Source organism: Blautia marasmi (assembly GCF_900258535.1).
Taxonomy (GTDB): domain Bacteria; phylum Bacillota; class Clostridia; order Lachnospirales; family Lachnospiraceae; genus Blautia; species Blautia hominis.
On record NZ_OIWX01000001.1, the window covers coordinates 3115858 to 3173528 of the forward strand.

Annotated in this window: 47 protein-coding genes (2 of these 47 only partly in view); 41 read left to right on the forward strand and 6 right to left on the reverse strand. The window is 48.3% G+C overall.

Translation table 11 applies throughout. From position 1 onward, the window contains the following. The 14 genes from C6P39_RS13405 to C6P39_RS13470 all read left to right on the forward strand — a co-directional run. Positions 1 to 1297, forward strand: partial view of a tetratricopeptide repeat protein gene (locus C6P39_RS13405; RefSeq protein WP_104804111.1) — the 3' portion only. The gene continues 335 nt to the left of window position 1, outside the view; the window shows 1297 of its 1632 coding nt (coding positions 336-1632); its start codon lies off the left edge, out of view; its stop codon occupies positions 1295 to 1297. Positions 1298 to 1430: 133 nt separating this feature from the next. After that, positions 1431 to 1766, forward strand: coding sequence for an STAS domain-containing protein (locus tag C6P39_RS13410; protein WP_104804112.1), 336 nt, complete (start codon positions 1431 to 1433; stop codon positions 1764 to 1766). A 14-nt stretch (positions 1767 to 1780) separates the two neighbouring features. Next, positions 1781 to 2224 carry an anti-sigma F factor gene (spoIIAB, locus tag C6P39_RS13415; RefSeq protein ID WP_104804113.1) on the forward strand — a complete coding sequence of 148 codons (444 nt, stop codon included), beginning with the start codon at positions 1781 to 1783 and terminating at the stop codon, positions 2222 to 2224. Positions 2225 to 2235: 11 nt separating this feature from the next. After that, positions 2236 to 2949, forward strand: a complete 714-nt coding sequence (sigF, locus tag C6P39_RS13420) for an RNA polymerase sporulation sigma factor SigF (RefSeq protein WP_065543238.1) — start codon at positions 2236 to 2238, stop codon at positions 2947 to 2949. A 126-nt stretch (positions 2950 to 3075) separates the two neighbouring features. Continuing rightward, positions 3076 to 3690 carry a stage V sporulation protein AA gene (locus tag C6P39_RS13425; protein ID WP_104805925.1) on the forward strand — a complete coding sequence of 205 codons (615 nt, stop codon included), beginning with the start codon at positions 3076 to 3078 and terminating at the stop codon, positions 3688 to 3690. Between the two features lies 1 nt (position 3691). Further along, the gene (locus tag C6P39_RS13430; RefSeq protein WP_104804114.1) at positions 3692 to 4108 is read left to right on the forward strand and encodes a stage V sporulation protein AB; all 417 of its coding nucleotides are present in this window, start codon (positions 3692 to 3694) and stop codon (positions 4106 to 4108) included. A 170-nt stretch (positions 4109 to 4278) separates the two neighbouring features. Next, on the forward strand, positions 4279 to 5184 hold the full coding sequence (locus tag C6P39_RS13435; protein ID WP_104804115.1) for a helix-turn-helix transcriptional regulator: 906 nt from the start codon (positions 4279 to 4281) through the stop codon (positions 5182 to 5184). A gap of 56 nt (positions 5185 to 5240) precedes the next feature. Further along, positions 5241 to 5510: a zinc ribbon domain-containing protein gene (locus C6P39_RS13440; RefSeq protein ID WP_104804116.1), complete on the forward strand. Its 270-nt coding sequence runs from the start codon at positions 5241 to 5243 to the stop codon at positions 5508 to 5510. A gap of 15 nt (positions 5511 to 5525) precedes the next feature. Continuing rightward, on the forward strand, positions 5526 to 6350 hold the full coding sequence (locus C6P39_RS13445) for a DNA-formamidopyrimidine glycosylase family protein (protein WP_104804117.1): 825 nt from the start codon (positions 5526 to 5528) through the stop codon (positions 6348 to 6350). A gap of 181 nt (positions 6351 to 6531) precedes the next feature. Then, on the forward strand, positions 6532 to 8157 hold the full coding sequence (locus C6P39_RS13450; protein WP_104804118.1) for an AAA family ATPase: 1626 nt from the start codon (positions 6532 to 6534) through the stop codon (positions 8155 to 8157). Positions 8158 to 8447: 290 nt separating this feature from the next. Next, a complete protein-coding gene (locus C6P39_RS13455; RefSeq protein WP_104804119.1) occupies positions 8448 to 9731 on the forward strand; it encodes a glycoside hydrolase family 125 protein in 1284 nt (427 codons plus the stop codon). 148 nt (positions 9732 to 9879) lie between these two features. Further along, on the forward strand, positions 9880 to 13002 hold the full coding sequence (locus C6P39_RS13460; RefSeq protein ID WP_104804120.1) for an alpha-mannosidase: 3123 nt from the start codon (positions 9880 to 9882) through the stop codon (positions 13000 to 13002). A gap of 104 nt (positions 13003 to 13106) precedes the next feature. After that, the gene (locus tag C6P39_RS13465; RefSeq protein WP_104804121.1) at positions 13107 to 13781 is read left to right on the forward strand and encodes a DUF624 domain-containing protein; all 675 of its coding nucleotides are present in this window, start codon (positions 13107 to 13109) and stop codon (positions 13779 to 13781) included. A gap of 245 nt (positions 13782 to 14026) precedes the next feature. Next, on the forward strand, positions 14027 to 15298 hold the full coding sequence (locus tag C6P39_RS13470) for an SLC13 family permease (RefSeq protein ID WP_104804122.1): 1272 nt from the start codon (positions 14027 to 14029) through the stop codon (positions 15296 to 15298). Here C6P39_RS13470 and C6P39_RS13475 read toward each other — a convergent pair. Continuing rightward, on the reverse strand, positions 15270 to 16865 hold the full coding sequence (locus tag C6P39_RS13475) for a PucR family transcriptional regulator (RefSeq protein ID WP_104804123.1): 1596 nt from the start codon (positions 16863 to 16865) through the stop codon (positions 15270 to 15272). The two genes, C6P39_RS13470 and C6P39_RS13475, sit on opposite strands and share 29 nt — an antisense overlap. A gap of 228 nt (positions 16866 to 17093) precedes the next feature. Here C6P39_RS13475 and dcuC point away from each other — a divergent pair, with 228 nt between their 5' ends. The 5 genes from dcuC (at position 17094) to C6P39_RS13500 (ending at position 23257) form a co-directional block, all read left to right on the forward strand. Continuing rightward, on the forward strand, positions 17094 to 18461 hold the full coding sequence (dcuC, locus tag C6P39_RS13480) for a C4-dicarboxylate transporter DcuC (protein ID WP_104804124.1): 1368 nt from the start codon (positions 17094 to 17096) through the stop codon (positions 18459 to 18461). 139 nt (positions 18462 to 18600) lie between these two features. After that, a complete protein-coding gene (locus C6P39_RS13485) occupies positions 18601 to 19656 on the forward strand; it encodes a uroporphyrinogen decarboxylase family protein (RefSeq protein WP_242987042.1) in 1056 nt (351 codons plus the stop codon). Then, positions 19610 to 19882: a hypothetical protein gene (locus C6P39_RS13490; RefSeq protein WP_158661563.1), complete on the forward strand. Its 273-nt coding sequence runs from the start codon at positions 19610 to 19612 to the stop codon at positions 19880 to 19882. Before C6P39_RS13485 ends, C6P39_RS13490 begins: the two co-directional genes overlap by 47 nt. Positions 19883 to 20001: 119 nt before the next feature. Continuing rightward, positions 20002 to 21735: a sensor histidine kinase gene (locus tag C6P39_RS13495; protein ID WP_158661564.1), complete on the forward strand. Its 1734-nt coding sequence runs from the start codon at positions 20002 to 20004 to the stop codon at positions 21733 to 21735. Next, positions 21707 to 23257, forward strand: a complete 1551-nt coding sequence (locus C6P39_RS13500) for a response regulator (RefSeq protein WP_104804127.1) — start codon at positions 21707 to 21709, stop codon at positions 23255 to 23257. Before C6P39_RS13495 ends, C6P39_RS13500 begins: the two co-directional genes overlap by 29 nt. Positions 23258 to 23323: 66 nt before the next feature. On the opposite strand, the gene C6P39_RS13505 is transcribed toward C6P39_RS13500, so the two are convergent. The 5 genes from C6P39_RS13505 to C6P39_RS13525 all read right to left on the reverse strand — a co-directional run bounded on the left by C6P39_RS13505 (position 23324) and on the right by C6P39_RS13525 (position 29476). Beyond that, positions 23324 to 24589 (reverse strand): MFS transporter, encoded by a 1266-nt coding sequence (locus tag C6P39_RS13505; protein ID WP_104805927.1) that lies wholly within the window; start codon positions 24587 to 24589, stop codon positions 23324 to 23326. A gap of 96 nt (positions 24590 to 24685) precedes the next feature. Beyond that, the gene (locus C6P39_RS13510) at positions 24686 to 26308 is read right to left on the reverse strand and encodes a helix-turn-helix domain-containing protein (RefSeq protein WP_158661565.1); all 1623 of its coding nucleotides are present in this window, start codon (positions 26306 to 26308) and stop codon (positions 24686 to 24688) included. Continuing rightward, entirely contained in the window at positions 26301 to 28058 is a 1758-nt protein-coding gene (locus C6P39_RS13515) for a sensor histidine kinase (RefSeq protein ID WP_104804129.1), read from the reverse strand. Before C6P39_RS13515 ends, C6P39_RS13510 begins: the two co-directional genes overlap by 8 nt. A gap of 4 nt (positions 28059 to 28062) precedes the next feature. Further along, positions 28063 to 29004 carry a CehA/McbA family metallohydrolase gene (locus C6P39_RS13520; protein ID WP_158661566.1) on the reverse strand — a complete coding sequence of 314 codons (942 nt, stop codon included), beginning with the start codon at positions 29002 to 29004 and terminating at the stop codon, positions 28063 to 28065. A gap of 10 nt (positions 29005 to 29014) precedes the next feature. Then, complete coding sequence (locus C6P39_RS13525) at positions 29015 to 29476, reverse strand: DUF6669 family protein (protein WP_095172242.1); 462 nt, start codon at positions 29474 to 29476, stop codon at positions 29015 to 29017. Positions 29477 to 29680: 204 nt separating this feature from the next. Between C6P39_RS13525 and C6P39_RS13530 the strand changes: the two genes are divergently transcribed. The 22 genes from C6P39_RS13530 to C6P39_RS13635 all read left to right on the forward strand — a co-directional run. After that, positions 29681 to 30595: a CehA/McbA family metallohydrolase gene (locus C6P39_RS13530; protein WP_104804131.1), complete on the forward strand. Its 915-nt coding sequence runs from the start codon at positions 29681 to 29683 to the stop codon at positions 30593 to 30595. A gap of 31 nt (positions 30596 to 30626) precedes the next feature. Then, a complete protein-coding gene (locus C6P39_RS13535) occupies positions 30627 to 31445 on the forward strand; it encodes an endonuclease/exonuclease/phosphatase family protein (RefSeq protein ID WP_158661567.1) in 819 nt (272 codons plus the stop codon). A gap of 200 nt (positions 31446 to 31645) precedes the next feature. Next, positions 31646 to 32584 (forward strand): ABC transporter permease, encoded by a 939-nt coding sequence (locus tag C6P39_RS13540; RefSeq protein ID WP_104804133.1) that lies wholly within the window; start codon positions 31646 to 31648, stop codon positions 32582 to 32584. A gap of 31 nt (positions 32585 to 32615) precedes the next feature. Continuing rightward, positions 32616 to 34352 (forward strand): extracellular solute-binding protein, encoded by a 1737-nt coding sequence (locus tag C6P39_RS13545; RefSeq protein WP_104804134.1) that lies wholly within the window; start codon positions 32616 to 32618, stop codon positions 34350 to 34352. A 22-nt stretch (positions 34353 to 34374) separates the two neighbouring features. Then, positions 34375 to 35286 (forward strand): carbohydrate ABC transporter permease, encoded by a 912-nt coding sequence (locus C6P39_RS13550; protein ID WP_104804135.1) that lies wholly within the window; start codon positions 34375 to 34377, stop codon positions 35284 to 35286. Positions 35287 to 35382: 96 nt separating this feature from the next. Then, positions 35383 to 36318: a carbohydrate kinase family protein gene (locus tag C6P39_RS13555; protein WP_104804136.1), complete on the forward strand. Its 936-nt coding sequence runs from the start codon at positions 35383 to 35385 to the stop codon at positions 36316 to 36318. Positions 36319 to 36479: 161 nt separating this feature from the next. Further along, positions 36480 to 37844: a 6-phospho-beta-glucosidase gene (locus C6P39_RS13560; protein ID WP_104804137.1), complete on the forward strand. Its 1365-nt coding sequence runs from the start codon at positions 36480 to 36482 to the stop codon at positions 37842 to 37844. 2 nt (positions 37845 to 37846) lie between these two features. Further along, positions 37847 to 41029, forward strand: coding sequence for an alpha-mannosidase (locus tag C6P39_RS13565; protein ID WP_104804138.1), 3183 nt, complete (start codon positions 37847 to 37849; stop codon positions 41027 to 41029). Continuing rightward, positions 41026 to 42390, forward strand: coding sequence for a M17 family metallopeptidase (locus C6P39_RS13570; protein ID WP_104804139.1), 1365 nt, complete (start codon positions 41026 to 41028; stop codon positions 42388 to 42390). The genes C6P39_RS13565 and C6P39_RS13570 overlap by 4 nt, the downstream gene beginning before the upstream one ends. Next, complete coding sequence (locus C6P39_RS13575; RefSeq protein ID WP_104804140.1) at positions 42377 to 43954, forward strand: pullulanase X25 domain-containing protein; 1578 nt, start codon at positions 42377 to 42379, stop codon at positions 43952 to 43954. Before C6P39_RS13570 ends, C6P39_RS13575 begins: the two co-directional genes overlap by 14 nt. A gap of 22 nt (positions 43955 to 43976) precedes the next feature. After that, the gene (locus C6P39_RS13580; protein WP_104804141.1) at positions 43977 to 45653 is read left to right on the forward strand and encodes a DUF4091 domain-containing protein; all 1677 of its coding nucleotides are present in this window, start codon (positions 43977 to 43979) and stop codon (positions 45651 to 45653) included. 153 nt (positions 45654 to 45806) lie between these two features. Beyond that, positions 45807 to 47693, forward strand: coding sequence for a hypothetical protein (locus tag C6P39_RS13585; RefSeq protein WP_104804142.1), 1887 nt, complete (start codon positions 45807 to 45809; stop codon positions 47691 to 47693). A gap of 12 nt (positions 47694 to 47705) precedes the next feature. After that, positions 47706 to 48206, forward strand: a complete 501-nt coding sequence (locus tag C6P39_RS13590; protein ID WP_104804143.1) for a tRNA (uracil-5-)-methyltransferase — start codon at positions 47706 to 47708, stop codon at positions 48204 to 48206. A gap of 13 nt (positions 48207 to 48219) precedes the next feature. Next, a complete protein-coding gene (locus C6P39_RS13595) occupies positions 48220 to 48726 on the forward strand; it encodes a hypothetical protein (protein ID WP_104804144.1) in 507 nt (168 codons plus the stop codon). A gap of 14 nt (positions 48727 to 48740) precedes the next feature. Then, positions 48741 to 49226 carry a hypothetical protein gene (locus C6P39_RS13600; protein ID WP_104804145.1) on the forward strand — a complete coding sequence of 162 codons (486 nt, stop codon included), beginning with the start codon at positions 48741 to 48743 and terminating at the stop codon, positions 49224 to 49226. 42 nt (positions 49227 to 49268) lie between these two features. Continuing rightward, the gene (locus C6P39_RS13605) at positions 49269 to 49805 is read left to right on the forward strand and encodes a hypothetical protein (protein WP_104804146.1); all 537 of its coding nucleotides are present in this window, start codon (positions 49269 to 49271) and stop codon (positions 49803 to 49805) included. Positions 49806 to 50235: 430 nt separating this feature from the next. Then, on the forward strand, positions 50236 to 51189 hold the full coding sequence (locus tag C6P39_RS13610) for an ABC transporter permease (RefSeq protein ID WP_207657129.1): 954 nt from the start codon (positions 50236 to 50238) through the stop codon (positions 51187 to 51189). A gap of 16 nt (positions 51190 to 51205) precedes the next feature. Beyond that, positions 51206 to 52165 carry a carbohydrate ABC transporter permease gene (locus C6P39_RS13615; protein WP_095172225.1) on the forward strand — a complete coding sequence of 320 codons (960 nt, stop codon included), beginning with the start codon at positions 51206 to 51208 and terminating at the stop codon, positions 52163 to 52165. Positions 52166 to 52201: 36 nt separating this feature from the next. Continuing rightward, on the forward strand, positions 52202 to 53698 hold the full coding sequence (locus C6P39_RS13620; protein ID WP_095172224.1) for an ABC transporter substrate-binding protein: 1497 nt from the start codon (positions 52202 to 52204) through the stop codon (positions 53696 to 53698). An 84-nt stretch (positions 53699 to 53782) separates the two neighbouring features. Further along, positions 53783 to 54466, forward strand: a complete 684-nt coding sequence (locus C6P39_RS13625; RefSeq protein WP_095172406.1) for a D-lyxose/D-mannose family sugar isomerase — start codon at positions 53783 to 53785, stop codon at positions 54464 to 54466. A 196-nt stretch (positions 54467 to 54662) separates the two neighbouring features. After that, positions 54663 to 57089 carry a beta-mannosidase gene (locus C6P39_RS13630; RefSeq protein ID WP_167398062.1) on the forward strand — a complete coding sequence of 809 codons (2427 nt, stop codon included), beginning with the start codon at positions 54663 to 54665 and terminating at the stop codon, positions 57087 to 57089. A 212-nt stretch (positions 57090 to 57301) separates the two neighbouring features. After that, positions 57302 to 57671, forward strand: the 5' portion of a protein-coding gene (locus tag C6P39_RS13635; RefSeq protein WP_095172223.1) for a GTP pyrophosphokinase. It continues 221 nt past the right edge of the window; the window shows 370 of its 591 coding nt (coding positions 1-370); it begins with the start codon at positions 57302 to 57304; the stop codon falls past the right edge of the window.

The window sequence follows — 57671 nt, forward strand, 5'->3', positions numbered from 1 at the left end:
CAATGCCAACCGGCTGGATACCATCAACACCAGCATCAAAAAATATAACCAGTGTCTTGCATACTGCCGGACCGGCAATCTGGATATGGCTAAGATGCAGCTCAAGAAGGTGCTTACCAGCAATCCCAAGCTGATCAAAGGCTATCATCTGCTTTCTTTAATATATATAAAAGAAGGTGCCTATGAGAAGGCAAGGAAACAGCTGAAGATCGCTGCCAAGATAGACAAGACCAATACCACCACCCTGCGTTTTCTGCGGGAGGTGGATGACCAGACAGGAAGAATGACCAGCCTGGAGCCAAGATTTAAGGCAAAGGAAAAGAACCGCCAGGAAAAGGACGGGCGTGTCATATACAACTCAGGCAATGACACCATCATACAGCCTCCGGAATACAGGGAGAGGACCGTGACAAACACGCTGATCAACCTGATCATCGGGCTGCTTGTGGGGGCGTCAGCCCTCTGGTTCCTCATTGTTCCGGCCAAGACCCAGAAGATCAATAATGAGGCTAACAAGAAGATCGTGGAGTACAGTGACAAGGTGGCTACCCAGGCTGCGGAGATAGACAGGATGCAGCAGGAGATAGATGCCTCGTCCCAGTCTGTGAACACAGCCAACGAGCAGATCGCCCAGGCTAATACCAAGTCGGAGAGTTACGATAATCTGATCAAGGCCTGGCAGGCTTACAACGGCGGGAATTATCAGAATGCGGCCAACGCTCTGGAGAGTGTGGACGCCTCCCTGCTGTCCGTGGATGCCAAGTCCATGTATGACAAGATTATGAGTGAGATTGGCGAAACGGTGAAGGCAGCATATAAGAGCACGGGCATCACGGCTTACGAAAACCAGGATTATGCGACAGCCATTGAAAATCTGCTGAAGGCCCAGGAGATCGGAGACCCGGATTATGACTCCATGTTCTATCTGGCCCAGTCTTATCAGAAGAGTGGAGACAACGAAAATGCCATAGTATGGTATCAGAAGATCATAGACGCATTCCCGGGCACCAGCTATGCCAGCGACGCTAAGGACTACATGACAGCCATCGGAGGAACGCCTGCCGGAGCCTCGGCAGGGCAGGACGGGAGCGGAGATGGTTCCCAGGCACCTGCTGATGAGGGGCAGCCTCAGGAAGATACAGGGGATCAGCCCGATGAAGGCCAGGAAGACGGCGGCGGGGAAGACGGTATGGACCCCGGAACCGGCGACGAAAACCAGGATGACAATAATGGTGATGACAACAGCGGTGATGAAGGCGACGGACAGGGCAGCTGGGAAGACACCGGGGAAGAATAACCTAAGAGAAACCTTGAAGGAAAGGGTGTGCATAAATGGATGCGCATCCTTTTGTTGTCTGTAGAAAAATATGGGATTTCTGCGGGCGGCAGTATCCGGATGGGATGCATTGGAAGAGTAAGGGGAAATGAGTATGGAAGATGTGTTAAAAAAGAGGGGCAACTGCCTGATGGTTTATGTACCACAGGAGCTGGACCATCATTTTGCCAGCCAGATCACCGATGAGGTGGACAAAGAGCTGAAAAAAGGTAATGTCCGCCAGCTTGTCTTTGACTTTTCCGGCACCACCTTTATGGACAGTTCCGGAATCGGTATGCTTATGGGAAGATACCGCCTGCTGCATTACAGCGGGGGCAGGGTGTCGGCAATTCATGTAAACGACAGGGTAAACCGCATTATGCGCCTGTCAGGGATCTACAAATATATTGAAATCAGCCAGGAAGCTGTCTGGCACCAGAAAAGAAGGTAAGGGGGAAGGTAGATATGGAGAATACCAATGAAATGACATTGGAGATGGACAGCCGTTCCTGCAACGAAGGGCTGGCACGGATCACGGTGGCAGCGTTTGCCACCCAGTTAAATCCCACACTTGAGGAGGTGGCAGATATTAAGACGGCTGTCTCTGAGGCGATCACAAACTGTATTGTACATGCTTATGAGAAGGAGACGGATAAGATCAGGATCGACTGCACTATCTGCGGCAGAGAGCTTACCGTGGCGGTGACTGACCACGGCCGTGGGATTGAGAATGTGGAGAAGGCCATGGAACCCATGTTCACTACAAAACCGGAGCAGGACCGCTCGGGCATGGGTTTTGCCTTTATGGAGGCATTTATGGATATGCTGGAAGTGGAATCTGAGCCGGGAAAGGGTACTGTCGTCCGGATGAAGAAAAAAATCGGAACCGGAAGTCAGGTATTTGAATAGAAGGAGGCTGTATGGAGGATATCCTTGCCCTTATCGGGCGTGCGCACCAGGGAGATAAGGAAGCAAGAGATACGTTGGTAGAGAAAAATATTGGTCTGGTACACAGCATTGTAAGGCGTTTTTTAAACCGTGGGGTGGAGGCAGAGGATCTGTTTCAGATAGGGAGCATTGGTCTTTTGAAGGCCATCGACAAATTTGACACTTCTTATGATGTGAAATTTTCCACCTATGCAGTTCCCATGATCACAGGGGAGATCAAACGTTTTTTGAGGGATGACGGTATGATGAAAGTCAGCCGTTCCTTAAAGGAGATATGCTGCCGGGCCTACACAGCCAGAGAGGAACTGATGATAGAGAACGGGAGAGAGCCGGAGATGGATGAGATCGCAGAGCGTATTGCGGTGACAAGAGAGGAGCTGGTAATGGCAATGGAGTCGGGGGCACAGATCGAGTCCCTGCAGAAGACCATATATCAGGGTGACGGCACGGATATCTCCCTTGAAGACAAAATAGAGGAACAGAGAAATGACCAGGAGCATCTTTTAAACCGCATGATGCTGGAGCAGATGCTGGGTACCTTGAATCCGGAGGAGAGAAAGCTGATCTATATGCGTTTCTTCCAGGAGAAGACCCAGACCCAGATCGCCGGGGAGCTGGGCATATCCCAGGTCCAGGTGTCAAGGCTTGAGAAAAAAATACTGAACTGCCTGCGGGAAAAGCTTTGAGGAAAGGCACAGCAAGTGTGCTGTTTTAAGAATAGTTTGCACAGGAAAATGTCATACTATCCCTGTAATAGTGATTGCAGTCAGGAGGATTACGTCCGGCTGTCTATGTTCAAAGGAGATATTTACATGAGTGATATTTTATATGTGCAGACAGAGAAAAATGTGGAGGTACATCAGCCGGAAGTTTATCTGCAGGATGTGGCGAAGCTGTCCTCCAGCAGCACAAGTGTGCTGAACAGGAACCGGGTGAGAAAGGTGTTTACCGTACCGGACGGAAAGCCGGGGCGTTACGTGGTATCAGCCCTGGAACTGGTGGATGCGATCCAGGATAAGGAGCAGACTGTGGACGTGACTCATATCGGCGAGGCAAATTTTGTCATTACCTATGAGACACAGAGTCATAAACACGTGTTCTGGAGCTGGATGAAGACGGTTCTGGTGTGCTTTCTGACATTTTTCGGCGGCGCTTTTTCCATTATGACATTTAATATGGATGTGGATACTTCCGGGCTGTTTTTTCAGATCTATAAACAGCTCACAGGCAATATTTCCACCGGGCACACCATTTTGGAGTTTACGTATTCTCTGGGGATCGGCCTTGGGGTGGTATTCTTCTTCAACCATTTCGGGCACGGAAAGATCACACAGGACCCTACTCCTATGGAGGTGCAGATGCGTGTCTATGAGGACGATGTGGATAAAACTCTGATAGAGAAGAAGAACAGGAAGGAGAAGAGCTGAAATGTGGTTGAGTGAACTGATTGCTGCCATCATAGGTTTAAGCGGCGGTATGGTTGTGGCCACCGCGCTGGCAGCTTTTATTATAGGACTGGGTATTATCCCGCGGTATGCAGGCGTTACCCATACAGGACATAATCTGCTCCTCTACGAGGACGCTTTGATTCTGGGCACTTTTCTGGGGAATATTTTTTATCTGTATCAGTTCCACCTGCCTTTTGGGCAATGGGGGCTGGCAGTTATCGGCATATTCTTCGGCATGTTCCTGGGAAGCTGGATCATTGCTCTTGGTGAAGTGGTGAATGTATTTGCCATTATGGCAAGGCGGGTGGGCCTTACAAAAGGGGTAGGGCTGGTAGTCCTGTCCATTGCCATAGGTAAGACATTGGCAAGTCTGATCCAGTTTTTCGTAATGACATGAGAACGAATCTTGTGGGGTGAATCAGGCCTGTGTTATACTGGAGGAAAAGAAAGGGATACCCTGTCATGGAAGAATGCCGGTGGGATATGGAGCAGAATGCTCCATATCTGTGTATCCTATGGCGTTGCCGGTGACAGGGACAGATGTTGCGGCACAGACGGGATGGAAAAATGAAGAACAGCAGGCTATTTGAGATATTATACATATTAATGGAGCACCGCGAGATAACAGCCGGAGAGCTGGCCGTAAGGATGGAGGTATCTGTTCGCACCATATACCGTGACTTAGATACACTCTCCGCTGCAGGCATACCGGTCTATACAGAGAAGGGGCATGGAGGCGGGATCCGGCTCATGGAGCATTTTCAGCTGGACAAGACTCTGCTTGGGGAGGATGAACAGGAGCATATCATGACCGCTCTCCAAAGTCTGGACGCTGTGGGAGCAGGGGACAGCAGCAGGCTTCTTTCTCAGCTTGGAGGGCTGTTCGGCAGGCAGACGGTGGATTGGCTGGAAGTGGATTTTGAGACCTGGGGTGCAGGAAAACAGGAGAAAGAATATTTTGAGCTTTGCAAGTATGCCATTTTACACAGAAACCTGCTGACCTTTCAGTATTATAATTCTTCCGGCATCCAGAGCAGGAGAACAATGGAGCCGGTACGTCTTTGTTTTAAGGGCGGACACTGGTATGTGTCAGGATACTGCAGAAAAAAGCAGGCATTTCGTCTGTTCCGTTTGAACCGTATCCGGGAACTGCAGATGGAGGAGGAGATCTTCCCTATAAGGAAGGCGGCTGAGGCCGGGGAACAGCAGGAGAAAATGCCGGGGAAGGTGATTCCCATTAAGCTGAGTTTTACAGAGGCAGCCGGGTTTCAAGTGCTGGATTTTTTTGCGGAGGAAGATATTGTACGTCTGGCAGACGGAGGATTTGAGGTAAAAGCAGCGTTCGCGCCGGGCAGATGGCTGACAGGATTTATCTTATCCTTTGGAGCGGACGCAAAGGTGCTGGAACCGGAATGGCTGAAAGAGCAGATCAAAAATGAGGCGGAGAAAATAAAAAAACTTTATCATATATGACATAAGGTGTCATATTACATAGTGTATTCTGTAAGAAAAACAGGAGGACATCGAATATGGAAGATAAAAAATTTTGTCAGAGCTGCGGTATGCCCATGGAAAAGGCCGAGGATTTCGGTACCAACAATGACGGGGGAAGAAATGAGGAGTATTGCTGTTATTGTTATAAGGAAGGTAAATTTACCGATGATATGACTATGGAGGATATGATCCAGTTTAACCTGAAATTCAACGAAGAAAACGGAAACCCATTCGGCACCCAGGAGGAGGCCAGAAAAATGATGGAATCCTGGTTCCCCACACTGAAGAGGTGGAAACAGGCTTAAGGGAGGACAACGACTATGCTGGAACTGCCGGAGAGCCGGACCATAGCAAAGCAGATAACAGAGACCTTGCATGGAAAGACCATTGACTATGTAACGGCGGGATATACACCCCATAAGTTTGCATTTTTTCATGGGGACAAAGAGGAATACGATGAAATGCTCCAGGGGCAGTCAATTATAAAGGCCGTGAACCGGGGTGGTATGCTGGAAATCGACACGGAGAGCTATATGATCATCCTGTCAGACGGCGCTTATCCCAGGTATTATGAGGAGAAGGCAAAATTTCCGAAAAAGCATCAGCTATTTTTGGCCTTTGATGACGACACGGCACTTTCCGTATCGGTTCAGATGTATGCATTTATCGGCGCGTATCCTCTGGGGGAGTGTGACGAAGAATATTACCGTTCTTCCATCAGTAAGTATACGGCTCTGGACCAGGCATTCACGTATGAGTATTTCAAAGGCCTGTATCCTGATACCGGGAAAAAAATATCGGCCAAGACATATCTGGCAACAGAGCAACGCATTCCCGGTCTGGGAAATGGTGTGCTGCAGGACATCCTGTGGAATGCGGGGATTGACCCCAGGTTTGATATGCGTGAGGCAGAGGAGGAAGATTTCCGGAGCCTCTACGAGTCTGTGACCGGTACGCTGCAGCAGATGTGTGACGGAGGGGGAAGAGATACGGAACGTGATCTATTCGGAAACAAAGGCGGGTACATTACCCAGCTCTCTAAAAATTCCCTGCATCAGCCGTGTATGCGGTGTGGAGGGGAGATAAAAAGGGTCGCATATATGGGCGGGAATGTGTATTTCTGTGAGAAATGTCAGAAAAGATAGGGAATACCCGGCAGTTATTGGTTTAGCCAGAACTGCCGGTATTTTAGTATTTAGGATTTTATAGGATATGTTTTGGATTATAATCTGCCAATGTGTTATAATCTAACAATAGAGTTAGTTTTAAATACATATTTACAGAAAATGCAGACAAATAATTTGCAGAAAACGTAAGGAGGATAGTATGGCATATTATTTAAACAATAATGTATGTTATGAATCTTATAAATATATCGCGCAAATGGAATACTTTGTGGATAAATCAGAAATCCTTGAAGAGCTATTCCCTGTCCTCAACACAGAAAACCGTTTTATTTGTATTACAAGGCCAAGGAGATTTGGAAAGACCGCGGCTGCAAACCTAATAGCGTCTTTCTTTTCACGGGGGTATGACAGCAGGGAATTGTTTTCCGGATTGAAAATTAAAAAGAGTCCTGATTTTGAAGAACACATCAATAAACATAATGTTATATTTATTGATTTTAGCAAAACGCCGTATCCGTGTGAAGATTATAATACTTATATGAGTGCCATAGTGAAAAAACTTATGAAAGATTTGGCAGAGCAGTACCCGCAATGCGGGATTACAGAGACAGATACACCTTGGGACGCTCTTGAGATGATCAGAGGTAAAACAGGAGAACGGTTTATTTTCGTTATGGATGAGTGGGATTTTATTTTCCATGACAATACATTCAGCGGGAACGACCAGTTTAAATTTCTGCGTTTCCTGCAGAATCTACTCAAATCACAGGCTTATGTAGAGATGGCATATATGACAGGGATTCTCCCGATTGCGAAGTATTCAAGCGGTTCTCCGCTGAATATGTTCAATGAATATACTATGGCGGACACGGGGATTGCCAGATTCAGCACTTGTTTCGGTTTTACGGACAGAGAGGTGATGGAGTTATATGAAAAATATGTAAAGCATACAAAAGATGTCAGGTTTACCTTTCAGGAGTTGAAAATCTGGTATGACGGGTACCAGACTGCAGAGGGAGAGTCAGTGTATAATCCTCGTTCTGTGAACCGGGCATTGTCAGAGAATCATTTGGGGACTTATTGGAGCAGTACGGGGCCGTATGATGAAATATTTTTCTATATCAATCACAATTTGCACGAAGTCAAAGAGGATATTGTGCGGATGGTGGCAGGAGAGTGGATTGAGGTTTGCATTAAGAATTTTACCGCAGAAACTATGGAACTGCACAGCCGCGAAGATATTTTTTCAGCCATGCTGGTTTATGGTATGCTGACTCATAAGGATGGAAAAATAGCAATTCCAAATAAAGAATTGATGTTAAAATACGAGGAAGTTCTGCAGCGCCGGGAAATGGGGTATATTGCCAAATTAGCAAAGCGTTCACAGGAAATGTTACAGGCTACTTTATGCGGAGATGTCAGGACAATGGAGGATATTTTATCTCTTGCACATGATACGGAGGTGCCGATTCTAAATTACAACAGTGAGGCAGATCTGGGAGCACTGGTTAATCTGATCTACTTATCTGCCAGAGACAATTATCGCATGGAACGCGAGGACAGAGCCGGAAAGGGTTTTGCAGATTTTATATTTTATCCTTATGATCCTTGTGATACAGCACTGATCTTGGAGTTAAAAGTTGATGCAGCACCGGAGACGGCATTGGAGCAGATCCGGGAGAAAAAATATGCATTGCGGTTTAAAGATTTGATTGGTGAAAATAAGACATCCGGCAAGGTCTTTGCGGTAGCATTGACCTATGACAGGAGTACAAAGAAGCATTCTTGTGCGGTGAAGGAATTGGATATCTGTAATTTGCAGTGACTATTCAGAAGCCAGGCAAAAAATATGGCCAAAGGCGATTCTGCATGGAGTTTTGCCTGTAACTGTGAAGGTACTGAACAGTTACCAATTTGTGATAAAAAGATAAAGAATAAGAGTCTCATGGACGGTGAGTTTTTAATAGTCCGGAGGCTCTTTATTTAAAATACAGACAATCGTGGAGAATAGAAAAGTTAACAAATTTCAAGAGATATTTCACTATACAGTCTCCCCGGTTTTTGATAGGATGGACACATAACAAATTATACGAAAGAATACAGGAGGACTATATAATGGAAAACCCCAAAATCATTGAAGAACTGATAAAAGAAGCAGAACAAAAATGCAAAGAGGAGCCATATCTTGCGGAGGTGTTCCGCAATTGCTTTACCAACACACTAAACACCACAGTAAAAGAGATGGAAGACGGAACCACCCATGTGATCACAGGGGACATCCCTGCCATGTGGCTGCGGGATTCCACTGCACAGCTCCGTCCGTATCTGCTGGCGGCTGGGAAGGACGAGAAGCTGACACAGGTCATCGCAGGCCTTGTGAAGAGACAGTTTCACTGTATTTTAAAGGAGCCCTACGCCAATGCCTTTAATGAGACGGATAACGGAAACTGTTGGGAAAAAGATTTTCCGGACCAAAATCCATGGGTGTGGGAAATGAAATTTGAGGTTGACTCTCTGTGTTATCCGGTACAGCTGGCTTATCTTCTCTGGAAAAATACCGGGTATACGGAACACTTTGACAATACATTTTTAACCGGGATCAAAACTATCATGGATGTATTTGAACGGGAACAGTATCATGAGTCCCGGTCGGAATACCGTTTCCAGCGGAAAAACTGCGTTTTTACAGATACTCTGTCCCGTGAGGGAAAAGGTGCACTGGTAAAAGAGGGATGCGGTCTTATCTGGTCAGGATTCCGTCCAAGTGACGATGCATGTACATATGGATATCTCATTCCTTCCAATATGTTTGCCTGTGTCATTCTGGGATATATGGCAGAGATATGCCGCAGTTTCCTTCATGAAGAGCTTACCGCACAGCGGGCAGAGCGGCTCCGTGAGGAGATAACAGCGGGAATCGAGTCATACGGAATCGTCAGGACTGCGGAGTTTGGAGAGATTTATGCTTACGAGACAGACGGATTCGGGCAGTATAATCTCATGGATGACGCCAATGTACCCAGCCTTTTATCCATGGAGTATCTGGGATACATTCCCAGACGCCGTGATGTGGCGGAAAATACAAGAAGATTTCTGCTCAGTGAAGCAAATCCGTACTATTTTAAAGGGGACAAACTGTCCGGCATCGGAAGTCCTCACACACCTTCCAGATATGTCTGGCATATTGCCGCAGCCATGGAAGGCTTGACCGCAGCTATGGAAGAGGAAAAAGTGCAGGTGCTCAGGCGCCTTGCGGGGACAGACGGTGGAAAAGGCATGATGCATGAGGGAGTCTTTGTGGATAACCCTGAGATTTTTACAAGAGAATGGTTCTCCTGGGCAAATGCCATGTACAGTGAACTTATGCTGGACTATCTGGGATACAGGGTAAAAAGATAAAAAGACCGGTCAATCATGACGCTTTCGCCAGCCTGAAAACCGCTCTAGAATTTGTACAGGAAACCTAGAAAAAGGAAAATTGTTATTTCCCGTAAAACATGTAAAATAGAGACATAAAGATAATCAAAAGTGCGAAGCAGGAGGTATTATGTTTTTAACAGATAGAAAATTACAGAGGCGAATGGACGAAGTAAAGAAATACAGATACCGTGGCGTAACTCCTATAGGAGAATTCCTTATGTGCGAGGATGAACAAAAAGCAGTGAATCCCCAGGTTCCCATAAACTTTGACGGTTGGGGAAGAATCAGCGAAGGGGAGCGCTGGGCAGGCAGGGACCGCTATCTGTGGATGCACAGGGAGATCCGTATTCCCGCAGAGTGGACCGGAAAAAGAGCGGTAGGTATCTTTGATTTCGGAAATACCGGAGCAGGAAACAACAGCGGATTTGAGTCCATGTGTTACCTGAATGAGGAACCTTTCCAGGGTGTGGACGTGAACCATCAGGAAGTATTTTTCCCGGAGGAATACTTTGGGAAGGCGTTAAGCCTTACCTTCCGTCTCTGGTCAGGACTGGAGGGCGGCGGAGTACCGGCAGTCCAGGAGCATCAGATCAAGAGAGCAGACCTGGCTTGGCTGGATGAGGAAGTGGATGATTTTTACTATCTGGGAACCATGGTGCTGGAATCCATTGAAAATCTGGATGAGAATGATCCTGTCCGTTATGATCTGAGAAATGCCCTGGACGAAGCCTGCCACTGTATTGACTGGGCATATCCGGGAAGCGATGAATTTTATGAGTCTGTCCATCAGGCGGACCGGGTGCTGAATGAGAAGATTGACCGGATGGATAAGCACTCTCTGGTAAATGTATACTGTGTGGGACATACCCACATTGATATGGCCTGGCTGTGGAGATTAAAACATACCCATGAGAAAGCATCCCGTTCTTTTTCCACTGTGCTTCGGATGATGGAAATGTTCCCGGAATATATTTTCCTGCAGACACAGCCCCAGATCTACGAATACGTGAAAGAAGATTTTCCTGAGATCTATGAAAAGATCAAAGAGCTGGTGAAAGAGGGACGCTGGGAAGCAGACGGAGCCATGTGGGTGGAAGCGGACTGCAATCTGACAAGCGGGGAGTCCCTGACACGCCAGATATTGATCGGAAGCAAATTTATCAAGGAAGAGTTCGGAAAAGATGTGGAATACCTATGGCTGCCGGATGTGTTTGGCTATTCCTGGGCACTTCCCCAAATCCTTAAAAAATCCGGTATTGATATGTTCATGACCACAAAGATAAGCTGGAACCAGTTTAACCGTATGCCTCACGACACCTTTAAATGGAAGGGGATTGACGGCAGCGAAGTCCTGACCCACTTCATTACCACGCCGGAGCCCTGGAATGAACCCGGATCCTGGTTCTACACCTACAACGGAAAGCTGATGCCAAAGACCGTGAAGGGGGTATGGGATGCCTACAGTGAGAAGGAGATGAACAAAGACCTGCTCATTGCCTACGGGTTCGGGGACGGCGGCGGCGGTGTAAACCGTGATATGCTGGAACAGAGACGCAGGCTGGATAAGATCCCGGGGCTGCCCCATGTGAAAACCTCCACAGCAGGGGAGTATTTCAGAAAGCTGAAGGACACTGTAAAGAACACAGACCAGTATGTAAACACCTGGGACGGAGAACTGTATCTGGAATACCACAGGGGAACCTACACAAGCCAGGGTTATAACAAGCGCATGAACAGGAAGATGGAACTTCTGTACCGCCGCGTAGAGTGGATGACCGTGATGCAGGGACTGATGGAGGGAAGCCTTGAAAAAGCCCAGCAGGAAAGCCTCACAAAAGGCTGGAAACTGATCCTGACCAACCAGTTTCACGATATCATTCCCGGCTCTTCCATCCATGAAGTTTACGAGGACTGTCACAAAGACTATGCCAGAATTGAGGATATTGCCGTACAGGTGGAGGATGATTTTACAAAGAACACTGCCCTGCAGCAGGAGAATACCTGGACAGTATGGAATGCTTCCGCATGGCAGAAAGATGAACTGGTCTCAGTCCCCTGCACAGATGACGGGTACTTTACAGACGAGGAAGGCAGCATTCTGCCTGTACAAAAAGGGGAAAACGCCGTGTATGTAAAAGCAGAACAGGTACCTGCCATGGGACATAAAGTTATCTGTTTCCATCCGAAAGATCAGGGTAAGGATGAGCAGAACAGCTTTGTGATCCGGGGAAGAGAGATTGAGACACCATACTACCTGGTATCTTTGAATGATTACGGCCAGATGACCAGGCTCTATGACAAGACTTTTGCCCGTGAAGTCCTGGCACAAGGACAGCGGGGAAATGTCCTGCAGATGTTTGAGGATAAGCCGATTGACAACGATGCATGGGATATTGATATTTACTATCAGCAGAAGATGAGGGAGATCACAGAGATGACAGCATTTGAGGTGACCGAGTGCGGCCCTCTGAAGCTGACGATCCATATGGAGTGGAGATATATGAAGTCCTCGATATCCCAGGATATGAGCCTTTACCGGGATTCAAGGAGGATTGATTTTAAGACAGATGTGGATTTCCATGAGAGACAGCAGTTATTAAAGGCTGCGTTCCCGGTTGACATCCGATCCACCTATGCCACTTATGATGTGCAGTACGGCAATGTAAGGCGTCCGAACCATTGGAATACAAGCTGGGATCAGGCCAGATTCGAGAGTGTTGCCCACCGTTTTGCAGACCTTTCCGAGAGAAATTACGGTGTCAGCATCTTAAATGACTGCAAATACGGACATGATATCAAGGACAATGTGATCCGTATTTCTCTTCTGCGCTCCGGATTGCAGCCGGACCATCTGCAGGACCAGGGAATGCACACTTTCACCTACGCACTTCTGCCTCACGGCGGGGATTTCGTGGAGGGGCAGACCGTGCAGGAGGCATGTGCGCTCAATGATCCTATGAAAGTAACAGCGGGAAAGACCAGGGTAGATTTTGAAAGCTTTGTCACATTTGATAACGAGCAGGTGGAAATAGACGCAGTGAAAAAATCCGAGGACGGAAACTATATTGTGCTCCGTTTCCATGAGTTTGCGGGAAGTTCCCAGACGGTAACCGTGACACCGGGATTTGCGTATTCCCGCTGGATGGAGGGCGATTTAAGAGAGCGTCCTCTTACAGAGGAGAAACCGGCAGGGGAGATGAAACTTCACCTGCATCCGTATGAGATCAAGACGATACTGATAGCGTTATAAAGAGCAGTATATAAACCATACAGTGTGCAGCAATATGCCGCCTGCCGTCTTGTGATGGCGGCCGGGCGGTATAAGGACCTGCGGAACCCATAAAGGAGGAAAAAATGTTTAGTGAAGTGTTCCAGATGGAAAAAATATTGGGATTTTGTGAGAAACTGTGGTACGTGATCGGAATAAATACTTTGTTTCTGCTTTCCAACTTTCCGGTGCTTCTGTTTTTCCTCTTTGTGGGAGTTTCCCAGGTGCGCACCTGCCTGCCCCTGTTTCTGCTGTGCATGGTTCCCATGGGGCCTGCCCTTTCCGCTCTGTTTTACACCATGAACCGACTGCTCTTTGGTACAGAGTCGGGGGCGTGGAGAGACTTCAGGAAGGCATATATGGATGACTGTGGGCAGAAATATCTTCTGGCAGCAGGGCATATGTTCCTCATACTGATATTTGAGATAAACATTGAGTTTTTCGCGGTCCAGGTTCCCATCTTTCCTCTGATGATCCTATTTGTCATCTTATTCGCGGCAGCATTAGTAGTCACGCCCAATCTGTACCTGCTGGCTTCCCGTTACCGGATGAAAAACAGGGATATAGTAAAGACATCCCTGATCCTTCTGGTGACCAGGCCTGCCAGCACTCTGGGAAGCATGGTTTCCCTGGGGGTTATCCTGATGCTGTTTGAACTGAAGGCAGGGACAGCGGTATTATTTATGGGGAGTTTGTATGGGTTCCTCATAACGTTTATGAACCAGAAGGTTCTGCTTTCACTGGAAGAAAATCATATATGATCTTTAAAAGACACGGTGCTCCCGTGTCTTTTTTGGATATATGGGCTAGTCATTGGCACAGGCCCCCTTATCCTTTTCAGCTTGATGTGTAAAATCAGGCTGCTTTTTTTATAATACCCGCCGAATATACGCAGACTATCAGAAATGCTATAATTACATCAAGATCAGATCAGGAAGTAAAGCTCATCCGTGCAGGATCTTAGTATGTGCTGACAGTAAAGGGGAAGGGAAAGGCGGGGTGAAAAATGGGAAATGCGGAACAGATATTTATTGTGGGGATGATAGTGGTGTTGATCGCACTTCTGCTTACAAGAAAAGCAAGCCTGGGGTGGATTGGCTTGCTGCTTCCCTGTGCGCTTTCCGTTTCAGGTATTATTACCCCTGCTGAGGCTTTTTCAGGACTTGCCGACAAATCCATGTTTATTTTTGTGGGAGCCTTTGTACTCAGTGAAGCATTTTTCAGGGTGGGACTATCGGATATTTTGGGGAAGTGGATGCAGAAAAGACTGAAAAAAGTAACCAGCGATGGTGTCATACTCCTGGTCCTTAGTCTGTGCACCGCAGCGTTATCCAGTATGTTGTCCAGTCTGGCCGTGCAGGTTACCATGATGTCCCTGGTACTGACGCTGGGAAGCAGTCTTAAGGTCAGCAAGACAAAGTCTATGATGGCCATCGCCTATGCGGCAACGATCGGAGGCATGATGACCATTATGGGCACCCCCTTAAATATGATAGGGAAGGCTGCTTACGAAAATACAGTGCCGGGAGATATCATGGGGATTTTTGAAATTTCCCTTGTGACCGTGCCTGCGGGTATCCTGATGATTTTATATTATTGTTTTGTAGGGAGCAGGTATCTGCCCGACAGAGCCGGATGTATGGATGTGCAGCCGATTGTGAAAAGCGCAGTAAGCAGAAAAAACCAGATACTCGTTGCCCTGACGTTTCTGTTTTTTATTCTTGCGGTAGCGCCTGATCAGAAGGCACTGATCTCCGCCTACGCAGCCGGCTGTGCAGTCATCTTGTTTTTAGGCGGAGCAGGGATCCTATCGGTAAATGAGATCATAAATGCTGTCCGGTGGGATATATTAATGTTCATTATGGGGATGAAAGCGTTAGGAATAGGGATTGAGAAGGTCCAACTGGATTCTCTGCTGTCAGAGAAGGCGGCCGGACTATTCTGGGATGATATTCCTGACAGAATACTGATAGCTGTGGTCTTTCTGCTGGTGGCACTGATTACCCAGTTTTTAAATAATACAGGTACTTTTGGCGTGGTGCTGCCGTTTGTTTTAGTGATTGCCTCTAGTCTCGATGTGAATCTGAAACCCGTTATGCTGACAGCTATGATCGCATCCAGCTGTGGATTTGCCCTGCCCATTGCGGCACCGTCCTATCCAATGCTTGCGGAGGAAGGTGGAATATACATGGGAGACTGGCTGAGACAGGGTCTTCCGCTGGTGGCTGTGTGCTTTGCTGCATGTGTTGTTATGATTCCGGTTTTCTGGCCGCTGTAGTACGGGGGGACCAGTCTGAAGCCTCCTGCCGGAATAAATCCCGTATACGGAAGGAGAGATCCAGGTATAAGATAGTATCTCTGTCATCCAGGTCCAGATTTGTCAGTTCCTGTATTTTGTTTAACCGGTAGGTAAGGGTGCCTCTGTGTAGAAATAAGGCCTTGGCGGCCAGTACAGGCTGACAATTGGAACGAATATATTCTTTCAAAGTTTTAAGATAATCACTGCCCCTTTCCAGGTCGATTTTTTCCAGTAAACGGATACTGGATGCACATACCATATTGGAGTTTAGATCACCAACCGAGTTTTTTAACATATAAGACAAGGCAATCCCGGAAAAAGGATGACAATACTGGTCCGGATGCAGCCACAGACCGTATTCGAGGCCGGCCTGTGCCTGTTTGCTGTAATTTGGGAGTTTTAATATATTATAAAATAGATTGCTTGCTCCAAAATGAATGCTGCCCTTCAATCCTATTTCATGGAAGAGGGAGTAGCAAGGCGCCGGATCATGGACGGATCTCGGCACATGACATACAGCGTACAGCTCTGTTTCACGGAAAAAGGCTACGCAGTCGTTGATATTTTCTGTGATATCCAGACAGGCACTGTAAGCATAGCTGGAATCCAGGTGGGGCAGGGATGCTTTGGCTGTCAGATATCCATCTTCCTGATGCCATCCGATTCGGTCAAGCTGCTCCAGCAGATGCTCTTCGTTTATATCCTCATCAAATAAATACCGGTAGAGGAGCTTTTGTAAAGGGCTGTCTTTGGGTTTTTCTATAGAACGGCAGGATAAGAAAGCCTCTTTGATAAAGCAGGAGAAATATTCCAGAAGATTCAGCTGGCTGGCTTTAAAGGAGGACTGCAGTTCATTGATCAGGATCCGTCCCTGATAACGCTTATTTTCATCAAATATATTAATGTAGATGTCTCTGTGCTTGTTCCAGGGGGGAATCCAGTATTGAGCAGTCTGTGTCTGATAGGTTTCAAGAAATTCTTTTGAGTGATACAAAAGATTTCTTCTCTCAACAGGAAGAAAGAGATTTCCGGTAGCAGGATCCATCTTCATCTCCATCATTCCCACAACAAATGCGGTGCGCACAATGGCGTTGTTATTGTGGTCTAGAATATAGACAGGGTTTTCAAAGATTTCAATGGAAGCAGAACAAAGGTCATACATGCTGCCATGACCGGCCAGTATTTGCTCCAAATGAGCGGACCATTTCCGGAATTTCAAAAAGATATTCTGTATCAGTTCCAGGATCAAACAGGGATTTTCTTTCCTGGGAATGTGTATGATAGATTTTTTATAATGGATAGGGTCCGGGCATATGACTGCCTGTCCTACCAGTATGATATTGCAGTTCTTTTTCATCAGGTCGTCAAGATACGCAGGAGATGTAACGTAGACCATCTGCTGGGAAACTGTAGTTTGCCCATAATAGAGACGCACGTCCTCCAGGACCATGGGGTCATTGCTTCGGTAAAAGATATAGTCGGAAAATTGGTCATCCAGATAATCCGAGAGAATTTGCATATTGAGAAAAAGGGTTGTGTTTACCATCTGAAATCAGCTCCTGTGCAATTGCCTGAGTTTTTAGTTGCTTTATTATAGCACAGCAACAACAAATAATCTATACTTTAGACGGCATACTTTGAGGTAGGAGAGCGAAAATCTGTTTATAGTCTACATGCATAAAAAGAAACAGCTTTTTTTAAACCTTCGGGAGAATAGTAAAAATATTGTTTTCCCTTTAGAATAAACATATAAAAGTAAAGGAGGAAACGAAAAATGATCAAAATTCTGGCAACTGCAGTTCTTTTGTCACTGCTCATTTTCAGTATTGTCAAAAAGTATAATACAGTTGTAACACTACTGGCTTTGTCTCTGGCTGCCTATGCGGGACTTACGCTGGCTGGGGCGGATATTATGGGGGAAGCCACCTGCGGCAGTGCGTTTTTCGATATATTTGAAAAACTCAATACAAGTGCGCAGGGAACAATGGGGGGCAATGTGCTGATTATCATGTCTATATACGGATACATTGTCTATATGAAACATATTAAAGCGTCGGATATGTTTGCCACAATGATTGCTGCGCCGCTGAAAAAGATCAGGGCGCCGTATCTGCTGGCAGCCATGATGATCTTAGTGGGCAACCTGATAAAGATTGTGATTCCAAGTGGTATTAGTGTTGCGGCCCTGATGATCGCCACTTTGTATCCGGTACTCCTCAAGGTGGGATGTTCTAAGACAACCAGTGCATCAGCAGTCTTGCTTTCTTATGTGACGGTCTGGGGACCTTCGGATGCCAGCCTGTATACAGCCCTGTCGCTGGCAGGTATCGAGGACGTGTCTGTGTCGGAGTGGTTTGTTTCAAGCCAGATTCCCGTAATGCTGGTTGTACTTTTGGTTGTAATGGCAGTATTCATACCGGTTTCCAAGTTTTTTGATAAAAGGGAGCATGCGGAGGCTTCCGAAGAAGTTCTGGAATCCCAGTCTGTACGGGATATCGGTGTTCCGTATTTTTACGCATTGCTGCCGCTGGTACCCCTGGTGACCATATTGATCTTCAGTGAGCTGATCGTGGGGAGTATAGTTATCAGTGTTGTGGCGGCCTGCTATTTCAGTCTGCTTCTTGCTGTGGTAGTGCACAGTATATGCAGAAGGAAATTCCGTGAGTGCTTTAATGATGTTTCTGTGGTATTCAACGGGATGGGAGATTACTTTAAAGGGCCTGGTATCCTGCTTGTTTTCGGTACACTCTTTGCATCTGCCCTGAGTGGGATAGGGGGAATGAAATTGATCGTAGATGGGCTTTCCGGTATCGGCGGGGGGACTGCCATTGCCATTTCTATCACCACCCTCCTGGGGATTTTCGTAGTTGGGGTAACCGGAGTGTTTAACGGGAATGTCAGTCTGATCATACCGGTAATGACTACGATCATAACTTCCACAGGACTTGAGCCTCTTCCTCTGCTGCATCTGGGCTTGATCGGGTGCGCCCTTGGGTCCGCGGTTACACCGGTGGCGGGCGCTTCTCTTTATATAGCATCCGCTACGAATGTAAATATTCTGACCTGCGTAAAGAGAAATTTAATACCTGTGCTCAGTGGAGGGATTACGGCCATTGCTATTGTGCTGTTGTTTTATGTGTAGATAATAGGTAACTATTCCGTAGGGGCTGCGCATTCACTGCGCTGACATCCCATCGCCAAAGGCGATTCTGCATGGATTTTTACCTGTAACTGTGAGGGTACGAAACAGTTATGATAATAGATAAATAAGGAGAGAGCATATGAGCACTGTGAGATTTTCAGAATCAGAGATGAAGCGTATAGGGTCTTATAAAATTCCGGGCAGTTATGGGTCTGCAAGTGTGGAGCAGCCCAAGCTTTCCACTCCTGTCACACCTAGAGAAAATGTACTTCGGGTGTTCCGGGGAGAGAAACCGCTGTGGCTGCCCAATATGAACCGGGATATGAACCTCATATGCCCGGATATGATGCCGGATGCGTCCGCAAGAGCCTTCGGTGGAATAGACTGGTTCGGGGTGGAGTGGCAGTATGAGCCCCTTACAAAAGCAGCCATGGTCAAACCCGGTACCCGCAGGTTATCGGACATGGTAAATTGGGAGAAAGAGCTGGTGTTTCCTGATTTAGAGCAGTTAGACTGGAAAAAGGATGCGGATGAACTATACAGTATGCTGCCAAATGACAGATTTACTTACTTTGTGATTTACAACGGCATTTTTGAGAGGACTGCAGACTTGACCAGTTTTGAGGACGCCTTTTGCTATCTGTTGGAGGAACCAGAAGCATTAACAGCGTTTTATGACAAATTGATTGACTGGTATATCCAACTGATAAAAATAGCAAAGAAATATTATCATGCAGATATGATCTTATTCCATGATGATATGGGAGCACAGCGCGCTCCGTTTTTTTCCGGAGAAATCTATCAGGAATTATTTATTCCCCAGTATCGAAAGCTGACACAGGCAGCACATCAGGAGGGCATGTATATTGCTCTGCACTCCTGTGGAAATGTGCGTATGCATATACCGAACTTTATCGAAGCAGGTTTCGATGCCTGGGAAGGGCAGGAAGGGGCTACGGATAAAGATGAGATCATGGAACTGTATGGGGATAGGCTGATACAGCTTGGGAATTTTAATATAAGCGGCAATATTACAGATGATGAGGCTGTGCAGATCATCAAAGATATGATAAAGACCAGAGGGAGCAAAGGCCGATGTGCATACAGAATCCGTGACATGAGACCAGTCAAAGGTAATACCAATCTGGATGATGAGATGTACCGGTACAGCCGTATTTTTTACAGCGGACAGTGAGCCGGGAAAGAAGGGACAATTCGATACCCAATATATGGATGGGCTGTGTATTTCCGAGGAGGACATCCGACGGTCAGTCAGGAAAACTCTGGATGAGATGGCGCCGGGGGGCAGCTATATTGCATTATTTGCATTAAAAACGCCGGGGCGTAATGCTGTTGTTGTGGATGAGATCAAGAGGTACAGCGGCAGATTTTATTCCCATCCCCGACCGGACGCACTCTGAAAGTTTAATTAAATAGGGAGACCAAGAGAGTTCTTTGGAACTCTCTTTTTCTTTTCCTTGGATTCTTTTCTTTCCCAGGCATACATGGTTATGTTATACTTATGTGCAGGAGGAAACATATGGAAAACAAAAACCCGAGACATCTATTTCACAAATTATTCCTGAGCTACTCAGCAGTTTTGATCCTGATCGTGGGAGTGCTCATTTTATATTTCATATCATCCAGCAGAACTCGTATGCTGGAGACAAACCAGGATTATGCAGGGAAACTGTGCGGTGAGGCGGTGCTGGAGGTGAACCGTGCAAGCTCAGATGCGGATTACCTGCACAGAGCCATCTACCAGAATAATTCGGAACTGCAGGACATGCTCAATTATTTCCGGTATGAAACAGAGGAGTATCTTAAACGCCATCTGGACACTTATGCCTCCTCCAATACAGTGGACAACAAGGACATTTACAGCTATGTGGAAAATGCCTATTCCGCATATCCGGATATCAAAAAAATAGAACTTATCAGTTACACCAATAATAAAACAACGGTATTCTATTCGGAAAATGACATTCGTGTGGATCACAACGGCAGAGAGCGGAGGAAGGAGATCCTGGATGGGGGGCTGGCATCCCCCGGTTCCTATTCTTTCCAGAAGGAGATCCGGGATCCTCTCAGTATGAGGATAGAGGGCTGTATTGTCTTCACATTTGACACGGGTACTATCACAGCCATTCAGGAAAAGTATCCCATGGCAGAATTGTACTTGTATTATAATAACGGAAACCAGGTATATCCGGAGAAAGATTCCCTGCTTCTGAAAGATTTCCAGCAGGAGGACGCAGGCAGGAAGCTTAGATCCTACATACAGATCCAGAGCGTGGAAGATTATATAGTAGCCACCAGACTTGATAAGCATACAGCCGCTTCCATCCCGGTTGTCCATATAGTGGCTATACTGGCCATCGGTGCTGTTCTGGTCATAACAGGTGAAATTCTGATCAGCAGTTATCTGAAGCGCCTTACAAAAAGGCTGGATGGTATCATACAGGGCATGGACCAGGTGCAGACGGGAAATTTAAAAGTACAGCTCCCGGAGAACGAAAACGGGGACGAGCTGGATATGATCTCCCGCCATTTTAACCTTATGTGCCAGGAGCTGGAGTCTTATATCCAAAAAAGCTATCTGGCAGAGATAGAGCAGCAAAATGCGGAGATGCAGGCACTTCAGAGTCAGATCAACCCTCATTTTCTGTACAATACCCTGGAGGCCATCCGCATGAAGGCTATCTGCAACGGGGACAGGGAAGTGGGAAAAATGCTGTATAGTCTTGCCGTCACATTCCGCAGCCAGTTAAAGGAGGCGGATGTGATCACCCTGATGCAGGAAATGCATTATTGTAAGAAATATCTGGAATTGTTTGAATACCGCTACCAGGGAAAGTTCCGTTCCAGTGTGGAGTGCAGTCCGGAACTCTCCGAAATTCCAGTCATTAAATTTATACTGCAGCCCATTATTGAGAATTATTTTATCCATGGGATCCGTATGGAGGAGAGTGACAATGAAATCAGGATTTATGCCAGGCGCATAGGGGACGATTTATATATCCACGTGGAGGATAATGGCAGGGGCATGCCCGGGGAGGATATGGAAAATAAGAACCGGGAGCTTAAAAATAATGAGATGGATACCCGCAAATCCATTGGTATGACCAATGTCAACCGCAGACTGAAGGCTGCCTATGGGGATACCTGCGGTGTGTTTTTAAAGGCAAACAGGCCGCGGGGAATGCATGTGATATTGTTGGTGAAAGTCAAGGAGAGGGAAACAGATGAAAAAAGTAATGCTGGTGGAGGATGAGGAACTGATCCTCCAGGGAATAAGGAACATTATAGACTGGGAGGCGCTGGGTCTTGATGTGGTACATATGGCGCACAACGGAAAGGAAGCGCTGTCCCTCTGGGAAAAGGAACCTGTGGACCTGGTGGTGACGGATGTGGAGATGCCTGTGATGAACGGTCTGAACCTCTTAAAAGAGATCAGGAGCAGGAATGAGAGGGTGCGGTTTGTGATCCTCACAGGATATGATGAATTTGAATATGCCAGAAAAGCGATCCAGCTTGATGTGGAGGACTACATATTAAAACCTATAGACGAGGAGCAGCTTGAGGCAGTGGTAAAAAAGGCACTCTTAAAACTTCAGGAGATGGACCAGGACAATGCCAGGAAGATGGAGGACCGCATTGGATGGCAGAAGTTCCTGGAAGGAGGAAGCGGGGAGGAAGAGCGGAAGACATTTCTCTCTCTGCTTCCAAAAGTGAAAAAAGCAGAACTTCTGTCCGCAGCGGTTATGAAGATTGACAGCAGAAGTATGCGGAAAGGGGATATGTCAGAGCTGCTGTCCATTCTGCAGGAAGAAGCGTGCAGAGTGATCCATCTGAAGGCAGACACCCTGCTTCTGGTGGAATGTTTCTCCACAGATTATACCTGGAATGGCGGGGAGGGGGAGACTGCCAGGAAAATCAGGAGTGAGATCCACAGCCGCTTTTCCTACCTGCAGAACCGGCTGGAAAGCGAATTGGGGATATTTACATTTATAGGCATCGGCCCTTCTTTTACGGATTATGAGACGCTCCCGGAGGTCTACCGGGAAGCCATGCGGATGCAGAAGTACAGGATGCTGGACGGGTACGGGAGCTGTGTGGATGAGAACCATATTAAAAACCGTGGCTCAAAAGACGTTGCCATTGACGAGACACAGCTCCGCAAAATGATCCTGCAGAAGGACCGGGACGGGGCCATCAATTATATTGAGGATCTGTTCATCAATAATATCAGGAAAGACGCAGATGTGAATAATCTGTACCAAACTGCCCTTAAGATTGCCATGCTTTTATGGGACATCAAAGGGGAATATAAGCTGGAAGAGAAGAATATGCAGGATCTGTCTGATATGGTGGAGGGCATCTATGGGGCAGAGGATATCTTTGGGCTGAAGGCTATGTTTATCTCAGAGATCTCGGAGATCATCACATATCTGCATACAGAGAATTCCGCGTATACGCCGGTGGTAAAACAGATCATGACAGAGGTGCAGAAAAACTATAAAGAGGAACTGAGCCTTAAAACCCTGGCATACAAGTATCATATGAACGCGTCCTATCTGGGCCAGATTTTTCAGAAAGAGGTGGGGTGCTCCTTTACCCAATATCTGAGTAACATTAAGAACGGGATTGCCAAGGATCTGACCCTGAATACTAACCGCAGGATAAATGATATTGCCCAGGAAGTGGGATATACGGATACCAGCTATTTTTACAGGAAGTTTAAACAGTGCTATGGAGTTTCCCCGGCGTCCCTGCGGGAAATGAAAAAATATTAGGATACATTTACAACACAGTAAAAAAAGAGTGCTGCCGGAGTATTTTCCGGCAGCACTTGTCCGTTCTCAAAGGTTTTTAGAAAGGGCGTTTTCACGCAGGGATTTCAGGATGCAGACCATAAGGGCAGCAGCAGTCACTATGATCCAGCTGGTCACGGTTGCGGTCCATCCCAGATGGTCCACCATGACCCCGATGGAAAAGGTGGAAACAGCGGTTCCCAGATAGGCCACAGAGTTCAGAAAACCCGATACGGTGGAGACACGCCCCTGTTTTTCATAGTTCAAAGGAAGCAGGTTCACAAATAAGGTGTTGACTGCCATCATGGAAGCGGTGATCAGCGCAAACAGTATCACCGTCAGGACAATGGACAGGCTGCCTGCCAGACGTATGCCGGTAAGCGCTGCTGCAGCCAGCAGGAAAAAGGGGATGGCGGCTTTCAAGGCCCGCCTGCCTGCCCGGCGGTATACATACTGTGCCGCATATGCGCCCACCAGATTTACCACAGGGAGAACCGTTGTCACCAGTACGGAGAGGGACGGAGAAGTCAGAAAGGTTTTGCTGATGAATGTGGGCACCCATGTGGCTACACCGTCTTTCAGCATTCCGTGGACCAGTACCGGAAATACCACTGCCAGCAGGCCGGAGCTGAACAGAAGGGAGGTGAAAGGGACTGCCTTTGTATTTGGGGGGACGGGACCGGAAGTATCAGAGGCCGTATCCTCTTCTTTTCCGTGATTTTGACTGTACCTCTCAATGCGGCCAAAACCAAAGAACCATACAGCGGCCATAACGCCCAGGCAGAGAGCAGCGGCACCGAACACAGCCTTCCAGCCTGCCAGCCACATGACGGCTGCGGCCAGGAGATAGGCGCCCAGCGTCCCGGCCACCTGGGAGGAGACAATGTGGATACAGTAGCGTACCTTCTGTGTCTCCTGCAGCATTTCCGCAAAGATCCGGATGATGGGAGGCCAGATCATGGACTGGGCGTAGCCGTTGATGCCCCAGACCAGAGCCATGAGGAAAAAGGAATCCACAAATCCCATGACAAAATTGGCGGCAGCGGCAGCGGCAAGTCCCGTGAATATCATACGTCCGGGATGGAACTTGTCTCCCAGCAGTCCGTTGCACATCTGTCCAATGCCGTAGGCAAAGAAATATACCATGCTGATGAAGCCCGCCTGGGATCCTGCCAGTACCTGTTCATCAATCATTGCCGTCATAGCGGAAGAGAAATTCAGCCGTCCGATGTAGGAGGTGAAGTAGGCAAACCAGCACAGCAGGAACAGACAGAATGCCATTTTATTACTTTCAAGCTTGTGAAATCTTTTCATGAGATATACCTCTTCTTTCTTTTTTCTGCATTCAACAATATACATCAGAACAGAAAAAGGGGAAATGGATATATCACCATTTTGGAGTAGATATTTCTACATGGACATATTGAACCTGTGCTGCTGGCGGAACTGAAGGGGTGTGACCCCGGCTGTCCTTTTAAAGACCCGGAAAAAGTATTGACTGTCCTCATAGCCCACCCTTTCTGCAATCTCGATCACGCTCAGATCAGTGTCTTTGAGGTATTCCCTGGCTTTTTCCATACGGACTTCCGTGATATAGTTTACCGCGGACTGGTGCAGTTCCTTCTTGAAGACAGAGGAGAAGTAGTTGGGGCTCATGTTGTAGAGTTCTGCCAGACTGTTTATGGCCAGGTTTTCGTTATAATGTTTTTTGATATATTGTGCTGCCAGAAGTATCTTGTCTTTGGAACTGGCATCCTGCATACCCCGTTTGCTGATACAGTCAGTGACGATCTCCGAAATATAACGGTGTGTTTTTTCCGGAAGACAGAGTTCATCCAGGACCCGGAAGTTGTGCAGAAGGTCTTCCACGCCGATGTATTGGCGTATCTCCGGCTCATAATATTTTAAGAGGAGGTTCAGGATACGCACCCACAAGATCCTGATGTAGGAAACCCCGCAGTTTAGGAGCATTTCCTCGGAGAACAATTCGGACAGGAGCTTGTGAATGCCGTTGATGTTGCCCTGGACCAGATATTGTTCCAGGAAGTACAGCTCGGAAGCAGGGAAAGATTTTCCGGAAAAAACCGCGTTGTCCTCATAGAAATAGAGATTGCCGTCACCGTAGATGGTACGCTGGCGGAGAGCGGATTCCGCCTCCCCTAACACGCCGGCAGAGAGCCTGCGGGTCTGGCTGCTGATGCCCATGGTCAGGTAAATACCCATCTGTTTCTCCAGAACTGTCCGCATCTCCAGGAAGAACTGTTCCACCTCCCGGCGGAGAACGGAGGATTCACTGCTGCTGCCCTCAAAGACAGCATACATCTGATGTTTGTGGATAATGCTGTTGACCAGAAGGACCTTGCCCGGGGAACTGATCTCGTCAAACACATTTTTGACTGCAAACCGGATCAGTTCTGTGTCCCCTTTGCTGAAATGATTCTCACAGCTTTTTTCTTCAATATTGATGACCCCCAGGAGGAGGCGTTTTCCGGGGTGGGGAGAAATCTTTTGGTAGAATGCGGGATATTTGTCTGCTGCTGAAGTTTCCCCTGCCGGCTCGTGTAGGAGGGCATTGACTTCCTTTTCCAGCGTGTAAGCAATATTCTCCTCCTCCAGTTTTTTCCTGGAAGTGATGTCTCTGCGTATTCTTGTATCCACCTCCACCTGCATGAGCAGTTTGTCCAGCTCTTCCTTTAAATCTTTGTTGGACAGGGGTTTCAGCAGATAGGCGCTGGCACCCAGACTTAACGCAGTCTTGGCATATTCAAACTCAGCGTAACCGCTTAACACCATGAAACGCAGATGGGGAGAGAGTTTCTTGGCCTCACGGATAAAAGAGAGTCCGTCCATATCAGGCATCTTGATATCCGTGATGACAATGGATATGGAATTCTGTCTGACAGCCTCCAGCGCTTCAGAGCCGCTTTCTGCCTCCATGATCTGGTCGAATTCAAATCCCAGGTAGCTGAGACGGGCGATCAGGCCTTTTCTAATGAGTTCTTCGTCATCTGCGATCAGCAGGTTCCTATTCATCCGTTTTTTCTCCTTTCCGAATGAGGGGTAGCCGTATATCAAACTGGCTGCCATAGTGAAGAGTGCTTTTTACGGTGATGCCGTACCGTTCCCCGCAGGCGAGTTTGATCCTCTGGTTCACATTGCGGATACCGATGTTCCGTCCTGTTTTGGTCAGGTTGTCCGCTACATTTATGGAGCGGTTCAGTTCCTCCACTTTCTGGATATCCATGCCGATCCCGTCGTCCTCCACACGTATCATCAGACAGTTCTCCTCCTCCCAGACGGACAGCTCCAGGGTGCCTGTGGTGGTCTGTTTGACCAGCCCGTGAAGGATTGCGTTCTCAATGATGGGCTGCAGGATGAAGCGGAGGGTCATGAATTGGTCTGTGTCCGGGGAGATATTGTAGAATACTTCAAACCGGTTTCCGTATCGCTTTTTGATAATAAAGATATAATTCTGTACATGGCCCAGTTCCTGTGCCACAGTCACAAATTCTCCGTAATTTTTCCCCAGGTTATAGCGGAAGATCTCCCCCAGTTTCTGGCAGATATCACAGATATCAAATACCTGTTTCACCGCGGCTATAGAGCTGATGGTTTCCAGGGTGTTGTATAGAAAATGAGGGTTGATCTGAAGCTGTAGGTTTTTTAGCTGGGCTTCCTTGTTCTCCAGTTCCCGGATATAATTTTTTTGGATCAGGGCATTCAGCTTCCCGAGCATGTGAGAAAACTGGCGGTCCAGCTCTGACACTTCATCATTGCCTGCGATCGGCCCGTAGATATTCAGGTCACCTGTCTCTGCCCTGTGGAATTTTTGGACCAGACATCCGATCCTGGCTGAGAAGTTCCGGCTGTAGAGCCAGGCCCAGAATATAATGAGCAGAGTAACACCGAGAAGGATAGGCAGGACCATCTGCCTTACGGTCCGCTGCTTGACAGCCAGCTGATGATTGTCAAACAAAAGCAGGACGTTCAGGGAACTTTCCTTCAGATTCTCATGTTTGACGGTAAAGCCGTCAAGCAGTTCTGTGGAGTTTTCCGTATTAAGCCATGCGTCCAGCAGAGAATTCTTTCGCGGTGCTGAGGAATACAGGAGTTCATTTTTGTCACTGTAGACAATGACATCATAGGAGGAATCCTTCTCATGGTCTGTGTTGGCAGGCTTGAAGACCAGCTCCATGTACAGGTCCAGCTTTAGAAAACCGAGCTGCTTTTTTTCATAGTTATGGATATTGACATTTTCAATGTTTTTGACAAAGGAGAGAACCGGTACATTGCCTGCGCTGGAGATATAGCTGAAGCTGCCCTCCTTCACAGCACGTTCCCGCAGAAACCATTCCTCGTGTCCGGCCTCCTTGACCATGGAAGCCCGTTTTCCGTATACGGGGTACTCATCCATATCAGAGTAGAGCATACAATTGCGGATTTCTTTCTGACGGTCCAGGAGCAGGGACTTTGTGACCTCACTGCTGATCTGTTCTCCCTTAATGTAAGGACTTTTTGTCTCATCCACCAGAGCTTCCAGGATCACCGTATTATCGGCGATCACGTCCAGGCTGTATTGGTACTGGGTCAGTTTTTCATCAATGTTTTTTATGTACTGAGAGGTCATCTGCCGATAGGAATTGGAAAGCTCGGTCTTGACCATGTTCTCCAGCTTGTAGAACAGAAAACTGGTGATGGACAAGGTGGGGATCAGACTGATCAAAAGAGTAAAGACAACAAGCTGCGTAAAGATGCGGTGGGAATAGATACCTTTCCATTTCATAACGTCACATCCCCGGCAGGCGGCTCTGCCCTGCAAGGTGCAGGACCGGGGCTACACAGATCAGGTTTTCAATATCCGTAGTTTTATAGTATAATTTTGGGATCACATATTCCGCGCCCTTCAGTTTATCTATGGGGAACATCCGGTCGGGGTCCGCGGTGTAAGTTTCCGCCGGGGTTTTGAGCGTGACCAGATAACCGGAGGCATCCGGACAGGAGAAGCCGGGTTTTTTGGTGTCAGCCAGATGAAAGGTAAGGAAGCGGCTGTCAGGGGTCATGGAAACCTCCAGGACCGGTCCTTTGGAGATACAGGTTTTTTGGCTGCGGACTGCCAGCTCCAGTTCCGCGGAAATATCACCGCCCGGTTCCCCCCGGATAAAGGTGGCAAACTGATCTCCCATCTCCCAGCGTCCGTGCAGATCCATACCGCAGGTCATGGCAATGGGCAGCCCCTTCAGCACCAGATCTTCCCAGAGAAGCAGTCCCTTTTCATTGACCTGGTGAAGCGGTTCCGGGTTATTGAAGATTTCAATAAAATCCACACAGCTGTAATCTGTAAGCTCCATCTCAAAGCGGCATCCCCGGGCAAAGGGGTAGCCGTAGGAAAAGGGATGGGCAATGCCTGCCAGGGCATTCTTTTTTTGGATGGCCTGAAACAACAGTTCCGGGCGGCGGCGGTCAATGGTTTCCCAGGGCACATACTCTTTTAAGTTCAGACAGAGGATGTGTCCGTAATAGGTGGTATACTCCATGCCGTAAATACACTGTATGTCCAAACTGCGCTCCTGCAGCAGCTTCTGCATTTTGGGATGGCCGGAGATGGTATTGTGGTCTGTAAGGCCAAAGGCATCCACCTGATCTGCTTCCATCCAGTGAAGCAGATCTTCACAGGTGAGGGAAGCGTCGGACTCTGTGGTGTGATTATGTAATTCCAGTCGTTTGTACATGAGAACCTCCTTATTTGGCAGAAACCTGCAGCGTATAATGTGTGTCATCCATCAGGACATTGAAGACAAGTATGGTCACCTTCAGGACCCCTTCCAGTTCCGTCTGAGGGATACAGCCCTCTGTGGCGAAGGAGGCTGAAAAGTGCATGTGTCTGTCAGTGAGCTGCCGGTGGATACAGCCGATGAACCGGTCATTGAGAGAGGCCAGTGTGTGGATCTCCGTTTTGGTACCTTCTGTAATTTCTTTTACCGGATCTGCATCGGGAGGCAGTTCCAGGCCATAATGGCTTCGGCAGTAGTCTGTCAAGTCCCTGATCACGTCTTCTGTCACGTCCGCGGCTGTGTATCTCTGCTTATCAAAAGAAAAACCGATGTCCAGTTCCTCGTATTTTTGGTCCAGGCATACGGTATAGGAAATCTGTCCGATAAAGTCTTTTGACAGTGTCCCTCCAACCTTATAAAGTACTTTCATAGATGTATCTCCTCCCGAAAAAAGTGTTAATAGAATTTGGCTAAATGATACTACACATAAAAACAGGATTCAATAGATTTGAGAGTATCGTAGAATTGTCCATAGATTTTTTGAGAAATCTTCATTCTATTTTGAAAAGAAAGTGCTTTATAATAGGCCCATGCCAAATTGCTGAGGCAGAATTTTGGGAAGAGAGGATAGAAGATGCAGAAGAGAACATTGTATCAGTCCGGGAAATTTTATAAGGGAAATCTCCACACCCATACCACACGCTCAGACGGAAGCGGTGAGCCGTGGGAGGTGGCAGAGCGGTACAGGCAGGAGGGGTATTCCTTTCTGGCTATTACGGATCACTGGGTCTACGGGGTCCATGAAGCGTTAAACAGGGAGGACTTTCTCATATTTCCCGGCACAGAGCTGGATCTGGAGATGCCTGAGCGCAAGGACCATCATCTTGTGAGTATCGGTCTGCCTGAGACGAACCGGATTCCGGATGATTACCGTTTTGAGAAGGAGAGAACAGGCAATACCCTGTGCACCCCCCAGAGGATCCTTGAATATATGGCACAGCGGGGCAATGTCACCATCTATGCCCATCCCTACTGGTCCAAGGTGGACTCCACGGATATCAAGGATATCCACGGACTGCTGGGAATGGAGATCTACAATCATGTGGCGGAGTTTGAGGATAGTAATGGAAATTCCGAGACGTATTACGATCATTTTTTGTTTGTGAGGAACAGGACGTATTGCTTTGCGTCAGATGATACCCATGAGCTGGGGCCCCACAGCCTGGGCGGGTTTATCATGGCAAAAGCCCGGGAGCTTACCCACAGGGGTATCTTCGAGGCGCTGAGAGACGGAAGCTTTTATGCCTCCTCAGGTCCTCTGATCCATGATTTTTATGTGGAGGACGGTGCTGCCTGTGCCCTCTGCAGCGGCTGTACGGACATATATTTTAAGACCCCGCACAGAAGCGGACACCTTCATGATGACCAGGGAAATTTAGAAAGCGGAACCTTTGTCCTGAACGGAGACGAGGAATATGTGCGCCTTGTAGTGAAGAATGCGGCCGGAGAGAAAGCCTGGTCCCAGCCGATCTGGCTCTGGCTTTTATAAAAGGTGCGGCAGGGAGAATGGAGGAAAATGTATGAAACTGGTCACGTTTAATATCCGCTGTGATTTTGGGCAGGATAAAGAGAATTGTTTTTGCCGGCGCAGGGAACTGATCGCCGCAAAGATTCAGAAGGAACAGCCGGATATCATCTGTTTTCAGGAGGTGCTTCCCCATGTGGCGGTGTGGCTGAAAGAGCATTTAGAGGGATATTATGTGATAGGGTGCGGCAGGGATGAACATCTGAGGGATGAGCAGGTATCCGTGGCCTACAAAAAGGACAGGGTGAATCTGATCTCTATGGATACTTTTTGGCTGTCAGACAAGCCGGAGGTGCCGGGGAGCCGTTACGCGTGCCAGAGTATCTGTCCCAGGGTCTGCACCGGTGCTGTGTTTGAATATACCCAAGAGACGGGAAATGGATATCTGTTCCGGCTGTATAACGTCCATCTGGACCATTTGGGGACGGAGGCCAGAAGACTGGGACTTATACAGTTGTTAGAAAAGGCGGACCGGGAGCAGGCATTTGAGGGGATCCCTGTGATCCTGGCGGGGGACTTTAACGCAGAGCCGGGCAGCCCCGAACTGGAAGTCCTGCAGTGCCGCAGGGATTTTGTAAATGTCACAGAGGGAATCGGCATCACCTACCACGGGTTTGAACCGGAGGATATGCCGGAGAGCATTGACTATATTTTTGCCGGCACGCCATTTAGCTGCCGAAGTGTGGAAAAATGGGAGGACAGAGACGGGGAAGTCTGGCTGTCTGACCATTATCCCATCTGTGCGGTGCTGGAACCTGAAGGTTACGGTACACAGGCCACTGTACCGGAAGGCGTTTTCATGCCGGAAGCATGAAAATCCCCAGGCAGACAGCGCGATATGGGGCAGAATGATCCATATCCGTGCATCGCGAAGCGTGTTACTGGACACGGAGTGAACAGGAACACCTGAAGCTGACAGGGAAGAGAAATGTCCATGAAATAATTGATTTTTATCCATTGTGGAAATTCGTCAGAAAAAAATATAATAGATACCAGAAGGAAGGAGGATACCAAATGCAAAAAGAAAAGCAGCCAAAACAACAAAAGCAGCCCATTGGAAAACGGCTTGTCCGGTACTGGCCGCTGTACGTGATGCTGCTGCCGGCACTGATCTATTACACATTGATCTGCTATGTGCCCATGGCCGGCTCCGTTCTGGCTTTTAAGGATTACTCTTTTAACAAGGGCATCTGGGGAAGCCCCTGGGTAGGGCTTAAATACTTCAAGACTTTTTTTGAAAGCTATGACGCCCCCAGACTGATCCTGAATACATTCAGGATCGGGTTTATCAAATGTGTGCTGGAGTTCCCGTTCGCCATCATTCTGGCACTGCTGCTCAACGAGATCAGAAATATGAAATTCAAGAAAGTGACGCAGACCATTACATACCTGCCTCATTTCCTGTCATCCGTTATCATTGTGACCATGCTTCAGAGGATCCTTGCACCGGATACCGGTATTTTGAATCAGCTCATAGCAGGTCTTGGAGGGGACGGGGGCACATTCTTTATGATGGATGCCAAGTATTTCCTGAAGATTCTGTTCTCCATGGACCTGTGGAGAAATATCGGATGGGATTCCATCATCTATCTGGCGGCGATCAGCAGTGTAGACACAGCTCTCTATGAGGCGGCTGAGATGGACGGATGCGGAAAACTGAAAAAAATGTGGCACATTACTTTACCCGGGATCAGGGGAACCATCGGTCTGCTGTTCATTATGGGGATCGGAGGTCTGCTTTCCTCAGGGGTAGATCAAATCTGGCTGCTGCGTACACCCGGTAACATGACGCTGGCAGATACTCTGGATGTATATGTGGTCCGTGTGGGCCTGCAGGGAGGACAATTTGGATATGCAACCGCCATCGGGCTGATACAGGGTGTCGTGGGATTGATCCTGGTTGTGATCTGCAATAAGGTATGTAAGAAAATTACAGAAGTCGGGCTATGGTAGCGTGATCGGAGAAGGTAAAGGAGGAAAAGGTATGAAACGAAAAGCAGTAAAGAAAGTTCTCGCCCTAGCGCTTTGCGGCGCTATGACGGCAGGTGTTCTGGCCGGGTGCGGAGGAGACAGCAAAGAGACAGCCAAAAATGTAGGTACAGAGAGTAAAGAAGGGAAACCGGATACCTGGATCGCAGACCGTACGATCACCATCCAGGCATATGTGGATGACATTGGAAATTCCCTTCCCAAGGATTTGAACAACACACCCACTATGAAGAAGATCACAGAGCTGACAGGGATCAAGCTGGATGTGAAATATACACCCGGAGACAGTGATGCAAAAGTGCTGGCATCCCAGTTGGCATCAGGCACCATTCCGGATGTGATCGTTTCCTATCTGGACAACTCTACAAGGCCGGAATTCCCGCTGCTGTCCAAGGCGGCAAAAGAGGGAATGTTTGCGGATGTATCGGAGTACATGAAAAACTCGGAAGTGTATTCCAGATATTATGAGGATGATTATCTTCCCTGGGATTCCTACAAGAATGTCACATTCAGGGACGACCTGGACGGCGTATATCTGTGGCAGATGAATGTGGATGCCACAGACAAATCCCTGGAATATAATCCGGAGGAGGATTACCGGGGCGGCATGTATATCCAGAAGTCTATTGTAGATGCCCTTGGGGTTAATGTGGATGATATCAGGACACAGGATGATTTCTATGATCTGCTTGTGAAGATTAAAGAGGGCGGTTTTAAAGACAAGAACGGAAATGCTGTCTATCCGCTGGGACCTAAATACTGGGGCGGTTCTGTGGATACCCTGGAGTATATCTGTCCGGGATACCGCTGGGGCGTGAGCAAAAACTACAATATAGATACAGACGGAAAAGTGAAACACGAGGCAGAGCGGGATTCCATCTATGACGAGATCAATTATATCCGCGGCCTTATAGATGAAGGGCTTATGAACCCGGAATTTTTCACCATGGACTCCACCCGTGCACAGGAGGCCTGCAAGAGCTATAACTCCGCGATCATAGCTGACGTCAATAATTATACGGATATTATTTACCAGACCGACGACTGGATCCCGCTGGGTCCCCTAAATGACATTCAGGGCGACAACAAAAAGGTGACGCACGGCAAGAGCGCAAGGGGATGTATGGCAATCTCCGCGGATGCGGAGAACCCGGAAGAAATCTTCAAGTTTTTTGACTGGCTCTCCACAAAAGAGGGACAGATGATCGCCCAGTATGGGGCAGAGGGCGTAAGCTACGATATGGTTGACGGAAAACCGGTTCTCAAGGAAGAGGTGCAGCAGGCTCTGAGCGACGGCAACATGGACTATCTGCTCAACGAGGTTGGCGCGGGATTTGGCGGCAGCGGAAACTATTTCTTTGAATTTGTACTTACCAACAAAGACAATATCAATAACTTCGGAGAGGCTAGGCCGGGCGCGTCCGCAAACGATACCTTTGCCAGAAGTGTTGAGGTTGCAGCGGATTATCCTTATGAGAAAAAACTGATACCGGGCCTGGACGCACCGGCATATCTGTCCTCAGAAGGCATGGAGGATGTGAAGACACAGATGGATCTGCTCAACTGGGACGAAGTATTTGTCCAGGCATGTTTTGCGAAATCCGATGACGAGGTAAAGAGTATCATCGAGTCTTTCCGGGGTCAGTTAAAAGCAGCAGGCGTGGAGAAGTTTGAGGACTACGTGGCTGATGTCTACAACGAAGACAAAGATGCCGTCAACTTCTATCATTGACAGGTGAAAGAGGGTGTTTAAGATGAGTAAAGGCCAAAAAACGAAGATCAAAGCCAGCCGGACGGATATTGCTGTGCAGGTTATTGTATATATGATTGTCATTGCTGTCTGCCTGGTGATCATACTGCCTTGTCTGAATGTGCTGGTTCTGGCATTTAATGACGGAAAGGATGCTGCCAGAGGCGGCATCTGGTTCTGGCCCAGAATGCCCACCTTTGACAATATTAAGGAAGTGTTCAGGGACGGCAGTATTGTACGGGCTTATGGTTACACGATCGCCAGAACCGTGATTGGGACCGTGTTAAGTCTGACTGTGACGACCCTGGCGGCATTTTCCCTGAAACAGAAGGATTTGCCGGGAAACAAGCTGATCACCATGCTGATAACATTTACTATGTTGTTCAGCGGAGGTATGATTCCCACCTATATCCAGTATAAGAACCTGCATCTGCTCAACAGTTTTTGGGTTTATGTGGTTCCGTCTCTGGTGAGCGTGACCTATCTTTTGATGGCAAGAACCTTTTTTGAAGGAATTCCGGACAGTCTGGAGGAGTCGGCAAAGCTGGACGGGTGCAGTTATTTTCAGATCTATACCCGTATTATGCTTCCGCTGAGCAAACCTGTGATCGCGGTTGTGGGGCTTTACACCGCTGTGAATCACTGGAATGACTGGTTTGCCGGGGCATTCTACATGAGTGATACATCCAAATGGCCGGTGCAGACCGTGCTCCAGCAGATGCTGAGCAAGGCTATGAGTTCCCAGCAGGAGATCACATCCGTGGCTCAGGCGCTGGCACAGAACGCCACGGCTGTCACATCAGATTCCCTGAAAATGGCGGCAGTGGTGATCACCACAGTTCCAATCCTGTGCGTGTATCCTTTTGTGCAGAAATATTTTGCTCAGGGTGCCATGATCGGGGCAGTAAAGGGTTGACCAAAAACCGGCTTTTAGTTTGCGCTGAAAGCCGGTTTTTGGTCTGCCGGGCAGGAAAACAGATGTTTTGCAGTTGAAGACAAAAGGAGCAGAAATATGAGTGAAAAGAAGTGGGATGTCTATGTCTATGGAGACGTAAATGCAGATATTATCATTCCCGGTGTGGAGAAGTTTCCGGCGCCGGGCCAGGAGGACCTTGTCCCCTCAATGGAAACGTATGTGGGAGGCGGTGCGGCCCTGTTTACGCTGGGTCTTGGCAGGCTGGGACTCCGTCCGGCCTTCCAGGGCGCAGTGGGGGATGACTGTTACGGACACATGATCCGGGAGACCTTTGAGGGAGCCGGCGTGGACACGGAACTGCTTGTGACCAGGAAGGGGGAGCGGACCGGGATCTCTCTGAGCTTCACCAACGAGCATGACCGTTCCTTTCTCACTTACAGGGGAACGAACCGGGATATCAGCATGGACAGGGCAGAGGTTGAAAAGGCAGGTCAGGCCAGGCATATCCATGTGACCGGATATGAGGGGGAGGATTCCCATGAATCCTATGCACGGCTGCTGCGCCGAGTGAAGACAGAGACAGGGGCCACAGTCTCTTTTGATGTGGGATGGGATTCCACAGGGAACTGGAGCGGCAGGATCTATGAACTGTTTCCGTGGATTGATGTCCTTTTTATGAATGAGACGGAGGCGGAGCACTATGGAAGGACGGATTCGGCAGAGGAGGCTGCCCTTCATTTTGCAAGGGAGTGCGGGCAGGCTGTGGTCAAGCTGGGGAAAAAAGGCGCCCTGGCAGTGAAAGACGGTGTGGTCCACCGACGCGGTTCCTATGAGGTACAGGCTGTGGACACCACCGGAGCAGGGGATTCCTTCAATGCGGGGTATATTTACGGCTTTCTGAAAGGCCAGGATATTGGGGCCTGTCTGCAGTACGGAAACGCCTGCGGTGCCTGCTCGGTATCCGCTCATGGGGGCAATACCGGTTTCCCTAAGGAAAAAGAAATGCTGCAATTTATTGAGAAAAATAGGTAACTATTTAGTAGGTCTGCGCATTTACTGCGCTGACCGTAAGAAAGTGTACCACGTCCAAGCAAAAATCCCATCGCCAAAGGCGATCTTGCATGGATTTTTGCCTGTAACTGTGAGGGTACTGAACAGTTAGAAAAATAGAAAGAAGTGAAAGGAGATCGACAATGAAAATAGCTGTCATAGGCGGTGCCGGGGTGAGGACCGTCATATTTATCAACGGACTTTTAAAAAGATATAGAAAGCTGCATATTGATGAGGTAGTGCTTTATGATATCCAGGAGGAAAAGCAGAAGATCATTGAGCGTCTGTGCAGCCATGTAGTGGACAGGAAAGGGGAAAACCTGAAAGTATGGGCAGCGCAGACACCCGTGGAGGCTCTTACCGGCGCGGATTATGTAGTTACCACTCTGCGCGTGGGCGGTGACCATTCCCGTGTACTGGATGAGAAGATTGCCCTGAAGCACGGTGTCATCGGCCAGGAGACCACAGGGGTGGGGGGATTTTCCATGGCAGTGCGCACCATTCCTGTGCTTTTGGACTATTGCAGGATAATAAAAGAGTATGCACCTAATGCATGGATCTTTAATTTCACCAATCCCTCCGGGCTTGTGACCCAGGCTCTCAGGTCAGCGGGCTATGACCGTGTCATTGGCATCTGTGATGCGCCAAGCAGCACAAAGTTCCGTATGGCTGCCGGCCTGGGGGCAGAGGAGGATGACCTGTATGTGGAGTTCTTTGGGCTGAACCATCTCTCCTGGATACGAAGCGTGAAAAAAGAGGGAAAAGAAATTCTTCCAAAGCTTCTTGAGGATGACCATTTTCTTGGAAGTATCCAGGAATTTGCTATGTTTGACCCGGAACTGCTGCGGTCCATAGGATTTTTGCCCAATGAGTATCTGTATTATTACTATCACAGAGAGAAAGCCCTTGCCAATATCCAAAAAGCCGGTACAGCCCGAGGGGAGACTATCGAAAGGATCAACAGGCAGATGATGGGTGAATTGCAGAACATGGATATGGATGCTGACCCCGAGGGGGCACTGCAGATTTTCTTATATTATATGCAGCTAAGGGAGAACTCCTATATGAGTATTGAATCAGGGGCTGCCAAACGTCCGGCTGCGGAAAAAGGAAGTCTGGAGGTTCCCGATGGAATGGGGTATGCGGGCGTTATGCTGGACTGCATCGAAGGGATGCAGAGTGCAGAAGGAAAATACCTGGTGCTTTCTGTGGAAAATCAGGGCTGTATACCCGGACTTGCGGACAACGATGTGGTGGAAGTGACCTGCCATGTATCTTCTGAAGGTATCCGCCCTGTGGCAGTCACAGAGGTACCCCCGCAGTGTGACATTCTCATACGTTTGATCAAAAATTATGAGCGTCTGACCGTGGAGGCTGTGAAGACAGGTTCCCTTTTGTGCGCAGCCCGGGCACTGATGCTTCACCCTCTGGTCAGTTCCTGGTCTCTGGCGAAGGAATTGCTGGAAGACTATGACAGAGCATATGCGGGACTGCTTGGAAAGGAGTAAAAATGCCGTTTGATTTTCATGATTTTGACAGAATAAAGAATCTGGCAGAGGAACTGCGGGAGCTTAGGTACAGAAATCTTTGGGACATTCCCTCCTTTTTGTTCTGGGAGGAGGGTGACAGTGCATCCGGGGAGGAACCCATGGAGGTTGGCGTGGGATTTTCTTTTCGCGGCTGGGACAAGTATTACTGGCTGAGCACGGAGGTGGAAATACCCCAGGAGCTTTGGGGCACAGAGGTGCTGGGCCTCTTTGACTTTGGAGCTTTGGCGGGAACCGGGAATAACGGGAACTTTGAAAGTCTGCTCTATGTAAATGATGTACCTTATCAGGCAGTAGACGGAAATCACAGGGAAGTATTTATGGACCCGGAAGTATGCGGACAGAAACTCCATCTTAAATTCAGGCTTTGGACAGGACTTAGCGGGGGCGGCATTCCAAAGGACAATGTGATGGAGATACGCAGGGCGCAGATGGGCGTGCTGGATAAAGGGGCAGATGATCTGTACTATCTGACAACAGCGGCACTGGAGACATATGAGGCCCTGGGAGCAGATAACGAGTACCGGGAGTGGATCCTGAATGTACTGGTAAAGGCTTTCTGCCTTGTGGATTTTACCGAACCGGGAAGCGAAGTATTCTACAAAAGTGTGGTGGAGGCTGCCGGGTATCTGGACGGATGTCTGGATGGCCGGGGAAAACCGGATGTCTGTGTGACAATGACCGGCCATACCCATATTGATGTGGCCTGGCTGTGGCGGCTGTGCCATACCAGAGAGAAGGCTGCGCGCTCCTTTTCCACTGTGAACCGGCTGATGGAGAAATACGGGGATTATCATTTTCTTCAGTCCCAGCCCCAGCTCTATGAATTTATCAAAGAGGACTACCCTGACATTTATGAGAATATCAAAAAGCGTGTGGCCCAGGGCAGATGGGAGCCTTCCGGGGCCATGTGGGTAGAGTGTGACTGTAATATCGCCTCGGGAGAGTCTATCATCCGCCAGATCCTGGTGGGTAAAAATTTTTTCCGTAAAGAATTTGGTTATGAGAGTGAGTTCCTCTGGCTGCCGGATGTGTTCGGGTATTCCTGGGCCCTCCCCCAGATTTTAAAGAAGTCCGGTGTGGATACATTTATGACTACGAAAATAAGCTGGAATGACACCAACCGTCTGCCTTACGATACCTTTATCTGGAAGGGCATTGACGGTACGGGAGTGACCGCCCACTTTGTGACTACTTCAGACCCCGGAGAGGATTACTATACATATAACGGCAATTCCGGCCCCAGGGCAGTGAAAAGTGTCTGGGATAATTATAAGAACAAAGATTTGAACCGGGAGCTGCTGATCTCCTATGGCTATGGAGACGGTGGAGGCGGGCCAAACCGGGATATGCTCCGTCAGTTGGAGATGGCGGAAAAAATGCCGGGAATCCCCCATGTGAAAAAACAATCGGTGACAGAATATTTCCGTAATCTTAACAAGACAATAGAAGAGAATCCCATGGAAGGTTATCTTCCGGTATGGGACGGGGAACTTTATCTGGAATTTCACAGGGGGACCTATACTTCCCAGGCGTATAATAAACGGACGAACCGCAGAATGGAATATGCACTCAGGGATGCGGAAATACAGTCAGTTTTAGCCAGGGTGTTTGGAAAAGTCCCATATGATTCTAAGCGGCTCCTGCGTGCCTGGAAGATTGTGCTCTGCCAGCAGTTTCATGACATTTTGCCCGGATCATCCATAAAGGAGGTCTATGAGGACAGCCATACAGAGTATGAAAAAGCCGCTGCCCTTTTGGGGGAGACAGACCGGGCCGCCGGCGCTGTGCTTGTGCGGGAATGTACGGGGGCACGTTTGTTTTCGGTATTTAACAACAGCAACTGGCTGAGGACTTCTGTTGTCCTGATACCCAGGGAGGAAGCAGAGTCTCTGGGGGCATATCACGTGGGAACGGGTAATTTCTACCGGATGCAGAACGGGGGTCATGGGTCAAAGGCTCCTCTTCCCTGTGTGTGGAAAGAGGAGGGGGCGTATATCATGGTAAAGGATATGGAACCTTTCTCCTACACAGAGATTGACTGGCAGCTGGAGGAAATTTCCTGCGGGCAGCCGGAGGAGATGACTGTGAAAGCCGGGGAGATCAAGACTCCTTTTTATGAGATCAGTTGGAATGAAAAGGGACAGCTCACCAGGATTTATGACAGGGAGGCAAAAAGAGAGGTCCTGCCCCGGAGCGCCTGTGCCAACGTACTCCAGATCTTTGAGGACAAACCCCGCTGTTTTGACGCCTGGGAACTGGAACCCGGCATTGACAGAAAGATGGAAGAGATCACGGAGTGCACCAATATCCGCATTGGGAAACATGCCCTGGGCACGGAGGTGTCCTTCTGTTGGAAATACCATAAGAGCAGGATCCGTCAGACTATGTGTCTCTATAACGAAAAGAGGCGGATAGATTTTTGTACGGACGTAGACTGGCAGGAACGGCAGAAGCTGATGAAAGCCGCATTTCCGGTGGATATCCGGGCTGTGGACGCCAGATTTGATATCCAGAACGGAAATATCCGGCGTCCCATCACGAGAAATACAAGCTGGGAGGCAGCCAAGTTTGAGGTGGCAGCCCACAAATGGGTGGATATCTGGGAGACCGGGTACGGGGCAGCACTTCTCAATGACTGTAAATACGGCTGTGACCTGAAAGAAAATACCATGCGGCTGACCCTTTTAAAATCTGCCACAGACCCTGACTACAGCGCAGACCTGGGCAGCCATACATTTACCTATTCTTTGCTGCCCCACGCGGAGGAATGGTACAATGCGGCAATCGAGCAGGAGGCATTCGATTTGAATACACCTCTCAAAGCGAGGGCAGGCGCCGCGGCTGTGCATGGGAGTATATTAACATTTGATAGGGATAACCTGGTGACAGACGCGCTGAAACAGGCGGAAAACGGGGAGGAGATCGTGCTCAGATTCCATGAATTTCAGGGAAGACGGGGAGAAGTAAAGATAGGTACAGGATTTCACGTTGAGGAATGGTGTGAGTGTGATCTGATGGAAGAACCGGAAAGCCCCTTCACTTCATCCGGAATTCAGGTGTCCCTGAATCCATATGAGATAAAGACCCTGCTTCTGCGTGTGAAAGACGGTCAGAAAATGGAAAGCGGGGATTTGGCTACATGAAATTTATTCTGAAATGCCCGCAGACAAGCGGGACTGAAACTTTGGATATTCCGGTCTGTACGGAAGTGATACCGGATTACACGAATGCCGGACGGCTGGCGGAACAGTTTAACCGGCTGGGAAAACAGAGAGGGGATTGTTTTAGGATCCCTCTGGATGGACTCCCTTTGGAGCAGCAAAGAGAGGCAGCACGCCTGATCGTGCGCTCTGTCTTCCAGGGGGCATACCGCTTCCGGAAAGAAGGACTAAAAGACCTTCAGGGAAAAGACATATTCGGGATGCGGGAGAGCCTGGCGGATTTTGGGGACACGGTATTTTATATAGAAAGCCATGCGGCGGAGGATGAGGGGCTGAAACGTGCTGTGCGGTACGGGGAATTGGAAGGGAGATGTATTGCCCATGCCAGAAGTCTCGGCAATCTTCCCGCCAATTACCTGGGGACAGAGGAATTATCTGCTTACATCAGGAACCTGGGCGGGGATTTAGGCGCAGAGTGCAGGATACTGGGCAGGGAAGAGTTAAAAGCCCAAGGGTTCGGCGGTATCCTGGCAGTGAACCGGGGCAGCGCGCAGGAACCCAAATTGGCAGTGCTCACCACAGAGCGGGTTTTGGGGCGGCCTTTGACTGCTTTAGTGGGCAAGGGGATCCTCTTTGACAGCGGCGGATATCACTTAAAGTCCATTGGTGCAATGGAAGGAATGAAATTCGATATGTGCGGCGCAGCTAACGTATTAGGGGTTTTTGAAATCCTTGTGAGGGAGGGGACGAACGAAAACCTTTTAGCCGTTCTGCCCCTGGCGGAGAATGCCATTGGCCCGGAGGCGTGCCGGATGGGAGATGTGATCACCATGGGAAACGGATGCACAGTGGAAATCTATAACACGGATGCAGAGGGAAGGCTGATCCTGGGCGATGCCCTGGTTTATGCCCAGCAGCAGGGGGCAGATAGGATTCTGGACCTGGCTACGCTTACATACTCCTGTCAGGCGGCACTTGGCGATAACATGACAGGGATGTTCTCAAACGATGATCTTGCAAGCAGCGGATTCGCATGTGCTGCACGTAAGGCCGGGGAACGGGTGTGGAGACTGCCTATGGACAGCCATTACCGGGAACTGCTTTCCTGGAGCAATACCGCAGATTTGGCAAATTATGCGCCCGGCAAAGGAGCCGGAGCCAGTGTGGCTGCCTGCTTTCTGGAAGAATTTATTCAGGAAGGGGTTGCATGGATACATCTGGATGCGGTGGGGCCAAGTGTGATGCGGGAAAAGGATGATCGGATGGCAGAGGGCGCTACAGGGGCCAATATTGCCTCCGTTGTTACATTTTTGGAGAAGGGAAACTGGGATGATGGATTATAAGTTTGACGGCAGGATTTCAAAGGAAGTCCTGGAAAATTATCTGTCGCGGGCAGTGACCGCGGCAGGGCTTTTTGAGAGCAAAACCCTCTCGGATGACCTGCGGGTGATACGGGAGCTGGGAGTGAAGTTCCTGGGGCGGGCTTCAGGGATCTGGTATATGATGGAAGATGACAGGAAGCATTTTGCCAGGTCAGAGGAACTGGCAGAAAGGGTACATGAGGCTGACCCGGATATTATCCTGCAGGCCTGTATTTTTGAGTGGGTGACACAGAAGATAGAGACCGTGAGGATACCGGAGTTTGTGTTCCGTGACTTTGGGATGGAGCCGGAGGACAGGTGCTTTTGTCTGGCAGATACCCTGTTTCCCGGGGAGCCGAGGGGATTTGTCAGCCACAGAGAGGAACCGGAAAAGAATGGGGGAATCCCTGATCTGAACAGACAGGAAGCCAGAATGTGGTTTTACTACCGGGCAGCGCGCTATATTGACTGCGGCTATGAAGCCCTTCATATGGGGCAGGTACATCTTTATACGGCAAATGACCGGGGGATGGTAAAGACGCAGGAGCTTTTTGAGATGATTCGCAGGTATGCGTCTGTTCATGGCAGGAGACATAAGGTGCTGCTGGATGCCCACACACATGGGGTGAATCGGCGGGGAACGCTGTTATTTGACTATCATGCCATGCCTTTTACCCGGGTTCCGCTTTTGGAGCGGGAGGGTACAGACCTGGTACTGGTCCGTGAGGGGTACAGTGAGGGCGGATTAAATCCAAACGGCTGGTCAGCACAGGCTATGCCTTATCTGATGGAATACGACAACTGGGGAGGCCTTGCGGTGGATGATCCCGCCAAATATTCCAGGGAGGAACTTGCCTTAAAAGACTGGTGGGGATATGATCAGATTGCCTGGTTTGCCCATCAGGATTTTGAAAAACGGAACCATTTTCTGGAGTACACATACCGGTGGCTGGAAGTGAATAATGTGAATGGCTTTTTTGAGATCCCCTTCCGCCGTATGCTGGGCGATGCCCCGGTAACCATGGAGCGGGGGGACAGAGGAACCATAGACACACAGACATTTTATCAGATCAATAAAAAGAGTCCGTCCTGTCCCATGGGATTTGGGCAGGAGGAGACAGTAAAGCGCCTGTGGCAGGAAGGGCACCGTCTGAGACAGCAGGCCGCCAATCCGGAGCTTCAGATCGCGTACGGCGCAAAGGAAGTCTATGATCCGGAGACGGGGATCAAGCTTCCGGAAAAGGTGGTGGTTTACGGGAGCTTCCAGCCTTATGTGGGGGCCGTGAAAAACGACTCCAACAGTGAAGTGACGCGGATGTATTATATAGGAAACAACACATACACCCTGAGTGTGGTGATCCCTTATGCAGGAACCTATGATTTTGCGGTTTCCACCTATGGGACACTGTCAGCTACTTACTGCGGGGACGGGTATCCCAGAAGCGGAAGTTCCAATAAGGCAAGGTTCACAGTGGAAAAAGACAATGCTGCCGTGCGTTTCCGCTTTGATCATACCGACTGCGCTGTGCAGGTGGAAATTTTTTAAGCGGCGGCGAAGAGGAGGATACATGCATCAGTATGATTTTTGTCTGGCGGATTCCCTGGATAAGATTTTCCCGGGAAAGCCGCCCAAAAAACGGGATCATCCCCTTTGTGCGGGGAGTTTTGCCGGGGAGCGGACGTCATTTCAGATCGCTTACACCGTGGAGTATGACGAATCCCATATGCTGGAGGAGGACCTGCATTTTGAGGTCCACAGCCATCCGGGAATTTCCTTTCGTATATTTCGGGTAGGGCTTGTGCCCAGTGCTTACCCTTGCAGCGGTTCTTTTGATGATGATTATCTGACCAGGGAACCGGGCATGTTCCCCGATGTGCTGGAGCCTCTGCCGGACGGGACCGCACGGGCCGTGCCGGGACAGTGGAGGACGCTTTGGATCCGGGTATGTGTCGGACAGGATATGAAGCCGGGCGATTATCCTATAGAAGTCTCTGTCCGTGTGAAAAACGGGGCGGTTTTGTGGAAAGAGGCGGCTGCATTCAAAGTGCATGGTGGAAAACTGCCGGCTCAGAGGCTGCTGCATACGGAGTGGCTTCATGCGGACTGTCTGGCGGATCACTATAGGGTACCTGTTTTTTCCGAACAGCATTGGGAAATTCTGAGAAAGTTTATCACCCTGGCAGCAGAGAGCGGAATAAATATGATTCTGACACCATTGTTTACACCACCCATGGATACGGCCGTGGGCGGAGAGCGGACGACAGTCCAGCTGGTAGAGGCAGAGCGGACAAAGGAAGGTTGGAGGTTTGGGTTTTCCAGGCTGGGAAGATGGATCGCTATGTGCCGGGAGTGCGGCATTGACTGGATTGAGATGGCGCCGCTGTTCACCCAGTGGGGGGCCCGGTCCGCTCCAAAGATCATGGCGCTGGAGAATGGCAGGCAGCGGCAGGTCTTCGGATGGGATACCCGTGCCGATGGAGAGGAATACCGGTCTTTCCTGCTGGAGTTTCTGCCGCAGCTAAAGGGGTATCTGCAGGACAATGGTGTGCTGGAACATACCTGGTTTCATGTATCCGACGAGCCGGGGATGAACGATATAGACAGTTACCGCAGCGCGGTTCTGTGTATGCGCCGGGGACTGGGTGACTGCAGAATTCTGGATGCTTTGAGTGACTTTGAATTCTACCGTCTTGGTCTGGCAGAATGTCCGGTGGTTGCTTCTGACCATTTGGAACCGTTTCTGGAGGCGGGGATTCCTAATCTGTGGACGTATTACTGCTGCGTTCAGGGGGTGGATGTGAGCAATCGTTTTTTTGCCATGCCTTCCCGCAGAAACCGCATTTTAGGGGTGCAGCTCTATCTGTATCGGATGCAGGGATTTCTTCAGTGGGGATATAATTTTTACAATACCAGGTTCTCCCTGCAGCACATCGACCCCTTTGCCGTGACAGACAGCGGAGAGAGTTTCCCCTCAGGGGATGCTTTCCTTGTCTATCCGGGGCCGGAGGGACAGCCGTTTTCCTCCATCAGGTTGGAGGTTTTAAGAGAGGCCATGGAGGATCTGCGGGCGCTTGAGGCGCTGGAACAGTACACGTCCCGGGAATATGTGGAAGCGCTTGTCCGTGAAACGGCCGGCATGGACCTTACGTTCAAAGCATATCCAAGGGAGCATGATTTTTTATTCCGGCTGAGAAAGAGGGTCAATGGTGAGATCTCGTTAAAGGCAGGAACAAGGAAAGAGTAAGTGTAAGAAAGGCGGGGATTTTCCCTGCCTTTTTTGTCTTTCGGCATAAAAGCAGGAGTTTGGGTTTCCAATACTGTTTCGGAATTCTTTGCTGTGCTATGCTGAATCTATGTATTATGCATGAAAACAGTTGAAGGGAGGCGCAGCATATTTATGAAGCAAAAAAGACGCGGCTGTAAGACCTGTATACGGACTACATTGCTGGGGATATCTGTTATGGCTTTTTCCATGGGAAATCCGGTCTATGCAGCTGAGACAGAGCAGGAAACAAACACGAACGCGGGTGTTTTGCAGGAGCAGCAGGGGAACATCGAATCGCCGACAGATGAAGACCCGTCTGAACAAGAGAAAAATATCGGGACATCGGAAGAAAAAGAACCGGAAAGCTTGGATCAGAATGGAAAAAAGGAAGATGATGTGATAGGTGAAGCAGGAATCGTAACAGGTGAAGCAGGAATCGTAACCGAGGATACGGATAAGGCTTTATCACCGGATAACAGGAATGTTTCAGAGGCGCAGCAGAATCCAAATCCCCAGATATTTGCATTAAACGATTTAACTGTTAACCCGCAGAATGGATGGGCATATGACAAAAACGTTCTGACGTTTAGCAGCAGTGGGGATTATACAGTCACCGGTACTACAACAAGAGACAGAATCGTGGTAGCACCGGATTTTGAGGGGAGTATCACAATTGAGGATTTAACGATCAATACTTCCTCAGGAGCAGCTCTTTTGGTAGATCCGTCTGCAAAGCTTACGCTGAAGCTGAGCGGTATAAATACCTTGAACACAGCCAATGTCAGTAATGCAGGACTGGACTTTAGTAATGTCACTTCAGGATATTTGATCATAACATCCGCTGCAGGAGATGGAATATCGGATGGAAGTCTTACAGCAACAGGAGGGACCAATGGTGCCGGTGTTGGTGGAGGTTCCAATGGTTATGCAGGTAACATCACCATAAACGGGGGAACTATCACAGCAGAAGGAGGAACCAATGGTGCCGGTATTGGAGGAGGTTCCAATGGTTATGCATGTAATATCACCATAAACGGGGGAACCATTACAGCGAAAGGACAAACCAGTGGTGCCGGTGTTGGAGGTGGTTCCAATGGGGATGTATGTAATATTACTATAAACGGGGGAAGCATCACAGCAGAAGGAGGAATCAATGGTGCCGGTATCGGAGGTGGTAGTGGTGGAAGCGCAGACAGCATTTCCATAACCGGTGGTATAGTCAAGGCATATGGAACGATCAGCGGAGCCGGAATTGGCGGCGGTGCTAATGGAAACTGCACGTTCGCGACCATAACAGGCGGTACTGTAGAAGCGTCAAACAGGAATGGAAGAAAAGGAATTGACGGCGGTTCTAATGGTTCAGCAAAAAACACTGTGATCACCGGCGGAAGTATAAAAGGCCCTGTAAGCGGAAGCCCCACAGATGGGAATGGAAATTATGTATATAAGGCAATACTGGAAAACCAACCCGGAATTACTTCAGTGAATGTAGACGGAATGGATTATAAAGTGGCCGGCAATCATGAAAATGATGATTCTTATTATCTTTACATGACAGGCCGCGACCATGTGATAAACACTCCTCAGAGCAGATACATAGGAGAATTTGCTGCCTCCAAGATCACAATTTCAGAACTTCTGGAAAACATGTATACACTGACGATTCCGGCTTCATTGGAATTAGGCAGCATGCATGAGGCCGATATTTCTGTCAGCAGAGTATACATGACATTACCGGATATGGGAAAACAAGTGAAAGTCAAAGTCTCTGACTCCACAAAGATCAGCCAGGAAGGAGTGCTTGCTTTATCACGAACGGGCGGAAGCGCTGAGGTTTTCACATCTGTTTCAAATGAGAGCGGGCCGTTGACTACAGGCATAGAAATCTTGTCTGTCTCAGACCGGGGTTCCGACAGCCGGAAAATTTATTTTGGTGATCCGGCAGCATCCGCCGGCAGCAGTACAGTTCCGGCGGGAAATTACAGCGGTACACTGACTTTTGCGGTATCCGTAGAGTAGTGGAGGCGGGAAATGAAGAACAAAAAAATATGGATCGCGGCAGCCGTCATACTGCTGGCAGCCGCAGTGGGCATAGGGGTTGCTGTAGGTATGAAATGGAACCCTTATCCGGAAAAAGAAAAAAGTATAGAAAAGGTTGATAACAGTGCCGAGGACTGGACAGGAAAGAAGGAAACATATTCAGGGGAAAAGAACACAGACACCATAGATATTCCGGGATTTGACGCTATGAATTTAAAAGCAGGGGTAACCGGGCAGTCTGTGAATCTTTTTAATCCGGAACAGAATAATTGTTATTTCAAAGTATCTATCCTGCTGAGTGATGGTACTGTATTATGGGAATCCGATCTGCTGGAACCGGGCAAGGCGGTCTATGAAATAAACATAAATCAGGCGTTGGAGGCAGGGGAATACGAAAATGCAGTTCTCAAATACCAATGCTTTGCAATGGATGCAGAACAGACACCGCTAAACGGTTCGGAAGTAAAACTGACTTTAAATGTCATAGAGTAAGAGGAGGGCAAATATGAAGAAAAGAATACCAGTGGGAATCATGATCATGACAATGACCGCAGCAGCGGCTATGCCGGTAAGTGCAGCCGCTACAGACAAGGATATGACGATCCGGTACACCGAGCCAAATGCATGGATGGTCAGCATCCCCCAGACTACGATCAATTCTGATACGGATGTAGAAAAATCACTTGAAGTTACCCAGATCAATATTGAGCCGGGCAAAAAGCTGCAGGTTAAGATTGGGCAGAATAATGGACAGGATATCATCGATGGTGTTGTGATCTTGAACAGGACAGATAACAAGGCTGCTGTAAAGACAAATGTCAGCATGGATAAAGAGGGAAAGAACAAGGTAAGTACGGATTCGGTGATCGCTGAATTCCAGGCAGAGGAAACCGTGCCCACATACGGGGGAAGTATCTTTTTTTCAGCCGTTTATGCGGACGCAGGTGAGGTGAAGGCCGGTGATTATTCCGGAACCATGACCTACAAAATGGAAGTTGCGGATATTAACTAAAAGGGGGAGAAACAATGAACAGAAAAATCATGGCAGGAATTCTGAGTGTGATCATAACAGGGAGTTTTGCGCTTCCGGTTTATGGGTCATCCAGCAGCCGGCAGGATACGACCACATTGACCGCCACCATTGACTCATCCTATGTACTGACGATTCCCATGGATACTCCGGTTTCCTATGGGACTGTCGATACAGACCTGAGCGGTGCACTGAAAGTCACAGGAAACGTCAGAAGCAGCCAGCAGGTTACTGTGAGCGCCACAACAGAGCAATTTAAGAACGATGACGGACAAGCAGAATTCACCTATATGCTTTTAGATAAGTCAACAAGTAAACCATTCTCCAAGGGAGTTTGGAATGAGGCGGAGCTGAGAAACAGCCAGCCGAAGGAAATACCTTTGGCGATCCACATACCTCAGGATACATGGAATAAGGCAAAAGCCGGTACTTATAAAAGCACAGTCACATTTACTGCCGAACTGGAGAATGTTCAGCCGTAACCGGATTTGAGAAGATATAAGGCAAAGGAAAGGAGGACATGCATGAGGACAGGAAAGTTCTTTGCAGCGGTCGTTATGCTGTGCCTGTGTTTTATGATAATTGAGCCGGTACAAGCCGGCACAGAGGAAAAAAGTACAGAACTGACAACACAGATACCGGATGAACACCTGGTAAATCTGGATATTGGCAAACACGGTTCTGTGACCGTAGACGGAAAAAAGTATACAGGAAAACAGGAGATAAAGGTCCGGCGGTTAGAAGCACAGACATATCAGGTGAAACCGGACAGCGGTTATCAGGCGGACAAGGTTCTGTACGATGGTAAAACAGTTAAACTGACGGATTCCACCTATACCGCTGAGGCTATATACGAAGATGGTCTGACCTTAAAGGTTACTTTTATAAAAGAAAAAGCATCGGTTTTGGGCAGCAGCAGTAAAAATACCGCATCTAAAAGCAATGCCGCAAAAACAGGGGACACCGCGGATTCCGTTACATGGTTTCTGGCTCTGTTTCTGTCCGTCGCAGCCTGCGTGATGCTTTCCGGATGGAAAGAAAACAGGAAATTGAAGAAATAAGATCAAGATATAACAGAATGAAAGCCGAGGATTATCATTGATCCGGTAAGATAGGCAATCACCCCACAAAGGTGATTGTCTATTTTTATGCAGTTTGCGCACCCTAGTACTACAGTGAACGTTTTAAACCTAACATCCTATTACGAACAATTTGAATGCCATAATATAGCCAAAATTCTAACAATGCGGTTGCAAATCCATCAACAATCGGTTCGTAGTGTCGCGGCCAATATCGCCTGTTCGCTGTAGTACTAGAATTTCTCCAGTTGACACTAATTTTTCCACTCCTCTGTCTAGAATTCGTACAGAAAACCTACAATTTCTCAACTATAATTTTTCCCCTTATCCATGTATAGTAAATATATACAAAACAGAACGCCAAAACCCCACGCCGGCAGGGATTTTGACGGGATGAGAGGGAGGTATTCAATTGAAACAGAAGAAGGAAAAAGAAAAGATAAGCTTCTTCACCCGTGTCAAAACCAACAAAGAACTATTGCTGTTAAGCCTTCCGGGAACCCTGTGGTTTTTCCTGTTTGCATATTTACCACTGTTTGGTATCCTGGTAGCCTTTAAGAAATTCCGTCTGACCGGAAGCAACTTTTTCACTAGTCTTTTATCCAGTGAATTCGTAGGCTTCGACAACTTTAAGTTCCTGTTCTCCAGCGGTGACGCATGGATCATCTTGAGAAACACGGTTTTATACAATGCTGCATTCATCATCCTTGGTGTCGTGCTCCCCGTTATTGTGGCATTAATGTTAAACGAACTCCGCAATAAGGGCATGGCTAAAATCTATCAAAGCTCCATGTTTCTGCCCTACTTCCTATCCTGGGTAGTTGTCAGCTACTGTGTCTTCGCATTCTTAAACCCGGAAAACGGTTACTTTAACTCCGTACTTGAACATTTTGGTGTAGATGGGATCTCCTGGTATACGGAGAAATCCATGTGGCCCTTTATCATTATTTTCATGAGCCAATGGAAAGGGATCGGTTACAATACGGTGGTATATCTGGCGTCCATCTGCGGTATCAACAAGACATACTATGAGGCAGCCGTTCTCGACGGCGCAAGCAAATGGCAGCAGATAAAATACATTACGCTGCCGCTTTTAAAACCAGTCATCACCATACTGCTGATCATGGCAGTAGGCGGAATCTTCAAGTCGGATTTCGGCCTGTTCTATCAGCTTCCACAGAATTCCGGTCCTCTGTATCCGGTCACTAATGTACTTGATACCTATATCTTCCGTGCACTGAAGACAAACGGCGAGCTGGGAATGAGTTCCGCAGCAGCCCTGTTCCAGTCAACCGTGGGATTTGTATTGATCATGATCGCCAACAAACTGGTATCTAAGGTTGACAGTGAAAACGCACTATTCTAGGAAGGAGGTAAGGAGAATGTCTTCAAGAAGAGAAGAACGAAAAAAAGCCAAAATGATAGAAAAGATGGAGGCTGAGGTTTGCGAATACAACAAGGTCAAAAAGCCCACCAACGTGGTGCTGAATGTGATACTGACAGTCATGTCACTGGTAAGTATCCTGCCCTTTATCTTTGTCATCATCATTTCACTGACAGATGAGCAGACCCTGGCCATGAACGGTTACCAGTTCATACCGGAAAAACTCAGCCTTTATGCTTATCATTATATTATAAGCGCCGGAGAAAACATCCTGCGCAGCTACGGTGTCACCATTTTGGTCACAGTGGCGGGAACTATCGTGGGCCTGTTCCTTACCGGAACTTATGCCTATGCGCTGTCCAGAAAAACATACGCATTTAAAAAGTTTTTCACTACAGTTATCACCATACCCATGCTGTTTTCCGGCGGTATGGTTGCCAACTATCTGATCGTGACCAAGGTGCTGATGCTGAAAGATTCCATATGGGCGCTGATTCTGCCCCTGTGTCTGAATACGTTCAATGTTATTGTGCTTCGGACTTTCTTTAAGACCACCATACCGGATTCCGTTGTAGAATCAGCCAAGATTGACGGAGCTTCCGAGTGGAGACTGTTTTTCAAGATCGTCATTCCCATGGCTATGCCGGGTCTGGCCACAATCGGGCTTTTCCTGACATTGGGCTACTGGAATGACTGGTTTAATGCTATGATGTATATAGACAGCCAGGACCTGATCCCCCTTCAGTACCTGCTGATCAAGATTGAAAGTTCCATTGACTGGCTGGCCAGCAATAAAGCCATGATGGGTGTCAATGGACTGCAGATAGCTAAAAATATGCCGAAAGAGACCATAAAGATGGCGATCGTTGTTATCTCAACCCTGCCGATCATCTTTGCGTACCCCTTCTTCCAGAGGTATTTCGTAAATGGCCTGACCATCGGCGCAGTGAAAGAATAATTGAAAAAGAGTGACATATTTGAGGAGGAGAATAGAATGAAATATAGAACGGTAAAACGTGCCCTGGCAGTTTCTCTGGCAGCAGTGATGACTGCAGGAATGCTGTCCGGCTGCGGCAAGAAAACAGAAACCAATGAAAAGGGAGAAGAAGTTGTAGAACTTGTCTGGTACCAGGTTGGTGATGCGCAGAAAGACGCACCAAAGGTTCTGGAAAAGGTAAATGAATATACAGAAGAAAAGATCGGCGTAAAGATCAAAGTAAACAATGTTGCATGGGGCGACTATAACCAGAAAATGCAGGTTGTCATCAACACAGGCGATGATTGGGATATGTGCTTTACCTGTTCCTGGGCAAATGATTATCTGCAGAATGCACAGAAAGGTGCTTTTCTGGAGTTGGATGACCTTCTGAAAGAGGAAGGAAAAGAGATGTATGACGCCATTGACCAGCGCTTCTGGGAAGCCGCAAAAGTAGGCGGCGTAACATACGGTGTGCCCAGTGAAAAAGAGATCGGCAACTGTCCTATGTGGGTATTCACAAAAGAATATGTGGACAAATACAACATTCCGTATGAAGAGATCGAGACACTGGAGGATTTGGAGCCATGGCTGAAATTGATCAAAGAAAACGAGCCGGAAGTCGTTCCCTTCTATCTGACCAAGGATTACTCAGCACCTACTTATATGGATAAGATCCAGGATCCTGTGGGTATTGAATACGGGGATGATACACTGACTGTGAAAAATGTATTTGAGACAGACCGGATGAAATCCACCCTGAAGACCATGAGAAAATATTATGAGGCTGGGTATATCAATAAAGACGCAGCAACAGCAACGGATGACAAATCCATCAAACGTTTTGTGACAAAAGGCGACGGACAGCCATATGCGGAACTGCTTTGGGGCAAGGATCTGGGATATGAAGTGGTTTCCACTCCCATCATGGATACCCAGGTTACAAACGCATCTGCCCGCGGCGCTCTGACAGCTATCAATAAAAACTCCGCACATCCGGAAAAGGCCATGGAATTCTTAAATCTGGTCAATACAGATGAATATCTGAGAAACCTCTTGAATTATGGTATTGAAGGTGTTCACTGGACCAAGGCAGAGCCTACGGAAGAGGAAAAAGCTGCGGCAGAAGGCAAAGATTACATTTACGATACAAAAGTGAAACTGGAACCCGGTGCAAACAAAGACTATGCGGTACCATACTGGGTACAGGGCGGATTGTTCAACACCTATGTGCTGGAGAATGAGCCTCTTGACAAATGGAATACCTTCAAGGAATTCAATGATGCCTCCCAGGAAGCCCCGTCCTTTGGATTCGATTTTAATCTGGAACCGGTGAGCACACAGGTGGCAGGCTTCAGAAACGTACTGGATGAGTTCGGAAAATCCCTGTATACAGGAAGTGTAGACCCTGATGAATACCTGCCTAAGCTGCAGGAAAAACTGGAGGCAACAGGGATCCAGGAAGTTATTGACGAGATGCAGAAACAGATTGACGAGTGGAAAGCTGCAGACTAAAAGACATTTATATCCCCGCAGCACCTGGTTACGATAGAGAGAGCTGTCAGGTGCGCGGGAATCGGAAAGGGACAGTATAGAGCAATGAAAAGATCCAAGATTAACGCAGCATTAAAGGAAATGGAAGCCATGATCCGGAAACATAGTTTTGCCCTTCCTCCATTCTGCGGTTTTACACCGAAAGACTGGGAGCACAAAGGCCATGCATATGATGAGATCCGTGACAACATGCTGGGGTGGGATATTACGGATTACGGACTGGGCAGATTCGATGAGGTTGGTTTTTCCCTGATTACGCTGCGCAACGGCAACCTGAAGAATGAGAAGTATACAAAGACCTATGCGGAAAAACTTCTCTACATCAAAGAAGGCCAGATGGCGCCCATGCATTTCCATTGGGATAAGATGGAGGATATTATCAACAGGGGCGGAGGCAATGTGCTGATCCGCGTCTACAATTCCACCGAAGACGGGCAGTTCGCGGACACGGACGTGACTGTAAACTGTGACGGAAAAGAATTTACAGTTCCGGCAGGCACCCAGGTGAAGCTGCAGCCGGGTGAGAGCATTACGGTCTATCCTTATATGTATCATGACTTTGAACTGGAGCCGGGAACAGGTCCTGTGCTTTTAGGCGAAGTCTCCATGTGCAATGATGATGAGAATGACAACCGGTTCTATGAGCCGATCGGAAGATTTCCAGAGATTGAGGAGGACGAACCGCCGTACCGCTTGCTCTGCACCGAATATCCCCAAGCAGTTGATTGATCCCCGGATAGGATAAAAAGAACAAAAGCGCCCGCTTACCTTGAGCAGGGCGCTTATTTATAAGGAGCTGATCATGGAAATACGAAGTTTAAATACACAAGGACAAAGGCAGGCATTATACAGGACTGCCGGACCAATATCAAAGTTAGAGGATAACTCCCTCCGGACAGTTAGACAGGACCGTACGGTCTGGCAGATGAGGGAGCTGGGCAGTACAGCCTGGCAGGAGGCAGTGGTGCCGGGTACCGTTTATACGGATCTGCTTAGAAACGGCAAGATGGAGGACCCGTTCTGGAAGGACAATGAGGACAAGATCTGTGCCCTCATGGAAAAAGACTATGAGTACCGATGCCGGTTCACCTTACTTCCGGGGATGCTTAAAAACCACAGGGTTGTCCTTCATTTTGACGGTCTGGACACCCTGGCTGACATTTATGTAAACCAAACATATGCAGGGAAAGCCTATAATATGCATCGGATTTGGGAATTTGACGTGAAGGACCTCCTGCAGGAAGGGGAAAATGAATTACAGGTCATCTTTCATTCCCCTCTGAAATACATTGCCGAAGCCTACAAAAAATACGGTAATATCGGAAATGACGATACATACGAAGGGTTTATGCACCTGAGAAAAGCCCACTATATGTTTGGCTGGGACTGGGGAGCACATCTTCCGGATGCGGGTATTTTCCGCCCGGTCTCTCTTCTGGGCATTCAGGAAGCCAGAATTGACAATGTGTATATACAGCAGAGCCATGGGGAGGACCGGGTCAGCCTTGCTTTCCGGGTGGAAGTCCGGGAATCTGTGAAGTCCCTGCCGTCCACCTTTACCTACACAGTCCGCATTAAGGAACCGGAGGGCAGAACCTGGGTCCTGGAGGATTCCCCCGAGGAACTGACCATTGAAAACCCTAAGCTGTGGTGGGTCAATAACCTGGGCAGCCAGCCCCTCTATGACATCTGTGTTACACTCCGCTATCAGGGCACCATACTGGATACATGGGAGCGAAAGATCGGCCTGCGGCAGGTCACAATGCGCAGGGAAAAGGACCGGTGGGGGGAGAGCTTTGCCCATGAATTAAACGGAAGATCCATATTTGCCATGGGTGCAGACTATATCCCGGAGGACCATCTTCTGGGCAGGACCGGCAGGGAGAAGACGAGAAAACTGCTGGAAGCCTGCAGGGAGGCTAATTTTAATGTGATCCGTGTCTGGGGAGGAGGCTGCTATCCGGAGGATTGGTTCTATGAGCTGTGTGACGAGATGGGATTCCTGGTCTGGCAGGACTTTATGTTCGCCTGCTCCGTCTATGAACTGACGCCGGAATTTGAGGAGAATATCCGCCGGGAGTTTGCGGACAACATAAAGAGGATCCGGCATCATGCCTCCCTTGGCCTGTGGTGCGGCAATAATGAGATGGAAATGTTCGTGGATGAGGGATGCTGGGTCACAAAGCCGTCAGAGGTGAGGGATTACCTGTTCATGTATGAGCGTATCCTCCCTGAAGTCTTGTCAAAATACGACCCACAGACCTTTTACTGGCCTGCCAGCCCCTCCTCAGGGGGTTCCTTTGATGATCCCAATGACCCTGACAGGGGAGATGTACACTATTGGAAAGTATGGCACGGCAACCGTCCTTTTTCTGAGTACAGAAAACATTTTTTCCGCTACGCCTCAGAATTCGGATTTCAGGCATTTCCCTTTAAAAAGACCCTGGAGCAGATCACGGACGACCCGGAGGACTTTAACATTTTCTCCTATGTTATGGAAAAACACCAGAGGAATTACGGAGCCAACGGAAAGATCATGAATTATCTGCAGCAGACTTACCGGTATCCAACAGAGTTTACCACCCTTTTATACGCATCCCAGATTCTCCAGGCAGATGCCATCCGCTATGGGGTGGAGCACTTCCGCAGGAACCGGGGAAGATGCATGGGTGCTGTATACTGGCAGTTAAATGACTGCTGGCCTGTGGTATCCTGGTCCTCCATTGACTACGGCGGCAGGTGGAAAGCGCTTCATTATTATGCGAAACGCTTTTTTGCCCCGGTGATGATCTCCTGCAGGGAGGAGGGCTGGATGACCCAGGAGGCCAACATGAACCGGCAGCATTTTACATTTGAAAAATCCATCCGCCTCAATGTGGCCAATGAAACTTTGGAGGATAAAAAGATCAAAGTCTGCTGGCAGCTCCGTAACCAAAAGGCAGAAATCCTGCACCTGGAGGAACAGGAGATAACAGTACCCGCCCTCTCGGCTGTGTGGATGGAGAAGACAGAGCTTCCCCATGCGGATGTATTTACCCAGTACGTCAGCTTCCAGGCCATAGAAGTGAAAGATGGGGAGGAGAAGGCACAGGTTTTGTCAGAGGGGACGGTCATTTTTTCCTACCCGAAGTATTTCCGCTATGAAGACCCCTGTCTGACTTGGGAAAAAGAGGGAAATAAGATCAGGGTCACAGCGTCATCCTATGCAAAAAGTGTAGAGATCCTCAATGAAGAGGAAGACCTTGTCCTTTCCGACAATTATTTTGATTTGAACGGGGATACAAAAGAGGTGGAGATCATCTCCGGAAATGCTGATACACTCAGGCTGCGAAGCGTTTACGACATAAAGTAAAGCAGATATGGCTGCCGGGTGCAGGGCTGCCTCGGGATTTTCATGCTTTCGGCATGAAAACGCCTCCCGGTACAGTGGCCTGTGTACAGTAACAGTTTATAAGCCTTTTAGAAAAAGTTCAGCCCGTCTTTATTTATGGATATGCCGGTTTATGTTATAGTAGAGGGAGCGGGCAGACAGGGGGATGGTCTGCCCATAAAGGAGGACGGTATATGACAAATGAACAATATTATGATCTGATTGTTCCCTATCAGGATGCGCTTAACCTTCTAAAGGCCAGGCTGGATGTGCTGAACCATTCCATGTATGGCAGTGCATCCCATCCTATTCACAATATCCAGTCCAGAATCAAGCAGAAACTAAGTATTGAGGATAAACTGGAGCGGATGGAACTGAGCCCCAGCTTTACAAATGCCAAGGAAAATCTTCAGGATATTGCAGGTGCCAGGGTTATCTGCTATTTTGAGCGAGATGTGGAACTGCTTGCCGAGCAGCTGAAAAAGCAGAACGATCTTATATTGATCAAAGAAAAAGACTACATTGCCAATCCGAAAAAGAACGGCTACCGGAGCTATCACATGG

What these genes read in the sequence shown, in the direction of transcription:
- C6P39_RS13410 (WP_104804112.1), top strand. Translation starts at nt 1,431, where the DNA reads ATGGAAGATGTGTTAAAAAAGAGGGGCAACTGCCTGATGGTTTATGTA.
- spoIIAB (WP_104804113.1), top strand. Translation starts at nt 1,781, where the DNA reads ATGGAGAATACCAATGAAATGACATTGGAGATGGACAGCCGTTCCTGC.
- sigF (WP_065543238.1), top strand. Translation starts at nt 2,236, where the DNA reads ATGGAGGATATCCTTGCCCTTATCGGGCGTGCGCACCAGGGAGATAAG.
- C6P39_RS13425 (WP_104805925.1), top strand. Translation starts at nt 3,076, where the DNA reads ATGAGTGATATTTTATATGTGCAGACAGAGAAAAATGTGGAGGTACAT.
- C6P39_RS13430 (WP_104804114.1), top strand. Translation starts at nt 3,692, where the DNA reads ATGTGGTTGAGTGAACTGATTGCTGCCATCATAGGTTTAAGCGGCGGT.
- C6P39_RS13435 (WP_104804115.1), top strand. Translation starts at nt 4,279, where the DNA reads ATGAAGAACAGCAGGCTATTTGAGATATTATACATATTAATGGAGCAC.
- C6P39_RS13440 (WP_104804116.1), top strand. Translation starts at nt 5,241, where the DNA reads ATGGAAGATAAAAAATTTTGTCAGAGCTGCGGTATGCCCATGGAAAAG.
- C6P39_RS13445 (WP_104804117.1), top strand. Translation starts at nt 5,526, where the DNA reads ATGCTGGAACTGCCGGAGAGCCGGACCATAGCAAAGCAGATAACAGAG.
- C6P39_RS13450 (WP_104804118.1), top strand. Translation starts at nt 6,532, where the DNA reads ATGGCATATTATTTAAACAATAATGTATGTTATGAATCTTATAAATAT.
- C6P39_RS13455 (WP_104804119.1), top strand. Translation starts at nt 8,448, where the DNA reads ATGGAAAACCCCAAAATCATTGAAGAACTGATAAAAGAAGCAGAACAA.
- C6P39_RS13460 (WP_104804120.1), top strand. Translation starts at nt 9,880, where the DNA reads ATGTTTTTAACAGATAGAAAATTACAGAGGCGAATGGACGAAGTAAAG.
- C6P39_RS13465 (WP_104804121.1), top strand. Translation starts at nt 13,107, where the DNA reads ATGTTTAGTGAAGTGTTCCAGATGGAAAAAATATTGGGATTTTGTGAG.
- C6P39_RS13470 (WP_104804122.1), top strand. Translation starts at nt 14,027, where the DNA reads ATGGGAAATGCGGAACAGATATTTATTGTGGGGATGATAGTGGTGTTG.
- C6P39_RS13475 (WP_104804123.1), bottom strand. Translation starts at nt 16,865, where the DNA reads ATGGTAAACACAACCCTTTTTCTCAATATGCAAATTCTCTCGGATTAT.
- dcuC (WP_104804124.1), top strand. Translation starts at nt 17,094, where the DNA reads ATGATCAAAATTCTGGCAACTGCAGTTCTTTTGTCACTGCTCATTTTC.
- C6P39_RS13485 (WP_242987042.1), top strand. Translation starts at nt 18,601, where the DNA reads ATGAGCACTGTGAGATTTTCAGAATCAGAGATGAAGCGTATAGGGTCT.
- C6P39_RS13490 (WP_158661563.1), top strand. Translation starts at nt 19,610, where the DNA reads ATGATGAGATGTACCGGTACAGCCGTATTTTTTACAGCGGACAGTGAG.
- C6P39_RS13495 (WP_158661564.1), top strand. Translation starts at nt 20,002, where the DNA reads ATGGAAAACAAAAACCCGAGACATCTATTTCACAAATTATTCCTGAGC.
- C6P39_RS13500 (WP_104804127.1), top strand. Translation starts at nt 21,707, where the DNA reads ATGAAAAAAGTAATGCTGGTGGAGGATGAGGAACTGATCCTCCAGGGA.
- C6P39_RS13505 (WP_104805927.1), bottom strand. Translation starts at nt 24,589, where the DNA reads ATGAAAAGATTTCACAAGCTTGAAAGTAATAAAATGGCATTCTGTCTG.
- C6P39_RS13510 (WP_158661565.1), bottom strand. Translation starts at nt 26,308, where the DNA reads ATGAATAGGAACCTGCTGATCGCAGATGACGAAGAACTCATTAGAAAA.
- C6P39_RS13515 (WP_104804129.1), bottom strand. Translation starts at nt 28,058, where the DNA reads ATGAAATGGAAAGGTATCTATTCCCACCGCATCTTTACGCAGCTTGTT.
- C6P39_RS13520 (WP_158661566.1), bottom strand. Translation starts at nt 29,004, where the DNA reads ATGTACAAACGACTGGAATTACATAATCACACCACAGAGTCCGACGCT.
- C6P39_RS13525 (WP_095172242.1), bottom strand. Translation starts at nt 29,476, where the DNA reads ATGAAAGTACTTTATAAGGTTGGAGGGACACTGTCAAAAGACTTTATC.
- C6P39_RS13530 (WP_104804131.1), top strand. Translation starts at nt 29,681, where the DNA reads ATGCAGAAGAGAACATTGTATCAGTCCGGGAAATTTTATAAGGGAAAT.
- C6P39_RS13535 (WP_158661567.1), top strand. Translation starts at nt 30,627, where the DNA reads ATGAAACTGGTCACGTTTAATATCCGCTGTGATTTTGGGCAGGATAAA.
- C6P39_RS13540 (WP_104804133.1), top strand. Translation starts at nt 31,646, where the DNA reads ATGCAAAAAGAAAAGCAGCCAAAACAACAAAAGCAGCCCATTGGAAAA.
- C6P39_RS13545 (WP_104804134.1), top strand. Translation starts at nt 32,616, where the DNA reads ATGAAACGAAAAGCAGTAAAGAAAGTTCTCGCCCTAGCGCTTTGCGGC.
- C6P39_RS13550 (WP_104804135.1), top strand. Translation starts at nt 34,375, where the DNA reads ATGAGTAAAGGCCAAAAAACGAAGATCAAAGCCAGCCGGACGGATATT.
- C6P39_RS13555 (WP_104804136.1), top strand. Translation starts at nt 35,383, where the DNA reads ATGAGTGAAAAGAAGTGGGATGTCTATGTCTATGGAGACGTAAATGCA.
- C6P39_RS13560 (WP_104804137.1), top strand. Translation starts at nt 36,480, where the DNA reads ATGAAAATAGCTGTCATAGGCGGTGCCGGGGTGAGGACCGTCATATTT.
- C6P39_RS13565 (WP_104804138.1), top strand. Translation starts at nt 37,847, where the DNA reads ATGCCGTTTGATTTTCATGATTTTGACAGAATAAAGAATCTGGCAGAG.
- C6P39_RS13570 (WP_104804139.1), top strand. Translation starts at nt 41,026, where the DNA reads ATGAAATTTATTCTGAAATGCCCGCAGACAAGCGGGACTGAAACTTTG.
- C6P39_RS13575 (WP_104804140.1), top strand. Translation starts at nt 42,377, where the DNA reads ATGATGGATTATAAGTTTGACGGCAGGATTTCAAAGGAAGTCCTGGAA.
- C6P39_RS13580 (WP_104804141.1), top strand. Translation starts at nt 43,977, where the DNA reads ATGCATCAGTATGATTTTTGTCTGGCGGATTCCCTGGATAAGATTTTC.
- C6P39_RS13585 (WP_104804142.1), top strand. Translation starts at nt 45,807, where the DNA reads ATGAAGCAAAAAAGACGCGGCTGTAAGACCTGTATACGGACTACATTG.
- C6P39_RS13590 (WP_104804143.1), top strand. Translation starts at nt 47,706, where the DNA reads ATGAAGAACAAAAAAATATGGATCGCGGCAGCCGTCATACTGCTGGCA.
- C6P39_RS13595 (WP_104804144.1), top strand. Translation starts at nt 48,220, where the DNA reads ATGAAGAAAAGAATACCAGTGGGAATCATGATCATGACAATGACCGCA.
- C6P39_RS13600 (WP_104804145.1), top strand. Translation starts at nt 48,741, where the DNA reads ATGAACAGAAAAATCATGGCAGGAATTCTGAGTGTGATCATAACAGGG.
- C6P39_RS13605 (WP_104804146.1), top strand. Translation starts at nt 49,269, where the DNA reads ATGAGGACAGGAAAGTTCTTTGCAGCGGTCGTTATGCTGTGCCTGTGT.
- C6P39_RS13615 (WP_095172225.1), top strand. Translation starts at nt 51,206, where the DNA reads ATGTCTTCAAGAAGAGAAGAACGAAAAAAAGCCAAAATGATAGAAAAG.
- C6P39_RS13620 (WP_095172224.1), top strand. Translation starts at nt 52,202, where the DNA reads ATGAAATATAGAACGGTAAAACGTGCCCTGGCAGTTTCTCTGGCAGCA.
- C6P39_RS13625 (WP_095172406.1), top strand. Translation starts at nt 53,783, where the DNA reads ATGAAAAGATCCAAGATTAACGCAGCATTAAAGGAAATGGAAGCCATG.
- C6P39_RS13630 (WP_167398062.1), top strand. Translation starts at nt 54,663, where the DNA reads ATGAGGGAGCTGGGCAGTACAGCCTGGCAGGAGGCAGTGGTGCCGGGT.